At 52.2% G+C, this 57178-nt stretch carries 55 protein-coding genes and 1 riboswitch (1 of these 56 cut by a window edge); of the genes, 26 read left to right on the top strand and 29 right to left on the bottom strand.

What is annotated here, in order from left to right; all coding sequences use genetic code 11:
- On the bottom strand, positions 1–588 hold the 5' end (the start) of the coding sequence (clpA, locus tag OGV69_RS01720; RefSeq protein WP_069323478.1) for an ATP-dependent Clp protease ATP-binding subunit ClpA. 1689 nt of this gene lie to the left of the window's left edge; only the first 588 of its 2277 coding nucleotides appear in the window; the start codon lies at positions 586–588; the stop codon falls past the left edge of the window.
- 30 nt (positions 589–618) lie between these two features.
- A complete protein-coding gene (clpS, locus tag OGV69_RS01715) occupies positions 619–939 on the bottom strand; it encodes an ATP-dependent Clp protease adapter ClpS (protein ID WP_006683877.1) in 321 nt (106 codons plus the stop codon).
- A 323-nt stretch (positions 940–1262) separates the two neighbouring features.
- Between clpS and cspD the strand changes: the two genes are divergently transcribed.
- On the top strand, positions 1263–1487 hold the full coding sequence (cspD, locus tag OGV69_RS01710; protein WP_003036813.1) for a cold shock-like protein CspD: 225 nt from the start codon (positions 1263–1265) through the stop codon (positions 1485–1487).
- Between the two features lie 74 nt (positions 1488–1561).
- Here the strand turns inward: cspD and macB are convergent, their stop codons facing one another.
- Together macB and macA are read right to left on the bottom strand one after the other, a co-directional pair.
- Entirely contained in the window at positions 1562–3508 is a 1947-nt protein-coding gene (gene macB / locus OGV69_RS01705; protein ID WP_069323477.1) for a macrolide ABC transporter ATP-binding protein/permease MacB, read from the bottom strand.
- Positions 3505–4620 (bottom strand): macrolide transporter subunit MacA, encoded by a 1116-nt coding sequence (gene macA / locus OGV69_RS01700; RefSeq protein WP_286469023.1) that lies wholly within the window; start codon positions 4618–4620, stop codon positions 3505–3507. Before macA ends, macB begins: the two co-directional genes overlap by 4 nt.
- 160 nt (positions 4621–4780) lie before the next feature.
- On the opposite strand from macA, the gene OGV69_RS01695 reads away from it, so the two are divergent.
- Positions 4781–5728 (top strand): VirK/YbjX family protein, encoded by a 948-nt coding sequence (locus OGV69_RS01695; RefSeq protein ID WP_069323476.1) that lies wholly within the window; start codon positions 4781–4783, stop codon positions 5726–5728.
- On the opposite strand, the gene OGV69_RS01690 is transcribed toward OGV69_RS01695, so the two are convergent.
- Positions 5725–7383, bottom strand: a complete 1659-nt coding sequence (locus OGV69_RS01690; protein ID WP_038641848.1) for an ATP-dependent endonuclease — start codon at positions 7381–7383, stop codon at positions 5725–5727. The two genes, OGV69_RS01695 and OGV69_RS01690, sit on opposite strands and share 4 nt — an antisense overlap.
- A gap of 371 nt (positions 7384–7754) precedes the next feature.
- Here OGV69_RS01690 and aqpZ point away from each other — a divergent pair, with 371 nt between their 5' ends.
- The 4 genes from aqpZ to hcr all read left to right on the top strand — a co-directional run bounded on the left by aqpZ (position 7755) and on the right by hcr (position 12279).
- The gene (gene aqpZ, locus OGV69_RS01685) at positions 7755–8450 is read left to right on the top strand and encodes an aquaporin Z (protein WP_038641851.1); all 696 of its coding nucleotides are present in this window, start codon (positions 7755–7757) and stop codon (positions 8448–8450) included.
- A 142-nt stretch (positions 8451–8592) separates the two neighbouring features.
- A complete protein-coding gene (locus tag OGV69_RS01680) occupies positions 8593–9492 on the top strand; it encodes a LysO family transporter (protein WP_038641854.1) in 900 nt (299 codons plus the stop codon).
- 155 nt (positions 9493–9647) lie between these two features.
- Complete coding sequence (hcp, locus tag OGV69_RS01675) at positions 9648–11300, top strand: hydroxylamine reductase (protein ID WP_227409063.1); 1653 nt, start codon at positions 9648–9650, stop codon at positions 11298–11300.
- 10 nt (positions 11301–11310) lie between these two features.
- Complete coding sequence (gene hcr / locus OGV69_RS01670) at positions 11311–12279, top strand: NADH oxidoreductase (protein WP_069323474.1); 969 nt, start codon at positions 11311–11313, stop codon at positions 12277–12279.
- 67 nt (positions 12280–12346) lie between these two features.
- Here the strand turns inward: hcr and OGV69_RS01665 are convergent, their stop codons facing one another.
- Positions 12347–12781 (bottom strand): DoxX family protein, encoded by a 435-nt coding sequence (locus tag OGV69_RS01665; RefSeq protein WP_069323473.1) that lies wholly within the window; start codon positions 12779–12781, stop codon positions 12347–12349.
- A gap of 153 nt (positions 12782–12934) precedes the next feature.
- On the opposite strand from OGV69_RS01665, the gene poxB reads away from it, so the two are divergent.
- The 4 genes from poxB to OGV69_RS01645 all read left to right on the top strand — a co-directional run bounded on the left by poxB (position 12935) and on the right by OGV69_RS01645 (position 18243).
- Positions 12935–14653, top strand: coding sequence for a ubiquinone-dependent pyruvate dehydrogenase (gene poxB / locus OGV69_RS01660; RefSeq protein ID WP_042307401.1), 1719 nt, complete (start codon positions 12935–12937; stop codon positions 14651–14653).
- A gap of 36 nt (positions 14654–14689) precedes the next feature.
- Positions 14690–15691 carry a low-specificity L-threonine aldolase gene (gene ltaE, locus OGV69_RS01655; protein ID WP_069323472.1) on the top strand — a complete coding sequence of 334 codons (1002 nt, stop codon included), beginning with the start codon at positions 14690–14692 and terminating at the stop codon, positions 15689–15691.
- Between the two features lie 10 nt (positions 15692–15701).
- Positions 15702–17132, top strand: a complete 1431-nt coding sequence (locus OGV69_RS01650; RefSeq protein WP_069323471.1) for an SDR family oxidoreductase — start codon at positions 15702–15704, stop codon at positions 17130–17132.
- Between the two features lie 97 nt (positions 17133–17229).
- On the top strand, positions 17230–18243 hold the full coding sequence (locus OGV69_RS01645; RefSeq protein ID WP_038641874.1) for a 3-beta-hydroxysteroid dehydrogenase: 1014 nt from the start codon (positions 17230–17232) through the stop codon (positions 18241–18243).
- On the opposite strand, the gene OGV69_RS01640 is transcribed toward OGV69_RS01645, so the two are convergent.
- On the bottom strand, positions 18240–19070 hold the full coding sequence (locus tag OGV69_RS01640; protein WP_038641877.1) for an N-acetylmuramoyl-L-alanine amidase: 831 nt from the start codon (positions 19068–19070) through the stop codon (positions 18240–18242). The two genes, OGV69_RS01645 and OGV69_RS01640, sit on opposite strands and share 4 nt — an antisense overlap.
- Positions 19067–19390, bottom strand: a complete 324-nt coding sequence (locus tag OGV69_RS01635) for a heavy metal-binding domain-containing protein (RefSeq protein WP_001160725.1) — start codon at positions 19388–19390, stop codon at positions 19067–19069. Before OGV69_RS01635 ends, OGV69_RS01640 begins: the two co-directional genes overlap by 4 nt.
- A gap of 126 nt (positions 19391–19516) precedes the next feature.
- Between OGV69_RS01635 and OGV69_RS01630 the strand changes: the two genes are divergently transcribed.
- From OGV69_RS01630 to yegS, 7 genes are all read left to right on the top strand, one after another.
- Positions 19517–20032, top strand: a complete 516-nt coding sequence (locus OGV69_RS01630; RefSeq protein WP_038641886.1) for a lipoprotein — start codon at positions 19517–19519, stop codon at positions 20030–20032.
- A gap of 353 nt (positions 20033–20385) precedes the next feature.
- Positions 20386–21114 (top strand): arginine ABC transporter ATP-binding protein ArtP, encoded by a 729-nt coding sequence (gene artP, locus OGV69_RS01625; protein ID WP_003027295.1) that lies wholly within the window; start codon positions 20386–20388, stop codon positions 21112–21114.
- 16 nt (positions 21115–21130) lie between these two features.
- Positions 21131–21862 carry an arginine ABC transporter substrate-binding protein ArtI gene (gene artI / locus OGV69_RS01620; protein ID WP_038641889.1) on the top strand — a complete coding sequence of 244 codons (732 nt, stop codon included), beginning with the start codon at positions 21131–21133 and terminating at the stop codon, positions 21860–21862.
- A 6-nt stretch (positions 21863–21868) separates the two neighbouring features.
- The gene (gene artQ / locus OGV69_RS01615) at positions 21869–22585 is read left to right on the top strand and encodes an arginine ABC transporter permease ArtQ (protein ID WP_038641891.1); all 717 of its coding nucleotides are present in this window, start codon (positions 21869–21871) and stop codon (positions 22583–22585) included.
- Positions 22585–23253, top strand: a complete 669-nt coding sequence (gene artM / locus OGV69_RS01610) for an arginine ABC transporter permease ArtM (protein ID WP_003844364.1) — start codon at positions 22585–22587, stop codon at positions 23251–23253. Before artQ ends, artM begins: the two co-directional genes overlap by 1 nt.
- A gap of 178 nt (positions 23254–23431) precedes the next feature.
- Positions 23432–24163, top strand: coding sequence for an arginine ABC transporter substrate-binding protein ArtJ (artJ, locus tag OGV69_RS01605; RefSeq protein ID WP_069323469.1), 732 nt, complete (start codon positions 23432–23434; stop codon positions 24161–24163).
- A 130-nt stretch (positions 24164–24293) separates the two neighbouring features.
- On the top strand, positions 24294–25193 hold the full coding sequence (yegS, locus tag OGV69_RS01600) for a lipid kinase YegS (RefSeq protein ID WP_069323468.1): 900 nt from the start codon (positions 24294–24296) through the stop codon (positions 25191–25193).
- A gap of 21 nt (positions 25194–25214) precedes the next feature.
- Here yegS and fbaB read toward each other — a convergent pair whose 3' ends face one another.
- Positions 25215–26267 carry a class I fructose-bisphosphate aldolase gene (gene fbaB, locus OGV69_RS01595; RefSeq protein ID WP_038641899.1) on the bottom strand — a complete coding sequence of 351 codons (1053 nt, stop codon included), beginning with the start codon at positions 26265–26267 and terminating at the stop codon, positions 25215–25217.
- Positions 26268–26519: 252 nt separating this feature from the next.
- On the opposite strand from fbaB, the gene OGV69_RS01590 reads away from it, so the two are divergent.
- Genes OGV69_RS01590 through OGV69_RS01580 form a run of 3 tightly spaced genes read left to right on the top strand, consistent with a single transcriptional unit; the run spans position 26520 to position 29763 of the window.
- Entirely contained in the window at positions 26520–27797 is a 1278-nt protein-coding gene (locus tag OGV69_RS01590; protein ID WP_038641902.1) for a nucleoside permease, read from the top strand.
- Entirely contained in the window at positions 27794–28798 is a 1005-nt protein-coding gene (locus tag OGV69_RS01585) for an ADP-ribosylglycohydrolase family protein (protein ID WP_069323467.1), read from the top strand. Before OGV69_RS01590 ends, OGV69_RS01585 begins: the two co-directional genes overlap by 4 nt.
- Positions 28795–29763 (top strand): PfkB family carbohydrate kinase, encoded by a 969-nt coding sequence (locus OGV69_RS01580; protein ID WP_069323466.1) that lies wholly within the window; start codon positions 28795–28797, stop codon positions 29761–29763. Before OGV69_RS01585 ends, OGV69_RS01580 begins: the two co-directional genes overlap by 4 nt.
- Here OGV69_RS01580 and OGV69_RS01575 read toward each other — a convergent pair.
- From OGV69_RS01575 to thiM, 3 genes are read right to left on the bottom strand one after another with little or no spacing between them, the layout of a single operon-like run.
- A complete protein-coding gene (locus OGV69_RS01575) occupies positions 29737–30483 on the bottom strand; it encodes a GntR family transcriptional regulator (protein WP_069323465.1) in 747 nt (248 codons plus the stop codon). The two genes, OGV69_RS01580 and OGV69_RS01575, sit on opposite strands and share 27 nt — an antisense overlap.
- 42 nt (positions 30484–30525) lie before the next feature.
- Positions 30526–31326, bottom strand: coding sequence for a bifunctional hydroxymethylpyrimidine kinase/phosphomethylpyrimidine kinase (gene thiD / locus OGV69_RS01570; RefSeq protein WP_069323464.1), 801 nt, complete (start codon positions 31324–31326; stop codon positions 30526–30528).
- Complete coding sequence (gene thiM / locus OGV69_RS01565; RefSeq protein WP_038641915.1) at positions 31323–32111, bottom strand: hydroxyethylthiazole kinase; 789 nt, start codon at positions 32109–32111, stop codon at positions 31323–31325. The genes thiD and thiM overlap by 4 nt, the downstream gene beginning before the upstream one ends.
- A gap of 31 nt (positions 32112–32142) precedes the next feature.
- A riboswitch (TPP riboswitch) is annotated at positions 32143–32239 on the bottom strand.
- Positions 32240–32479: 240 nt separating this feature from the next.
- Here thiM and OGV69_RS01560 point away from each other — a divergent pair.
- Positions 32480–32806: an RcnB family protein gene (locus OGV69_RS01560; protein ID WP_032940076.1), complete on the top strand. Its 327-nt coding sequence runs from the start codon at positions 32480–32482 to the stop codon at positions 32804–32806.
- Positions 32807–32857: 51 nt separating this feature from the next.
- Here the strand turns inward: OGV69_RS01560 and OGV69_RS01555 are convergent, their stop codons facing one another.
- The 6 genes from OGV69_RS01555 to apbC form a co-directional block, all read right to left on the bottom strand.
- Positions 32858–33904, bottom strand: coding sequence for a hypothetical protein (locus OGV69_RS01555; RefSeq protein ID WP_069323463.1), 1047 nt, complete (start codon positions 33902–33904; stop codon positions 32858–32860).
- Between the two features lie 9 nt (positions 33905–33913).
- On the bottom strand, positions 33914–36394 hold the full coding sequence (locus tag OGV69_RS01550) for a fimbrial biogenesis outer membrane usher protein (RefSeq protein WP_069323462.1): 2481 nt from the start codon (positions 36392–36394) through the stop codon (positions 33914–33916).
- Positions 36395–36406: 12 nt separating this feature from the next.
- Positions 36407–37090 carry a fimbria/pilus periplasmic chaperone gene (locus OGV69_RS01545; protein ID WP_069323461.1) on the bottom strand — a complete coding sequence of 228 codons (684 nt, stop codon included), beginning with the start codon at positions 37088–37090 and terminating at the stop codon, positions 36407–36409.
- A gap of 45 nt (positions 37091–37135) precedes the next feature.
- Positions 37136–37705 carry a fimbrial protein gene (locus OGV69_RS01540; protein ID WP_161959064.1) on the bottom strand — a complete coding sequence of 190 codons (570 nt, stop codon included), beginning with the start codon at positions 37703–37705 and terminating at the stop codon, positions 37136–37138.
- 277 nt (positions 37706–37982) lie between these two features.
- A complete protein-coding gene (locus OGV69_RS01535; protein WP_069323460.1) occupies positions 37983–38264 on the bottom strand; it encodes a DUF2574 family protein in 282 nt (93 codons plus the stop codon).
- A gap of 265 nt (positions 38265–38529) precedes the next feature.
- The gene (gene apbC, locus OGV69_RS01530; protein WP_038641931.1) at positions 38530–39639 is read right to left on the bottom strand and encodes an iron-sulfur cluster carrier protein ApbC; all 1110 of its coding nucleotides are present in this window, start codon (positions 39637–39639) and stop codon (positions 38530–38532) included.
- A gap of 164 nt (positions 39640–39803) precedes the next feature.
- Between apbC and metG the strand changes: the two genes are divergently transcribed.
- On the top strand, positions 39804–41837 hold the full coding sequence (gene metG, locus OGV69_RS01525) for a methionine--tRNA ligase (RefSeq protein WP_038641933.1): 2034 nt from the start codon (positions 39804–39806) through the stop codon (positions 41835–41837).
- A gap of 206 nt (positions 41838–42043) precedes the next feature.
- Positions 42044–42502 carry a YehR family lipoprotein gene (locus OGV69_RS01520; RefSeq protein WP_069323459.1) on the top strand — a complete coding sequence of 153 codons (459 nt, stop codon included), beginning with the start codon at positions 42044–42046 and terminating at the stop codon, positions 42500–42502.
- Between the two features lie 44 nt (positions 42503–42546).
- Here the strand turns inward: OGV69_RS01520 and OGV69_RS01515 are convergent, their stop codons facing one another.
- From OGV69_RS01515 to OGV69_RS01505, 3 genes are read right to left on the bottom strand one after another with little or no spacing between them, the layout of a single operon-like run.
- Positions 42547–43017 (bottom strand): YehS family protein, encoded by a 471-nt coding sequence (locus OGV69_RS01515; RefSeq protein WP_069323639.1) that lies wholly within the window; start codon positions 43015–43017, stop codon positions 42547–42549.
- Positions 43018–43063: 46 nt separating this feature from the next.
- Positions 43064–43783, bottom strand: a complete 720-nt coding sequence (gene btsR, locus OGV69_RS01510) for a two-component system response regulator BtsR (protein ID WP_038641937.1) — start codon at positions 43781–43783, stop codon at positions 43064–43066.
- Positions 43780–45465 (bottom strand): sensor histidine kinase, encoded by a 1686-nt coding sequence (locus OGV69_RS01505; protein ID WP_038641939.1) that lies wholly within the window; start codon positions 45463–45465, stop codon positions 43780–43782. The genes btsR and OGV69_RS01505 overlap by 4 nt, the downstream gene beginning before the upstream one ends.
- Positions 45466–45690: 225 nt before the next feature.
- Here OGV69_RS01505 and mlrA point away from each other — a divergent pair, with 225 nt between their 5' ends.
- Both mlrA and OGV69_RS01495 read left to right on the top strand, forming a co-directional pair.
- Entirely contained in the window at positions 45691–46422 is a 732-nt protein-coding gene (gene mlrA / locus OGV69_RS01500; RefSeq protein WP_038641940.1) for an HTH-type transcriptional regulator MlrA, read from the top strand.
- Between the two features lie 51 nt (positions 46423–46473).
- Positions 46474–46581, top strand: coding sequence for a protein YohO (locus OGV69_RS01495; protein WP_003027354.1), 108 nt, complete (start codon positions 46474–46476; stop codon positions 46579–46581).
- On the opposite strand, the gene OGV69_RS01490 is transcribed toward OGV69_RS01495, so the two are convergent.
- The 5 genes from OGV69_RS01490 to bglX all read right to left on the bottom strand — a co-directional run bounded on the left by OGV69_RS01490 (position 46562) and on the right by bglX (position 52837).
- The gene (locus OGV69_RS01490) at positions 46562–47293 is read right to left on the bottom strand and encodes an ABC transporter permease (protein WP_038641942.1); all 732 of its coding nucleotides are present in this window, start codon (positions 47291–47293) and stop codon (positions 46562–46564) included. The two genes, OGV69_RS01495 and OGV69_RS01490, sit on opposite strands and share 20 nt — an antisense overlap.
- Positions 47277–48224: an ABC transporter ATP-binding protein gene (locus OGV69_RS01485; protein WP_038641944.1), complete on the bottom strand. Its 948-nt coding sequence runs from the start codon at positions 48222–48224 to the stop codon at positions 47277–47279. The genes OGV69_RS01490 and OGV69_RS01485 overlap by 17 nt, the downstream gene beginning before the upstream one ends.
- On the bottom strand, positions 48217–49383 hold the full coding sequence (locus OGV69_RS01480; RefSeq protein ID WP_069323458.1) for an ABC transporter permease: 1167 nt from the start codon (positions 49381–49383) through the stop codon (positions 48217–48219). Before OGV69_RS01480 ends, OGV69_RS01485 begins: the two co-directional genes overlap by 8 nt.
- Before the next feature lie 15 nt (positions 49384–49398).
- Positions 49399–50316, bottom strand: coding sequence for a glycine betaine ABC transporter substrate-binding protein OsmF (gene osmF, locus OGV69_RS01475; RefSeq protein WP_069323457.1), 918 nt, complete (start codon positions 50314–50316; stop codon positions 49399–49401).
- Positions 50317–50539: 223 nt separating this feature from the next.
- Positions 50540–52837: a beta-glucosidase BglX gene (gene bglX, locus OGV69_RS01470; RefSeq protein WP_074458485.1), complete on the bottom strand. Its 2298-nt coding sequence runs from the start codon at positions 52835–52837 to the stop codon at positions 50540–50542.
- Between the two features lie 232 nt (positions 52838–53069).
- Between bglX and dld the strand changes: the two genes are divergently transcribed.
- Entirely contained in the window at positions 53070–54779 is a 1710-nt protein-coding gene (gene dld / locus OGV69_RS01465) for a D-lactate dehydrogenase (protein ID WP_038641949.1), read from the top strand.
- Between the two features lie 64 nt (positions 54780–54843).
- Here dld and pbpG read toward each other — a convergent pair whose 3' ends face one another.
- The 3 genes from pbpG to OGV69_RS01450 all read right to left on the bottom strand — a co-directional run.
- Entirely contained in the window at positions 54844–55791 is a 948-nt protein-coding gene (gene pbpG, locus OGV69_RS01460) for a D-alanyl-D-alanine endopeptidase (protein WP_069323456.1), read from the bottom strand.
- A gap of 181 nt (positions 55792–55972) precedes the next feature.
- Entirely contained in the window at positions 55973–56560 is a 588-nt protein-coding gene (locus OGV69_RS01455; RefSeq protein WP_038641953.1) for a Yip1 family protein, read from the bottom strand.
- A 246-nt stretch (positions 56561–56806) separates the two neighbouring features.
- On the bottom strand, positions 56807–57178 hold a 372-nt coding region (locus OGV69_RS01450), incomplete at its 5' end, for a hypothetical protein (RefSeq protein WP_227409686.1).

The following is a 57178-nucleotide window of genomic DNA, read 5'->3' as shown; positions in this document are numbered from 1 at the left end:
CTCCAGCTCTTTTTCCCGGCCAATGAGCGGATCAATTCCACCCACACGGGCAAGCTGGTTAAGGTTAGTCGTGAAGTTCTCCATACGGTCCTCCCCGCCAGCTTGCTCTTCGTTATTTGGCTGATTCCCGGAGTCAGAAGACTGACTTGGTTCGTCTTTGCGCGTGCCATGAGAAATAAAATTCACCACGTCCAGGCGACTCACTTCATGCTTACGCAGCAGATAGGCCGCCTGAGATTCCTGCTCGCTAAAAATGGCTACCAGCACATTTGCGCCGGTAACTTCATTGCGCCCGGAGGACTGAACATGAAAGACCGCACGTTGCAGTACACGCTGAAAACTCAACGTTGGCTGCGTGTCGCGCTCTTCTTCACTGGCAGGCAATACGGGTGTGGTTTGTTCAATGAAGGCTTCGAGTTCCTGACGGAGCGCCACCAGATCCACAGAACACGCTTCCAGCGCTTCGCGGGCCGATGGGTTACTGAGCAACGCCAGTAACAAGTGCTCGACGGTCATAAACTCATGTCGGTGCTCGCGCGCTCTGGCGAAAGCCATGTTTAAACTGAGTTCCAGTTCTTGATTGAGCATAGGCACCTCCCCCAATATTTATGCCTGCATTCAGGCTTTTTCCAGCGTACACAGCAACGGATGCTCGTTCTCCCTTGCATATTTGTTCACCATCGCGACTTTGGTTTCAGCCACTTCGGCAGTGAATACGCCGCAGATAGCTTTACCTTGATAGTGAACTGCAAGCATCAGTTGCGTTGCACGTTCTACATCATAAGAAAAGAATTTTTGTAACACGTCAATAACAAACTCCATCGGAGTGTAATCATCATTGATTAATATCACTTTATACATAGATGGCGGTTTTAGCGCGTCGCGCAATTTGTCTTCCGCCAGCAGATCGAAATCCAGCCAGTCGTTCGTCTTACTCATTGTCAGTCGTCATCTTCAGTTACGGTTTCCGGCAGAAAATGTTGCCGCTGACAAGCAGCCTATGCACACAATCAATCTACCTCAAGTATTAGATAACTATCATCTATTAGTGCCATCCGCGACATCTGTCACAGAACCGACAATAGCGTTAACTGCTTCAAATTTTGATGCATTTTTACCCTATTCCATCCGTCTGACGCTTGACGCCCCGCCTGATTTCTCTAAATTGTAGTTTCGAGAGTTGGCGAGGTTTTGAACAGCCCCCACTCCGCAACCGGTTCATTCCATCTTACTTATATAAGATCTACGAAGGATGTCGAAGTATGGAAACGGGTACTGTTAAGTGGTTCAACAACGCCAAAGGGTTTGGTTTCATCTGCCCCGAAGGCGGCGGCGAAGACATTTTCGCCCATTACTCCACCATTCAGATGGATGGTTACAGAACGCTAAAAGCCGGACAGTCTGTCCAGTTTGATGTCCACCAGGGGCCAAAAGGCAATCATGCCAGTGTCATCGTGCCTGTCATTGAAGCAGAAGCCGTCGCTTAACCCTTCTGTTTCATTGTGTACATCCCGCAGTCAAAATGCCAGCCCTTGCGGCTGGCATTTTTATCTCTGTAACATTATTCCCGCGCTAACGCATCTACCGGATCAAGCCGCGCCGCATTACGCGCCGGTAACCAGCCAAACAAAATTCCGGTAGCGGTTGAGCACAGGAATGCCGTGAGCAGCGCAACGGGTGAGAAGCCAATTTCCCAGCCGGGCAGGAATAACTGTAGCGTAAAGGCGATCAGCATCGACAACGTGATGCCCAACGCGCCGCCAACCAGACATACCAGCACCGCTTCAATGAGGAACTGTTGCAGCACATCACTGGCGCGCGCGCCAACCGCCATACGAATGCCAATCTCGCGCGTTCGTTCGGTTACCGAAACCAGCATAATATTCATCACGCCGATTCCACCTACCACCAGCGAAATGACCGCCACCAGCGTCAGGAAGAGTTGTAATGTACGTGTGGTCTTTTCGGCGGTTTTCAAGACGCCGTCCATATTCCAGGTAAAGAAATCTTTCTTCCCATGGCGTAACGACAACAGACGGGTAAGTTGCTGCTCAGCCTGAGCGCTATCAAAACCGTCCTTCACTCGCACGGTGATTGAGTTCAGCCACGATTGCCCCATAATTCGCCCGGACATGGTGCTGTAAGGCAGCCAGACCCGCAGGATCTTACTACTGCCGAACATCGACTGTTTCTCCTCTGCAACACCAATCACCGTAGCAGGCATATTTCCCACCAAAATGACCTCGCCCACCACCTTCGCTTTGTTGGGGAACAACTGACGTCGGGTATTACTGTCAAGCACCACCACCTGCGCCCGGCCAGCCAGTTGCTCAGCGTTAAAGGTGGTGCCTTCGCTAAACGTCATACCATAGACGTTGAAATAGTCGCCGCTAACGCCGTTCGCACTGGCTGCCACGTCAATATTACCGTAGCGTAACCGCAGGTTCTTCGACACCGCAGGCGTCACCGAACTTACCCAGGGCTGTTTCTGCAGCGCGGTTAAATCGTCATATTTCAGCGCCTGTTGATACTGCGGATCGTCATCGCCGAAATCTTTGCCGGGATAGATATCAATGGTATTGGTACCGATAGCGCGAATGTCTGCCAGCACCAGCTGTTTTGCCGCATCCCCCACCACCACAATTGAAACCACCGAAGCAATACCGATGATAATCCCCAGCATGGTCAGCAGCGTACGCATCTTATTCGCAGCCATTGCCAGCCAGGCCATGGTGAGCGCTTCGCGAAAACCGCTGATAAACTGACTCCAGCCGGATACTGTTTTCACTGTCGACCCGGAGATTTCGCGTCCGCCAGAAGATTTGTGCGGCGGCGGATTGCGTACAATCTCTCCGTCGCGAATTTCAATGACGCGCTCGGCCTGCGCGGCGACCTGGCTGTCGTGCGTAACGATAATCACCGTATGGCCGCGATCGCGAAGTTGATGCAAAATCGCCATCACCTCTTCGCCAGAATGGCTATCCAACGCGCCGGTGGGTTCGTCGGCAAGAATAACCTGCCCACCGTTCATCAACGCACGCGCAATACTGACCCGCTGCTGCTGACCACCGGAAAGCTGCGAAGGCTGATAGTCAACCCTGTCGCCCAGCCCCAGCCGCTGGAGTAATTCCTGCGCACGAGCCAGACGTTGCTTACGTTCAGTCCCGGCATAGACCGCAGGCACCTCAACGTTTTGCGCGGCGCTCAAATGCGACAACAAATGATAACGCTGGAAGATAAAACCGAAATGCTCGCGTCGAAGCTGCGCTAACGCATCGCTATCGAGAGTGGAGACATCGCGCCCGGCCACCCGATACGTGCCGCTGGTAGGTTTATCAAGACAGCCGAGAATGTTCATCAGCGTTGATTTACCCGAACCAGACGCGCCGACAATCGCCACCATTTCACCGGCCTGAATGCTCAAGGAAACGTCCTTTAACACCTCGACCTGCCCTTCGCCTGACGGGTAACTACGGCGGATATTGCTCAGCTCAAGCAATGCCGTCATTTCGCCGCTCCAGGATTGCCCTCGCCGGTAATGACTTCATCTCCCTCTTCCAGCCCCTTCACAATCTCCACATCAGTGTCATTGCGCGCGCCGATCACCACCTCACGCTCGCGGGTTTCGCCGTTACGCAGCAGTCTGACGTTATAGCGATTATTGCCAATAGGATCGCCCAGCGCCGACAGCGGGATGGTCAGGACATTTTTGACATCCGTGAGCTGAATATGGACCTGTGCGGTCATATCCAGACGCAGGATCCCTTTCGGGTTAGGCACTTCAAAGCGGGCATAGTAGAAAATCGCATCATTCACTTTTTCCGGCGTCGGCAGGACATCTTTCAGCGTACCTTCGTAGCGCGTCTGCGGATCGCCCAGGACGGTGAACCAGGCTTTTTGTCCGGGATGCAGGTGAATAACATCCGCCTCGGAAACCTGCGCTTTCACCAGCATCGTACTCATGTCTGCTAGCGTCAGAATGTTAGGCGCCTGCTGGGCGGCAATAACGGTTTGTCCTTGCAGGGTGGTTATTTGCGTAACCTCGCCCGCCATCGGCGCCACAATGCGGGTGTAATCAAGGTTGGTCTTTGCTGTATCAAGAGAGGCTTGATTACGTTTAATCTGTGCATCAATGGTGCCGATTTGCGCCTGTTTGACCGCCATCTCGGTAGCCGCGGTATCGAGATCCTGTTGTGAAACCGCCTGGGTTTTCGCCAACTGTTGCTGACGGGAAAGCGTCACCCGCGCCAGCTTCCACTCGGCTTCAGCCTGTAAACGCTGGGCGCGTAATTCCATCAGCGTCGCTTCAACCTCTTTGATCTGGTTTTGCGCCTGTTCAGGATCGATAACGCCAAGCAGTTGATCTTTTTTTACTTTATCGCCAATCGCGACTGACAGCGTTTTTAACTGCCCACTGACCTGCGCCCCGACGTCAACTTTACGCAGCGCATCCAGTTTCCCGGTTGCCAGTACGCTTTGCTGGAGATCGCTTGGACGAACAATTAACGTTTGATACTGAGGTAAAGGCGCATTAAGCGTTCGCCATAGTGCAATTATCGCCACAATAAGGATGATGGCGAAGATAAAATAGCGTTTTTTGATTTTTCCCTTGAGCTTCATAAATGTCCCAATTTCCCCCAATACGTCCATCAGAGTGGAGTGTTAAACGTCAACGTTAAATAAATAGCCGTTGAAAAGCGCAAGAATAACAGAGTTATTGATGAATGGTTAAGATCCGCTGTGCTGAAATTAATGCCAGGGTATCAATCGGATTTATATTATGAGTCAACTAACTGAAAGCGCTTTTCTTTCCAGCAAACCCATCACCAGCCTGGGACTTTTTTACAGCCTGAGCCGCGGGGAATTACGGCCTGCACAGTGTTGGGATAAACGGAGCTTTCGGCGTAAGTTTATCTGGCGTTCATTGCTGATACCTCGCCTTACCCAGGAATGGATGACTGAACTGGCGCAGTGGCCGGAGCTTGAAGACCTGCTCGCCCGTCAACCCCGACTGCCCGTTCGTCTGCATCGTCCTTACCTTGCCGCCAACTTCGATCCCAGAATGCGATTAGATGCGGTGCGTTTTCATTATCATGTTATCCGCCATGCATTTTTACCTGGTGAATTTAACGCTTTATTAAGTCATGACGGCTTACAGTTGGCGCAAATTGCAGGTAAAGATAACGAGATATTTACCGTGACCATGATGATGTTTCCGGTACTGGATAAAGAGGGTGAAAGTACCATTCTGGTACGAAATGGCGATGGTGACGAGCTGACTAAAATGACATTTACGTTCTGCGAATATAATGGGAAAAGTACATTATTTATCGGCGGCATGCAGGGCAATTCACAACTTCCGCACGAAGCAACACAAAAAGCGACCAAATCCTGCCACGGAATATTCCCCAAACGCCTTGTTATGGAAGCCATTTGTCGTTTAGCGGAACAATTGAATATCGAAAAGGTAATGGCTGTCAGTAACGAGCAGCATATCTTTCGCAGTCCGCGTTATAACGATAAAAACAAAGTGATTCTTTCCGACTACAACGCATTTTGGGCGTCGCTTGGCGGCAAGTGCGACAGCCGCGGGTACTATCATATTCCGCGTGCGCTGGCACGAAAAAGCGAAGCGGAGATTGCCAGTAAAAAACGCGCAGAATACCGCCGTCGCTATCAGCTACTGGACAGCATCCACGCGCAGCTGTCGTCGATGTTTCGCCACTAATCCGCTCTGCCGCGTGCCAGCCACAGCACGCGGGAAAACATTTTCCGCAACAAAGTGGGAACGGCGTCTACACCACGCCGCCCTGCTTCCATCGCCACCTCGATCGCCAGATCCGGTTTTGACGAACGATGAATCGCCTTGGAGATAATTTTGCGCATATTCATTGGCACGTTTTCCGGGATCTGCGCGACGCGATGAAAGACATCGGCGAACCCCTGACGATACATAAAGTGTTCCATATCCAGCGCGGGGAGCATGGTTAAATGATCGCGCTCCTCCTCTCTGTCGTTATTCAATAAACCGCGCACCGTGGCGGCATACTTTTTCCCCGCTTCATCGCCATCGACCAGCACGTGCCATTCAATTCCCATCCGGCGGGCAAACTTAACCAGTGGTTTAAGGCCTGACTGAGCAAATTCGATGACTTTAATGCCTTCCGCATCAAAGTGGTGTCCGCACTGGCGGGCCAGCTCGTTAATGACCCAGGTTTCCGTTTCACCTTCCACCAGCAGCCAGCAACGGGCAAACAGTGAAGATGCGCGATTGAAACGAATATGGAAAGCAATACGCCGACCGTCCTCCGCGCTGATCCCACCCGGCCCCAGTCGCCAGGCGGCGACGCGGGATGACTCACGCACCAGACGGACAACATGTTCCACCGGCGTAAGAGACAGCAACTCACCGGAGTTGGTGGTCGCCACCCGCTGGAGAGGAAGTAGATTCAGCAAGTGCCAGGCAACCGACAACATGATGGGATGTAAACGCGTTTCCGGGTCTTCTATCAGCAATAAAGGCCGGGCATCTTTATCCAGCCTTAACGTGCCTTTGGCCTGCAACAGCGTCGAGAACAGTCCCAACAGGATAACCCGATGCGTTCGTCCGCCAGGTTTATCAATCATGCGGTTAATGATATCCAGATAGCGCCAGCTACGTTGCTCGTTATTGGAGCGGCGGCGCATCAGGCGATAGCGGGACTGACCAGAACCCTGCTCAGAAAAATAGTGCTCTAATAGCTGCACCATAGCCGACAGCCCCTGACGAATCTGCCCATCGGTCAGGTTTTGTGGTCGGGTAGCCAGTTCACGCGCCAGAAAATCCAGCTGGCGAGCGGTCACTTCAACATCCGCCGAATCCGGCACCGTACCGTTACGAATGCGCCGCATAAAACGCGCGTCGCGCAGACGCAACACAGGCATCAGACGCACGAGATGCCGCGCCAGATCGTTAATGTCGTCGAGATTGAGCGGATGGCCATCACTATCAAGAAAACTACGTAGCGTCAGGACGGTCCCATCATCCGCGCACTCGCCCTCCAGACGATAGAATATACGGTGATAGCTATCGTGGCACGGCGTCCAGCAGGCTTCCAGAGGCCGGTAGCGACGAACCCGATGACGACCCGGCTGAGATTCACGAAAGGTCAGGATAATGTGCAAATGATGTTCCCGGCCCTGTATATCCCCCGGCGGGAACCAAAAATCATCGCGGTCAAAGTGGTACAAATCAGATTCCGGCGACAGCAGCAAGGTTAAGGCATCCAGCAGACTGGACTTACCCCACGCGTTCTCCCCAATCAGCACGTTACTCTGCTCAAGCATCAACGACAGGCGGTTAATACCACGAAATCCAACAATCTCAACGCGTTCGAGAATCATATAGCCTCCGGAAATGCTAACTTTTTCCTTCAAGTTATCAGGAGTATAACGTTAACCGTGCGCTCAGGGCACCCGATATCATCAGGAGGTTAATCGCAGAAATCAAAAAAATTAAGAATATTCTTCTTATGTTTTCCTGTGATTATAATTTCTGAGCTCAATCATCATTTTTAGCTAATTGAACTATGCTTCATTCATCCAATATTCAAAAAGGAATCACGACATATTGCCTTAAATCAAATTTTTTCATCAATTTAACTGGCGAAGGGATGATGTTTTTTTCTAAAATACCCGCTCTTTCATCATCGTCCCTTTAAGCGATGAATTACCGGGCAAGGAATACGAACCCGGAACTTTTAATTGAGGTGGTTATGTTCAGGAAATTAGCAGCCGAATTCTTCGGTACGTTTTGGCTCGTCTTTGGTGGGTGCGGTAGCGCAGTACTGGCCGCAGCATTCCCGGAATTGGGAATTGGATTCACCGGTGTCGCATTGGCATTTGGTCTGACCGTATTAACTATGGCCTTTGCCGTGGGCCATATTTCAGGTGGACATTTTAACCCGGCAGTCACCTTCGGTTTATGGGCTGGCGGTCGCTTCCCGGCGAAAGACGTTATTGGATATGTTATTGCGCAGGTTGTGGGCGGTATTGTTGCAGCTGCGGCTCTGTATCTAATTGCCAGCGGTAAAGCAGGTTTTGATGCAACCGCCAGCGGTTTTGCTTCGAACGGCTTTGGTGATCATTCACCTGGCGGTTATTCCATGCTTTCTGCTGTTGTAATTGAAATTATTCTGACCGCTGGTTTCTTATTAGTGATCCACGGCGCGACCGACAAACATGCTCCGGCAGGTTTTGCCCCTATTGCAATCGGTCTGGCGTTAACACTGATCCACTTGATCAGCATTCCAGTCACTAATACCTCCGTAAACCCGGCACGTAGTACCGCAGTTGCCATTTTCCAGGGCGGCTGGGCATTGCAACAATTGTGGTTCTTCTGGGTCATGCCAATTATCGGTGGGGTTCTCGGTGGTCTTATTTACCGCACTCTGCTGGAAAAACGCGATTAATCGATAACAAAAAGGCCTGGCGAAAGTCAGGCCTTTTTTTCCTCGCTATATTTCCTTTTATTTGCAACTTTACTCCCCTCTTTGCATTGAGTAGTGTGTGCTTGCGCATTTCGTCTTACATCTCAGCAAGGATCGGGTTTTCATGTTTTCAGGGCTGTTAATCATTCTGGTTCCCCTTATTGTGGGCTACCTTATTCCACTTCGGCACATGGGCGCACTAAAACTCATCAATCGCCTGTTGAGCTGGATCGTCTACCTTATTCTCTTTTTTATGGGCATCAGCCTGGCGTTTCTGGATAATCTCGCCAGCAACCTGTTAGCCATACTTCATTATTCTGCTGTCAGCGTGACGGTTATTTTGCTGTGTAATATCGCCGCGCTGTTCTGGCTGGAGCGTTCACTGCCCTGGCGGCATAATCATCAGCAAGAGAAACTACCGTCGCGGATCGCGATGGCGTTTGAGTCGCTCCAGCTTTGCGGGGTTGTCGTGGTGGGCTTCCTGCTGGGTCTCACCGGTCTTTCCTTTTTGCAGCACGCCACCGAAGCCAGCGAATATACGTTAATCTTTTTACTGTTCCTGGTGGGGATTCAGCTTCGCAACAGCGGCATGACCCTCAAGCAAATCGTGCTGAATCGCCGGGGCATGATTGTTGCCGTCGTCGTCGTCGCCAGTTCGATGCTGGCGGGGGTTATCAATGCGTTTATCCTCGGCCTGCCGGTCAAAACCGCGATGGCGATGGCGTCAGGTTTTGGTTGGTATTCGCTGTCCGGTATTCTGTTAACCGAATCGTTCGGGCCGGTGATTGGCAGTGCCGCCTTCTTTAATGACCTGGCGCGAGAACTGATTGCCATTATGTTGATTCCCGGCATGGTGGGCCGCAGTCGCTCTACCGCGTTGGGGCTATGCGGGGCCACATCGATGGATTTCACCCTGCCGGTTTTACAACGCAGCGGTGGACTGGAAATGGTTCCGGCAGCCATCGTGCACGGTTTTATCCTGAGTCTGTTAGTCCCTCTGTTAATGGCGTTTTTCTCCGCCTGACCCTCAAACAAATACCTCTCTGGCGGTAGTCGGCTACCGCCAAAATTGCGCTAAATCAATCTCCTTGCAAGTTGTAGCAGAAATCCCTTTTATCCCTGCGCGCACAGGCATAACCTTAAACATGTATATTAAATATAACTTTAAAAGGTGTGACCATGTTTTGTGTGCAATGTGAACAAACCATCCGTACTCCGGCAGGGAACGGCTGCTCTTACGTGCAGGGTATGTGCGGTAAAACGGCTGAAACCTCCGATTTGCAGGATCTGCTGATTGCTTCCCTACAAGGTCTGTCTGCATGGGCTGTTAAAGCGCGTGAATACGGCATCATCGACCATGACGTTGATAACTTCGCACCGCGCGCGTTCTTCTCCACGCTGACCAACGTTAACTTCGACTCCCCGCGTATTGTTGGCTATGCCCGTGAAGCGATTGCCATGCGCGACGCGCTGAAAGCGCAATGTCTGAACATCGATGCGAACGCAGCGGTCGACAACCCGATGGCCGACCTGCAACTGGTCAGCGACGATCTGGGCGACCTGCAACGTCAGGCGGCTGAATTTACCCCGAACAAAGACAAAGCGGCCATCGGCGAGAACATTCTCGGCCTGCGCCTGCTGTGCCTGTACGGTCTGAAAGGTGCCGCGGCCTATATGGAACACGCGCACGTTCTCGGCCAGTACGACAACGACATCTACGCCCAGTACCACAAAATTATGGCGTGGCTGGGGACCTGGCCTGCCGATATGAACGCTCTGCTGGAGTGTTCTATGGAAATCGGCCAGATGAACTTCAAAGTGATGAGCATCCTGGACGCCGGTGAAACCACTAAATACGGTCACCCGACGCCGACCCAGGTCAATGTTAAAGCAACCGTTGGTAAATGCATCCTGATCTCCGGTCACGACCTGAAAGATCTTTACAACCTGCTGGAGCAGACCGAAGGTACCGGCGTTAACGTCTATACCCACGGCGAAATGCTGCCGGCACACGGCTACCCGGAACTGCGCAAGTTCAAACATCTGATTGGTAACTATGGCAGCGGCTGGCAGAACCAGCAGGTTGAGTTCGCTCGCTTCCCAGGCCCAATCGTGATGACCTCTAACTGCATCATCGACCCAACCGTAGGCGCCTACGACGACCGTATCTGGACCCGTAGTATCGTCGGCTGGCCGGGTGTGAGCCATCTCGAAGGCGACAACTTCGGTCCGGTCATCGCTCAGGCACAACAGATGGCTGGCTTCCCGTACAGCGAAATCCCGCACCTGATCACCGTAGGTTTCGGTCGTCAGACGCTGCTGGGCGCTGCGGATACGCTGATCGACCTGGTCAGCCGTGAAAAACTGCGTCATATCTTCCTGGTCGGCGGCTGCGACGGTGCGCGCGGCGAACGTAACTACTTCACCGACTTCGCCACCAGCGTACCAGATGATTGCCTGATCCTGACCCTGGCGTGCGGTAAATACCGTTTCAACAAACTGGAGTTCGGCGATATCGAAGGCCTGCCGCGTCTGGTCGATGCCGGTCAGTGTAACGATGCTTACTCTGCCATCATCCTGGCGGTCACTCTGGCAGAGAAGCTGGGCTGCGGCGTCAACGACCTGCCGCTGTCTCTGGTGCTCTCCTGGTTCGAACAGAAAGCGATTGTGATTCTGCTGACCCTGCTGTCGCTGGGTGTGAAAAACATCGTCACTGGCCCAACAGCGCCTGGTTTCTTCACGCCGGATCTGCTGGCTGTGCTCAACGAGAAATTCGGCCTGCGTTCCGTGACCACCGTTGAAGAAGACATGAAGCAGTTGCTGAGCGCGTAAGGAGTAAAGAATGACAATGCCAACTCATCAGTGCCCATGGCGGATGCAGGTGCATCACATCCATCAGGAAACGCCGGATGTATGGACGATTTCGTTGCTGTGCCACGACTATTATCCGTACCGCGCCGGGCAGTATGCACTGGTCAGCGTACGTAACTCAGCCCAGACGCTGCGTGCTTACACCATTTCATCTACCCCGGGAGTAAGCGAGTACATTACGCTGACCGTTCGCCGGATTGACGATGGCGCAGGCTCACAGTGGCTGACCCGTGACGTGAAGCGCGGCGACTATATCTGGCTGTCCGATGCCATGGGTGAATTTACCTGTGAAGATAAGGCGGAAGATAAGTTCCTGATGCTGGCTGCCGGTTGCGGCGTGACGCCAATCATGTCAATGCGTCGCTGGTTGGCAAAGTACCGCCCACAGGCCGATGTGCAGGTGATCTTTAACGTTCGTTCACCGCAAGATGTTATTTTTGCCGACGAATGGCGTGACTATCCGGTGACGCTAGTCGCTGAAAACAATGCCACCCACGGTTTTGTTTCTGGCCGACTGACGACCGATCTGCTGAAAAGCGTGCCGGATCTGGTCTCTCGTACCGTGATGACCTGCGGCCCGGCGCCGTATATGGATCTGGTCGAGAAAGAAGTCAAAGCACTGGGCGTGACGCGCTTCTTTAAAGAGCAGTTCTTCACGCCAGTTGCCGAGGCCGCCACCAGCGGTCTGAAGTTCACCAAGCTGCAACCGGCGAAAGAGTTTTACGCGCCGGTGGGCAGTACGCTGCTGGACGCGCTGGAAAGCAATAAAGTGCCGGTCGTTGCCGCATGTCGTGCGGGCGTTTGCGGCTGCTGCAAAACCAAAGTGGTTGACGGTAACTACACGGTCAGCAGCACCATGACGCTGACGGATGCAGAAATAGCCGAAGGCTATGTACTGGCCTGCTCCTGTCATCCGCAGAGCGATTTAGTACTCGCTTAATCTGTAAAATACCCCTTCGTAGCTGCTCCAGGCCGGATAATGCGTTTACGCCATATCCGGCCTTTTTTTACCGCCAGGCCGAATTTCCTGCCACCGAGAAACGCCCCGCCCCTAAAAACGCGACAGCCAGCGCGCCGAGCAAGAAGTACACCAGACTCTCAATCGCCCATGCGCCGGTTTTGTCCAGTGACCAGGTTTCGCCCATCCCGACCATCAGCCACGCCACCACCATCGTAAACGCCAGCCCCAACGCCGCCGGACGGGTCAGGATCCCCAGGATAATCAGGCAAGGCGCAACGACCTCCCCCAACAGAACGCCGTAAGCAATAAAGCCCGGAAAACCTTTCGCTATCAGCATGCCGCTGATGCCATCAATACCGGAGAACAATTTATGTAAGCCATGAAACAGCATCAGTCCACCAACGGCGATGCGTAACAGAAACTTGCCAAAGTCTTCATGAGTCAGCGTTCGGTTCACTGCATTTAATAGTTTAGTAACCATTTGAATTCATTCCTTGTTTCACCATGCCAGATATCAAACTACGCGTTATCTGCTCAAAAGGTAAGCTGCCGAAAATAAGGGGGAAATGAGAAGCATAACTATCATCTTCATCTAAACTTGTAACCGGTATCACATTAAAGGAGATGGAAAACCATGAAACAAACGGTTGCCGCTTTTATTGCTAAAACCCTCGAACAAGCTGGCGTTAAACGCATTTGGGGCGTGACGGGCGACTCATTAAATGGTCTTAGTGACAGTCTTAATCGTATGGGAACGATTGACTGGATGCCGACCCGTCATGAAGAAGTTGCCGCCTTCGCCGCTGGCGCAGAGGCGCAGCTAACCGGCGAACTGGCCGTCTGTGCCGGTTCATGTGGACCAGGGAACCTGCACCTGATCAATGGGCTGTTTGATTGCCACCGCAACCATGTTCCGGTCCTGGCGATTGCCGCACATATCCCTTCCAGTGAGATCGGCAGCGGTTATTTTCAGGAGACCCACCCGCAAGAGTTGTTCCGCGAATGTAGCCACTATTGCGAGCTGGTTTCCAGCCCTGAACAGATCCCGCAGGTACTCGCCATTGCCATGCGTAAAGCCGTATTAAATCGTGGCGTCTCAGTCGTGGTATTACCCGGCGACGTCGCGCTGAAGCCCGCGCCAGAAAGCGCCAGCACGCACTGGTATCATGCGCCACTCCCGGTCGTCACCCCGGAAGAAGAAGAACTCAGAAAACTGGCGCAACTGCTGCGTTATTCCAGCAATATCGCCCTGATGTGCGGCAGCGGCTGTGCCGGTGCGCATCAAGAACTGGTTGAGTTTGCGGCAAAAATCAAAGCGCCGATTGTTCACGCCCTGCGGGGTAAAGAACACGTCGAATACGATAACCCGTATGACGTCGGTATGACCGGGCTGATTGGCTTTTCATCCGGATTCCACACCATGATGAATGCCGACACGCTGATCCTGCTCGGCACCCAGTTCCCCTATCGCCCGTTCTACCCCACCGACGCCAAAATTATTCAGATTGATATCAATCCGGCGAGCATCGGCGCGCACAGTAAAGTTGATATGGCACTGGTGGGCGATATTAAATCCACTCTCCGCGCCCTGCTGCCGCTGGTGGAGGAAAAAACCGAGCGGAAGTTTTTGGACAAAGCGCTGGAGCACTATCGTGAGGCGCGCAAGGGTCTGGATGATCTAGCCAAACCGAGCGATAAAGCCATTCATCCGCAGTATCTGGCGCAGCAGATCAGCCATTTTGCCGCTGACGACGCGATCTTTACCTGCGATGTTGGTACCCCGACGGTTTGGGCTGCACGCTATCTGAAAATGAACGGCAAACGCCGCCTGCTGGGGTCGTTTAACCACGGGTCGATGGCGAACGCTATGCCACAGGCGCTCGGCGCCCAAGCGACCGAACCGGGACGCCAGGTCATTGCCATGTGCGGTGACGGCGGTTTTAGCATGCTGATGGGCGATTTTCTGTCGGTTGTCCAGATGAAGCTGCCGGTGAAGATTATCGTCTTCAACAACAGCGTGCTGGGATTTGTGGCGATGGAGATGAAGGCTGGCGGTTATCTGACCGACGGCACGGAGCTGCACGACACCAACTTCGCGCGGATTGCCGAAGCCTGCGGCATTACGGGCATTCGTGTGGAGAAATCCTCAGAGGTCGATGAAGCGCTGCAAAGGGCGATGTCGATTGACGGTCCGGTGCTGGTCGACGTGGTGGTGGCGAAAGAAGAGTTAGCCATCCCGCCGCAGATCAAACTCGAACAAGCAAAAGGTTTTAGCCTGTATATGTTGCGCGCAATCATCAGTGGACGCGGTGATGAAGTGATGGAACTGGCGAAAACGAACTGGCTCAGGTAAAACAGAGGGCATTACCTCACTAAAAAAGGAATGCCCGTGATTGACTTACGCAGTGATACCGTAACCCGGCCGAGTCGCGCCATGCTGGAAGAGATGATGGCCGCCCCGGTCGGGGACGACGTATACGGAGATGACCCTACCGTTAACGCTCTCCAGCAATACGCTGCAGAGCTTTCCGGCAAAGAAGCCGCTATTTTCTTACCTACCGGCACTCAGGCGAACCTGGTTGCACTGCTCAGCCACTGCCAGCGTGGTGAAGAGTATATTGCAGGCCAGGGCGCACATAACTATCTCTACGAAGCGGGAGGCGCAGCGGTGCTCGGCAGCATTCAACCGCAGCCTATCGACGCCGCGCCGGATGGCACCTTACCGCTGGACAAAGTGGCGGCAAAAATCAAAGCGGACGATATCCATTTTGCCCGCACACGCCTGCTTAGTCTGGAAAACACCCACAACGGCAAAGTGCTGCCACGCGAGTATCTGAAAGATGCCTGGGAATTCACTCGTGAGCGCAATCTGGCCCTGCACGTTGATGGCGCGCGTATTTTTAACGCCGTCGTCGCTTACGGCTGTGAGCTGAAAGAGATCACACAATACTGCGACTCGTTCACCATTTGTCTCTCTAAAGGTCTGGGAACGCCGGTAGGCTCACTGCTGGTCGGTAGTCACGACTACATTAAACGCGCCATCCGCTGGCGTAAAATGACCGGAGGCGGAATGCGTCAGGCCGGGATTCTGGCGGCGGCCGGACTGTATGCGTTGAAAAATAACGTGGCGCGTTTACAGGAAGACCATGACAATGCGGCCTGGATGGCGGAACAACTGCGCGAAGCAGGCGCAGACGTCATGCGTCACGATACCAACATGCTGTTTGTCCGCGTTGGCGAAGAACACGCTGCTGCGCTGGGCGAGTACATGAAGGCGCAAGGGGTACTGATTAACGCCTCCCCGATTGCACGCCTGGTGATGCATCTGGACGTATCGCGTGAACAACTTGCTGAAGTCGCCGCCCACTGGCGCGCTTTTTTAACTCGCTAAGGAGATAGGCGTGCCGCAACGGATTTTGGTTCTTGGCGCCAGTGGCTACATTGGTCAGCATCTGGTACAGGCGCTCAGTCAGCAAGGGCACCAGGTGCTGGCTGCGGCACGCCGGATTGAACGGCTGGAAAAACTGCAACTGGCCAACGTCAGTTGCCACAAAGTCGACTTAACCTGGCCTGATAACCTGACGCCGCTGCTGACGGATGTTGATACGGTTTATTACCTGGTCCATGGCATGGGTGAAGGCGGTGATTTTATCGCTCATGAGCGCCAGGTCGCGATGAACGTGCGTGATGCGCTACGTAGCATCCCCGTCAAACAGCTTATTTTCCTGAGCTCATTACAGGCTCCGCGACATGAACAATCCGATCATCTGCGTGCGCGGCAGATAACCGCAGACATCCTGCGCGAAGCAGGCGTGCCGATGACCGAATTACGGGCAGGCATTATCGTCGGGGCGGGGTCCGCCGCTTTTGAAGTGATGCGCGATATGGTCTACAACCTGCCGGTACTTACGCCTCCGCGCTGGGTACGTTCGCGTACCACGCCCATCGCGCTGGAAAATTTGATGTACTATCTGGTGGCGCTGTTGGACCATCCCACAAGCCATCACCGCATACTCGAAGCCGCAGGGCCGCAGATATTAAGCTATCAGGAACAGTTCGAGCATTTCATGGCCGTCAGCGGCAAACACCGCTTGTTGATCCCTATCCCGTTTCCGACCAGTTGGATTTCGGTGTGGTTTTTGAATGTTATTACGTCGGTACCGCCCACTACGGCAAAGGCGCTGATACAAGGCTTAAAGCATGACCTGCTGGCCGACGACGCTGAGCTACGCGCGCTGATCCCGCAAAAGCTGATCGCCTTTGATGACGCAGTGCGCAGCACGCTGAAAGAAGAAGAGAAGCTGGTTAACTCCAGCGACTGGGGGTATGACGCTCAGGCATTCGCCCGCTGGCGTCCCGAATATGGCTATTTTGCCAAACAGGCTGGCTTTAGCGTCGACACTTCCGCCAGCCTGAAAGCGCTGTGGCAGGTGGTGAACCGACTCGGCGGGAAAGAAGGCTATTTCTTTGGCAATTTTTTGTGGAAGACGCGCGCCGCGCTGGATCTGCTGGTCGGCCATAAGCTGGCAAAAGGCCGCCCGGAAAACCCGTTGTTGCAGGTTGGCGATGCCGTGGATAGCTGGAAAGTGATCATCGTTGAGCCAGAAAAACAGCTCACACTGCTGTTTGGCATGAAAGCGCCGGGATTAGGCCGTTTAAGCTTTACACTGGAAGATAAAGGCGATCATCGGCGCATTGATGTACGCGCCTGGTGGCATCCGCACGGCATGCCTGGTCTCTTCTACTGGTTGTTGATGATCCCGGCTCATCTGTTCATTTTCAGAGGGATGGCAAAGCGTATCGCCAAACTTGCAGAACAAATCACAGACTAATGACAAAAAGAGACTGTGTTCTTTCACGTTTCCCATTGCATACAGGCGTATTTCACGGAAGAATGCGCACGACGTTTTTTAAACACAGTGGATTGATATGAAGGTACTGGTTACCGGAGCCACCAGCGGCTTGGGCCGAAATGCGGTTGAGTTTCTATGCAGCAAAGGCGTCAGCGTCAGAGCCACCGGTCGCAACGAAGCGATGGGCAAGCTGCTGGAGAAAATGGGCGCAGAATTTGTGCATGCGGATTTGACCGAACTGGTCTCTTCGCAGGCAAAGGTCATGCTCGCAGGTATCGACACGCTGTGGCACTGCTCCAGTTTTACCTCGCCGTGGGGAACGCAGGAAGCCTTCGATCTGGCCAACGTTCGTGCTACCCGCCGTCTGGGCGAATGGGCCGTTGCCTGGGGCGTACGTAACTTTATCCATATCTCCTCTCCGTCACTCTATTTTGACTATCACCATCATCGGGATATCAAAGAGGACTTCCGACCACATCGCTTCGCCAATGAATTCGCCCGCAGTAAAGCGGCTGGTGAAGATGTGATTGCGCTGCTCGCGCAGGCTAACCCGCAGACCCGCTTCACGGTATTGCGTCCACAAAGTCTGTTCGGACCTCACGATAAAGTTTTTATCCCCCGTCTGGCCCACATGATGTACCACTACGGCAGCATCCTGTTGCCGCACGGTGGAAGTGCGTTGGTGGATATGACCTATTATGAGAACGCGGTACACGCAATGTGGCTGGTAAGCCAGGAAGCTTGCGATAACCTGCCGTCAGGCCGCGCATACAACATTACTAACGGCGAGCATCGAACGCTGCGCAGTATCGTGCAGAAGCTGATCGACGAGTTGAATATTGATTGCCGAATCCGCTCGGTGCCCTACCCGATGCTGGACATGATTGCTCGCAGCATGGAGCGTCTGGGCAATAAATCGGCGAAAGAGCCAAAGCTTACGCACTACGGCGTCTCGAAGCTGAATTTTGACTTTACGCTGGATACCACCCGCGCTCAGGAAGAGTTAGGTTACCAGCCCATCGTCACGCTGGATGAAGGGATTGAGCGTACCGCGGCCTGGCTGCGCGACCACGGTAAGCTGCCGCGTTAACCCTGCCCGTATTTCTCCAGCAAGGCCTCCGCTATCGCCTGCGTTTCTGCATCCGCCACGCCGTTCCACAACGTCGGGCGGAAGTGCATCTGGAATGCCATAATCACTCGCTGCTGTTCACGCGGCGTCATTTCGGGTTTCACCTCATAACCATAGCGCGACAGCAGATCGAGTAACGATGCAGTGTCTACCGGTGTAGACGGCGCTCTCCCGTTGAGATAAAACGCCACGCGCTGAGCATCAGGCCATGCGCCGATTCCCTGTGCAGCCAGCTGTTTCCATGGAAACAATGGGCCAGGATCGTCCTTACGCTGCGGTGCGACGTCCGCATGAGCCACCACGTTTTGCGGCTTGATGTCGTAGCGAGCAATAATGTCCTTCGCCAGTGGGATCAACGCCTGAATCTGCGCTGGCTCAAACGGGGCAAAATATTTCGTTCCCGCCGATTTTTGCCAGCCGCGGTTTTCCAGCTCAATGCCAATCGAGGTATCGTTAATCCGCGTCGCGCCGCGCCAGAAGCTAATCCCGGCATGCCAGGCCAGATCGTTTTCCGGCACCAGTTGCCAGATACGCGGCTTGCCGTGATAAAGCGGCGGCACAGCCGGGATCAGATAGTGCGAACTGACGTTTTTATCGGTCAGCGTAGCCAGAGAAGCGTCAAAATCATCAGCCGTGTAATGGATAACCAGCACTTTGATGCGCGGATAAGCGGCCTGCGCCTGACGGCGGGTATCTAACTGATATCCGTCTTTATCGACAATCCCTTTTTGGCCAGCGCAGCCCGCCAGCAGCAGCGTCAATGCCAGCAGCCACAACAGACGCTTCATCGGCGAGTTTTCACCGCAGTACCGCTGACGCTCACCATCAACATGCTGCCATCTTTACCCACGGTTTCGTAATCAATGTCGATACCGACGACCGCATCAGCACCCAGCGCTTTCGCCTGTTCACCCAGCTCCTGAAAAGCAATTTCGCGCGCTTTACGCAACTCTTTTTCATACGCGCCGGAGCGGCCGCCGACAATATCGCGAATGCCGGCGAAGAAATCGCGGAAGATATTCGCGCCTAAAATCGCTTCGCCAGTCACCACACCGCAGTATTCCACGATGCTCTGCCCTTCAAGCGTTGGGGTAGTTGAAAACTGCATGATTAATCTCCTTTTTGCGCTAAGAGCACGATCTCAAAAGCATTATCGAACCGATCCACTATCATTGAAAGGATATATTCTATCAACGTAGAACACTAATAGTAGAAAGCTAATAAGGAAATCATTATGCGCTACTCGAAACTCTCTCTGCTGGTTCCATGTGCACTACTTCTCAGCGCCTGTACTACCGTGACTCCGGCCTATAAAGATAACGGCACGCGGAGCGGTGCATGCGTAGAAGGCGGGCCAGACAGCGTGGCTCAACAATTCTATGATTACCGTATTCAGCATCGAAACAATGACATTACCCCCCTTCGCCCGTACCTCAGCGACAATCTGGCTAAACTGCTGACCGATGCCAGCCGCGATAACGCGCATCGCGATCTGTTTAACAGCGATCCGTTCTCCAGCCGCTCTACGTTACCGGATAGCGCCAGCGTCGCCAGCGCATCGACTATTCCGAATAGTGATGCACGCAACATTCCGCTGCGCGTAGAGCTGAAACAGGGTGACCAAAGCTGGCGTGACGAAGTGCTGATGATCCGCGAAGGCCAGTGCTGGGTAGTGGACGACGTCCGCTATCTGGGCGGCAGCGTACACGCGCCAGCCGGGACGCTGCGCCAGTCTGTGGAAAACCGTTAGTCGCCCCCATTCACCCGCCCGCATCATAACCCCCATAAATTGTCCGGCATTCTGCATAGAATGCCGACAATTATTCTTGCCCGCTGGTGGCCCCGCTATTTTGTGCTATGTTTAGATAAGAATGCGGTTTGCATTTAACTTTTAACGCATAAATATTGCATAACTATTCTGTCAAAGGTAGTATCTGCGGCTTCAATATACACAAAATCATTCATGATGCGTCGAGGCGGCAAGTGAATGAATCTCCAGGAGCGTACGAATAGTACGTGACTGGAGTGAATGAATGCAGCCAACAAAGAGGCAGCTTGAAGGATGAAGTGTATAGCTATCAGACTGCCAGCATACGAGAATCAATGAGTATTCAATTAAACGGCATTAACTGCTTCTACGGCGCACATCAGGCGCTGTTCGATATCACGCTGGATTGCCCTCAGGGTGAAACACTGGTGTTACTTGGCCCTAGTGGAGCCGGGAAAAGCTCGCTACTGCGTGTACTCAACCTGCTTGAGATGCCGCGCTCGGGCACGCTCTCTATTGCGGGTAACCGTTTCGACTTCACGAAAACACCGTCAGATAAAGCTATTCGCGATCTGCGCCAGAACGTGGGTATGGTTTTTCAGCAATATAATCTTTGGCCGCACCTCACGGTTGTGCAGAATCTGATTGAAGCGCCCTGCCGTGTGCTCGGTCTGACAAAAGAGCAAGCAATGGCGCGCGCCGAGAAACTGCTCGAACGTCTGCGTCTGAAGCCCTACAGCGATCGTTATCCGTTGCATCTCTCCGGCGGCCAGCAGCAGCGTGTAGCCATTGCCCGCGCGTTGATGATGGAACCGCAGGTGCTGCTGTTTGATGAACCGACCGCCGCGCTTGATCCGGAAATTACCGCGCAAATCGTCAGCATCATTCGTGAGCTGGCGGAAACCAACATTACTCAGGTGATCGTCACCCACGAAGTGGAAGTTGCTCGTAAAACGGCCAGTCGTGTGGTGTATATGGAAAACGGTCATATCGTCGAGTTTGGGGATGCGAGCTGCTTTGCCAACCCGCAAACCGAAGCATTTAAAAACTATCTTTCTCACTAAGATTCGGGACAATACAATGAAAAAAGTTCTGATTGCCGCGCTAATCGCAGGTTTTAGCCTTTCCGCTACCGCAGCCCAAACCATTCGTTTCGCCACCGAAGCGTCTTATCCTCCATTTGAATCTATCGATGCGAATAACAAGATCGTCGGTTTTGACGTTGATCTGGCGAACGCGCTGTGTAAAGAGATTGACGCCACCTGTACCTTCACCAATCAGGCCTTCGACAGCCTGATCCCGAGCCTGAAATTCCGTCGTTTTGACGCGGTGATGGCCGGTATGGACATCACGCCTGAGCGTGAAAAACAGGTCCTGTTTACCACCCCTTACTACGACAACTCTGCGCTGTTTGTTGGCCAGCAGGGTAAATACACCAGCATTGATCAGCTGAAAGGCAAAAAAGTTGGCGTACAAAACGGGACGACGCACCAGAAATTCATCATGGATAAGCATCCGGAAGTGACCACCGTACCGTATGACAGCTACCAGAATGCCAAGCTCGATCTGCAAAACGGTCGCATTGACGGCGTCTTCGGTGATACCGCAGTGGTAACCGAATGGCTGAAAGACAATCCAAAACTGGCCGCTGTTGGCGACAAAGTGACGGATAAAGATTACTTCGGTACAGGTCTGGGCATCGCGGTGCGTCAGGGCAACACTGAGCTGCAGCAGAAATTTAACACTGCGCTGGAAAAAGTGAAGAAAGATGGGACTTACGAGACCATCTACAACAAATGGTTCCAGAAGTAATATTTGATGAATGAATTTTTTCCGTTAGCAAGCGCCGCCGGGATGACCGTCGGCCTTGCGGTTTGTGCGCTGATCATCGGCCTTGCGCTCGCCATGTTTTTTGCCGTCTGGGAGTCCGTAAAATGGCGTCCAGTGGCGTGGGCAGGTTCTGCGCTGGTCACCATTCTGCGCGGGTTACCAGAAATTCTGGTGGTTCTGTTTATCTATTTCGGCTCCTCGCAACTGCTGCTGACGCTGGCCGATGGTTTTACGATTAATCTCGGGTTTGTAGAAATCCCGGTACAGATGCAGATCGAAAACTTCGACGTCAGTCCGTTCCTGTGCGGTGTGATTGCGCTGTCTTTGCTGTACGCAGCCTATGCGTCGCAAACGCTGCGTGGCGCGCTGAAGGCCGTGCCGCTCGGACAATGGGAATCCGGTCAGGCGTTGGGTTTGTCTAAAGCCGCGATCTTCTTTCGTCTGGTGATGCCGCAGATGTGGCGTCACGCTCTGCCGGGGCTGGGTAACCAGTGGCTGGTATTGCTGAAAGATACCGCGCTGGTCAGCCTGATCAGCGTGAACGATCTGATGCTGCAAACCAAAAGCATTGCCACGCGTACCCAGGAGCCATTTACCTGGTACATAGTGGCGGCGGCTATTTACCTGGTGATTACGCTGGTGAGTCAGTACATTCTCAAACGCATTGACCTGCGCGCGACACGTTTTGAGCGGAGACCAGGCTGATGCTTGAGTATTTACCTGAATTGTTGAAAGGGCTGCATACCAGCCTGACGCTGACGGTCGCCTCCATCGTGGTTGCTCTGGTGCTGGCGCTGATTTTTACCGTCATCCTGACGCTAAAAACGCCGGTACTGGTCTGGTTGGTCCGCGCCTATATCACGCTGTTTACCGGTACGCCGTTGCTGGTGCAAATCTTCCTGATCTACTACGGGCCAGGACAGTTCCCGACGCTGCAGGAATATCCGGTACTGTGGCATCTGCTCTCCGAACCGTGGCTGTGCGCGTTAATTGCGCTGTCGTTAAACAGTGCGGCTTACACCACGCAGCTGTTCTACGGCGCTATCCGCGCCATCCCGGAAGGTCAGTGGCAGTCATGCGGTGCATTAGGGATGAGCAAAAAGGATACGCTGGCGATTCTGTTGCCATACGCCTTTAAACGCGCCCTCTCCTCGTATTCCAACGAAGTGGTGCTGGTGTTTAAAAGTACCTCACTGGCTTACACCATCACGCTGATGGAAGTCATGGGTTATAGCCAACTGCTGTATGGTCGCACTTATGACGTCATGGTCTTCGGCGCGGCGGGCGTGATTTACCTGATCGTCAACGGTTTGCTGACGCTGATGATGCGCTTAATCGAACGTAAAGCGCTGGCGTTTGAACACCGGAATTAAGCCGATAACTGCATAAAGCAAAAAATAAAAGACGGGCAAGTCTAACAACCGCCCGTCTTTTTTTATATCGATAAAATATTTAATCATTTTTATTGCATATAAATTCATTAAATGGCATTGTTAATTCACGCCGCAGACACGGTAAATCATCATAAGATTGACAGACGGGAGTTCCACCATGAAAAAGTTAGTACTGGCCGCATTACTGGCTACTTTCGCCGCTGGCACCTCAGCCGCTGATAAAATTAGCTTTGGTGTATCAGCGACTTATCCGCCATTTGAATCGCTGGACGCGAGCAACAAAATTGTCGGTTTTGACATTGACCTGGCAACGGCGCTGTGTAAACAAATGCAGGCGGAATGTACTTTTACCAATCATGCTTTCGACAGCCTGATCCCCGCGCTGAAATTCAAAAAATATGATGCAGTGATTTCCGGAATGGATATCACGCCTGAGCGTAGCAAACAGGTTGCGTTCACTCAGCCTTACTATGCTAACTCCGCGCTGGTTATTGCCAAGAAAGACGCCTATAAAACCTTTGCCGATCTGAAAGGAAAACGCATCGGTATGGAAAACGGCACCACGCACCAGAAATACCTGCAGGACAAACATCCTGAAGTGAAAACCGTGGCCTATGACAGCTATCAGAATGCGATTATCGACCTGAAAAATGGCCGTATTGATGGCGTATTTGGCGATACCGCCGTCGTTAACGAGTGGCTGAAAACTAACCCGCAGTTAGGCGTGGCTACCGACAAAGTGACCGACCCACAATACTTCGGTACCGGTCTTGGCATTGCGGTTCGCCCGGATAACAAAGCCCTGCTGGAAAAACTGAATAACGCACTGGCCGCCATCAAAGCGGACGGCACCTACCAAAAAATCAGCGATCAGTGGTTCCCGCAGTAATTTCCGCTCAATCTGAAAAGCCGCAACCGCGGCTTTTTTTATCTCTTCGCCTGCGCTTTCAGTCAGTTCTTACGCCAGAAATGCATTCATGGCATACACTAATTAAAACGATAAAGAATGAGGCATAAGGATGATAGCGTTTCCTGCCAGCTTGCTGATCCTCAATGGAAAAAGTGCTGATAATCTCCCTCTGCGTGAAACTATTGCGCAACTTCGCGATGAGGGCGTGGAAATTCATGTACGCGTCACCTGGGAAAAAGGCGACGCTCAACGTTACGTGGATGAAGCGCGTCGATTAGGCGTTGCAACAGTGATTGCCGGCGGCGGCGATGGCACGATCAACGAAGTCTCGACAGCGCTAATCCAGTCGCAGGACGGCAATGTTCCCGCCCTGGGTATTTTACCGTTGGGAACGGCGAATGACTTTGCCACCAGCGTGGGTATTCCTGAAGCATTGGATAAAGCGTTAAAACTGGCTATCGCCGGAAATGCGACAGAGATCGATATGGTGCAGGTCAATGATAAAACCTGTTTTATCAACATGGCGACCGGCGGCTTCGGCACTCGTATCACCACCGAAACGCCAGAAAAACTCAAAGCCGCGCTGGGCGGCGTATCGTATTTTATTCACGGTTTAATGCGCATGGATACGCTCAAGCCCGACGTCTGCGACATCCGTGGAGAAGATTTTCACTGGCAGGGCAAAGCGCTGGTGATTGGGATTGGTAATGGCCGCCAGGCCGGTGGTGGACAACAGCTTTGCCCGACGGCGCTGATTAACGACGGATTGCTGCAACTGCGCATTTTTACCGGCGAGGAGTTGCTGCCCGGGCTGCTTTCAGCGTTAACGCAATCTGAAGAAAACCCTAATATCATTGATGGCGCTTCATCGTGGTTTGACATCCGCGCCCCACACGAAATTACCTTTAATCTTGATGGCGAACCGCTCAGCGGACAGGAGTTTCATATTGAAATCCTGCCCGCTGCGCTACGTTGCAGATTGCCGCCGGGTTGCCCGTTGTTGCGCTAACAAAACGGCCCCCCGCCGCAATCAGGCAATGGTGACTTTGCTGTCCAGATAAACATCCTGCACGGCGTTAATCAGCTTAACGCCGTCGGCCATGGTTTTCTTGAATGCTTTGCGTCCAAGAATCAGCCCCATACCGCCAGCGCGCTTATTAATGACCGCCGTACGTACCGCATCGCTCAGATCGGTTTCTCCACCGGCAGCGCCGCCAGAGTTAATTAATCCGGCGCGCCCCATATAGCAGTTCGCCAACTGATAACGTACCAGGTCAATCGGGTTGTCGCTGGTCAGCTTGTTGTAGACGCGATCGTCGGTGTAGCCAAAGTTAACGGCTTTGTATCCGCCGTTATTTTCCGCCATTTTCTGCTTCACGATATCCGCCCCAATGGTGGCGGCCAGATGGTTAGCCTGACCGGTGAGATCGGCGGAGACATGATAATCCACCCCGTCTTTCTTAAACGCGGAGTTACGCAGATAAGCCCACAGTACGGTGACCATACCCAGCTCATGGGCACGCTCAAACGCGGCGGAAATCTCCTCAATCTGACGTCGAGACTCCTCAGAACCGAAATAGATAGTCGCCCCGACCGCCACCGCGCCCATATTGAACGCCTGCTCGACGCTGGCATATAACGTCTGGTCAAACGTATTGGGATAACTGAGCGTTTCGTTGTGGTTAATCTTCACAAGGAACGGAATACGGTGCGCGTAACGGCGGGAAACAGAAGCCAGCACGCCATAGGTCGATGCCACGCAGTTACACCCTGCTTCGATTGCCAGTTCCACGATATTCTTTGGATCAAAGTACAACGGGTTAGCCGCAAACGATGCCCCAGCGGAGTGCTCCACGCCCTGGTCCACCGGAAGAATCGACAGGTACCCTGTTCCAGCCAGGCGCCCCGTGTTATACAGCGTCTGCATATTACGCAGTACGGCTGGGGGACGGTTGTTATCAACCATTACGCGATCAACGTAATCATGTCCTGGCAGGTAAAGTTGGTCAGAAGGAATGGTCATACAACGATGCTGTAAAAGGCTGTCGGCATCTTTGCCAAGCAACTGCGCAATATCAGTCATAGCTATGCTCCCGTAAGTTCCGATTAATAATCGGAATGTGAATTATCCTGACCCGCTTTTTTGCGGGCAGCAATAAGCCTGGTACCGACTGCGCTTTTTTTCCATCTTTAGCGCACTTTTCAGCGATTTCCGCTGGAACGATTCAGGAAGAAATAATGTTAAGGCGGTCAAATTTAGACCGCAAAGGTATTTTAAAGGTATTATCAGGTGGTACTATCAACGCGTACCTTACCTGTCATGAAGGATTTAAAGATGAAAACTACAGTTAAGCTGTCGTTCATGATGTTTGTTGAGTGGTTTATCTGGGGCGCCTGGTTTGTCCCGCTTTGGCTGTGGCTCAGCAAAAGTGGCTTTACCGCGGGTGAAATTGGTTGGTCGTACGCCTGTACCGCCATTGCTGCGATCCTGTCGCCGATACTGGTCGGCTCCATCACTGACCGTTTCTTCTCAGCGCAAAAAGTCCTCGCCGTATTGATGTTTGTCGGCGCTATCCTGATGTACTTCGCCGCGCAGCAAACCACCTTTAGCGGATTCTTCCCGCTGTTACTGGCCTATTCACTGACCTATATGCCGACAATTGCGTTAACCAACAGTATCGCTTTTGCCAACGTACCGGACGTGGAACGTGATTTCCCACGCATTCGCGTGATGGGCACCATTGGCTGGATTGCGTCTGGTTTAGCCTGCGGCTTCTTGCCGCAAATGCTCGGCTATAGCGATATTTCCCCCACCAATATCCCCCTGCTTGTTACGGCCGGAAGTTCCGCGCTGTTAGGCGTTTTTGCGTTCTTTTTACCGGATACGCCGCCGAAAAGTACCGGCAAGATGGATTTCAAAGTCATGCTGGGGCTGGATGCGCTGATCCTTCTGCGGGATAAGAACTTCCTCGTCTTTTTCTGTTGCTCATTCCTGTTTGCCATGCCGCTGGCATTTTATTACATCTTCGCCAACGGTTATCTGACAGAAGTGGGGATGAAAAATGCGACCGGTTGGATGACGCTGGGCCAGTTCTCTGAAATCTTCTTTATGCTGGCGCTGCCGTTCTTCACCAAACGCTTTGGCATTAAAAAGGTATTACTGCTTGGTCTTATTACTGCGGCTATCCGCTACGGATTCTTCGTTTACGGCGGTGCGGAAGAATATTTCACTTATGCTCTGCTGTTTCTCGGCATTCTGCTACACGGCGTCAGTTACGACTTCTACTACGTTACGGCTTATATCTATGTCGATAAAAAAGCGCCGGTACACATGCGCACCGCAGCGCAAGGGCTTATCACGCTCTGCTGTCAGGGATTCGGCAGCCTGCTGGGTTATCGCCTGGGCGGCGTAATGATGGAAAAAATGTTTGCCTATAAGGAACCGATTAATGGTCTCACCTTCAACTGGGCGGGCATGTGGGGATTTGGCGCGATCATGATCGCCGTCATTGCCGTGCTGTTTATGATTTTCTTTCGCGAATCAGATAAAGAAATTACCGCCATTCAGGTGGACGATCGCGATGTAGCGTTGAAACAAGGGGAAGTGAAATGAAAGCAGAACGTATTCTCGGTGCTCTTTATGGGCAGGCGTTAGGGGATGCGATGGGCATGCCGTCTGAACTGTGGCCAAGAACCCGGGTTAAAGCACACTTCGGTTGGATCGACCGTTTTTTGCCTGGACCTGCGGAGAATAATGCCGCCTGTTATTTTAACCAGGCGGAGTTTACCGATGACACATCCATGGCCCTGTGTCTGGCTGATGCCTTGCTTGAATGTGATGGAAAGATAGTTCCAGACGTTATTGGCCGCAATATTCTGGCCTGGGCCGAGCGTTTCGATGCCTTTAATAAAAACGTGCTTGGTCCAACGTCAAAAATTGCGCTAAATGCCATTCGCAACGGCAAACCTGTTGCCGAACTGGAAAATAATGGCGTCACTAACGGAGCGGCAATGCGCGTTTCGCCGCTGGGATGTCTGCTGCCCGCGCGCGATCTCGATACCTTTATTGATGACGTCGCACTGGCCTCCAGCCCGACACATAAATCGGATCTGGCTATCGCCGGCGCTGTCGTCATCGCGTGGGCGGTGTCGCGTGCTATCGACGGAGGAAAATGGTCGGAGATCGTCGACGCGCTGCCTGCCATTGCCCGACATGCGCAGCAAAAACGGATCACCACCTTTAGCGCCTCGCTCTCTGCCCGTCTTGAACTGGCGCTGAAAATCGTTCGTCATGCCGATGGTATAGAGTCCGCCAGCGAGCAGTTATACCAGGTCGTTGGGGCCGGAACCAGCACCATTGAGTCCGTGCCCTGCGCCATCGCGATGGTCGAACTGGCGCAGACCGATCCTAACCGCTGCGCCATTCTGTGCGCGAATCTTGGGGGCGATACCGACACCATCGGGGCAATGGCGACCGCTATTTGCGGTGCGTTACATGGCGTAAGCGCGATTGACCCGGCATTGAAACAGGAACTGGATGCGGTAAATCAGCTGGACTTTAACCGCTACGCCAATGGATTACTGCGACTGCGCGGACAACGGGAGGCGCTATGAACAGCACCACGCGTCTGCAACAACTTCTCCCGCAGTTAGGTTCACACAGGCCGGTTACGGTGGTGGGGGCAGCGGTCATTGATGTTATTGCCGATGCGTATGCCCTCCCCTGGCGCGGGTGTGATATCGAGCTTAAGCAGCAAGGCGTTAACATTGGCGGCTGCGCGCTCAATATTGCCGTTGCGCTCAGGCGTTTAGGTATCAGCGCCAGCAATGCGCTACCGCTGGGTCAGGGGGTATGGGCCGATATTATCCGCAACCGGATGGCAAAAGAGGGATTGCATAGCCTGATCGACAACGCAGAAGGCGATAACGGTTGGTGTCTGGCGCTGGTGGAACCGGATGGCGAACGAACCTTTATGTCTTTTAGCGGCGTCGAAAACCAGTGGAACACCGACTGGTTGGCGCATCTGAACATCCCGCGTAACAGCCTGGTCTATCTGTCAGGCTATCAGTTAGCCTCTCCATGTGGCGAGCTGTTGGTACAGTGGCTGGAAGGTCTGGAAGACGTGACGCCGTTTATCGATTTTGGTCCGCGAATCGGCGATATTTCAGTCGCCTTAATGGCGCGAATCATGGCCTGCCGCCCACTGGTATCACTCAATCGACAGGAGGCCGAAATTGCCGCCGAGCGGTTTGCATTAAGCCAGGATGTACAGGCTTTTGGCGCAGAGTGGGTGCACCGTTTCGCCGCGCCGGTAGTGATACGCCACGATAAAGACGGCGCGTGGTATTTCAGCGCGCAAACATCCGGTTGCGTACCAGCATTTAAGACGACCGTCGTGGATACCATTGGCGCGGGCGACAGCCACGCCGGCGGCATGCTGGCCGGACTGGCGTCAGGCTGGCCGCTGGCTGATGCGGTACTGCTGGGCAATGCGGTGGCTTCCTGGGTAGTCGGGCATCGCGGCGGCGATTGCGCCCCCTCGCGAGAGGCGTTACTCCTCGCACACAAAGACGTATAGATCGCTTCGGCAATAGCTGATGCTGTATTCAATGGGCCGTTGCTGCTGGTCAAGCGCTACCTGCTTGATCACCAGCACCGGCACTTTGCTGTCCATTTGAATGTGTGCCTGGAACTCTGCGTCAGGCATCCGGGCGCTGACGCGTGAGCGCGTGCGCTGCGGGAAGATATGCTGGCTGCGAAAATAGTCGTACAGCGAAACGCCGATGGCATCCACATCATGGATTAGTTGGACCGGCACCCATGACTCTTCAATAGAAACGGCGTCTTCATCGACATAGCGAATACGTTTGATCAGGAAAACGTCACTCCCGGCGGCAACAGCCAACTGCTGCGCTACCTCTTCCGGACAAGGCACAATGCGCTTATTGACCCACAGCGTATCTGGTTTTTTACCGCGTAAAACGACCTGCTGCGAAAAACCCCGCGCTTCTTTAAGCGAATACTCGAAGATGTTGTTGATCTGCGTCCCGTAACCGCGGGCGCGTGTCACCACACCTTCTTCCTCCAGGGCCTGCATTGCCTTGCGTACCGTAATTCGCGACACGCCGGTCAACTGACTGAGATCGCGCTCGCCGGGCAGGATATTGCCATGCTCGAGGATCCCGCAGCGTACAGCGTTCTTCACCGTTTGCGCAAATTTCATATACAGCGGCGTGTTATCTGCCGCTGCAATGCGTTCATTCAGTTGCGCGATAAGCTGGGTATGCGCTTGTTCCATTTATCTTTTTCCAGGCAGACGTTTCTGCTGCCAGTATACTCATTACCACCACGCGTGGAAATGATGTACCGGACCTATTCCCTGCCCGACTTCAAGGGTGTCGGCTTGTGCCAGCGCAGCTGAAAGCCACAGCTTGGCTTCCTGTACCGTATCAGCCCAGTTGTTATGCCGTGGACGCAGCGCCGCCAGCGCTGCGGACAGCGTACAACCGGTACCGTGGGTATTTTTAGTGATAACACGGGGCGCAGTAAAACGCTGCTCGCCGTCACGGGTAAACAGCCAGTCCGGGCTTTGCGCATCCTCCAGATGACCGCCTTTCATCAGCACCGCCTCACAGCCCAGCGCTCGCAGCGCCCTTCCCTGTTCTAACATCTCCGGTTCCGTTTGCGCATGCGATGTGCCGAGCAATGCCGCGGCCTCCGGCAAATTTGGGGTGATAATTGAAACCTGCGGCAGCAAACGGGTACGCAACGTTTCTACCGCCGCGGGCGATAGTAACGGATCGCCGCTTTTCGCCAGCATTACCGTATCCAGCACCACATTTTGCACCCGATGGCGGTGCAAACGTTCGGCGACCGCTTCAACAATATCCGCTTCCGCCAGCATGCCGATTTTGGTGGTGTCGATACGTACATCGCTGAACACCGAGTCCAGTTGCGCAGCGACAAAGTCAGGTTCAATGCGATACACCGACTGCACCCCACGCGTATTTTGCGCCACCAACGCCGTGATCACCGAACAGCCGTAAGCGCCAAGCGCGGAGAACGTTTTTAAATCTGCCTGAATACCCGCGCCACCACTGGGATCGGTTCCGGCAATCGTTAATGCGTTAATCCGTTTCATGCTTGCTCCTGCGCGTTCAGGTTATAGAGGGCGTCGAGAAATGCCGGGACAAAACTGCCCGGCCCGGTCGATTGTTGCGTGGCGATTTGTCCGGCCTGTTTCATCCAGCTACAGGCGGAGGCGACGTTATCAAGCCGGTCACCGGGCAGCGCGCAACTGGCCGCAACGACCGCAGATAGCGCACATCCGGTGCCGACCACGCGCGTCATCAACGGATCGCCGCCATTCACGCAGACAGTGCGCAGACCATCGGTAACATAGTCCACTTCGCCAGTCACCACGACGATGGTCTCTACCTGACGAGCCAGCGCCCGGGCCGCGCCAAGCGCAGCGGCTGGCGTATCGGTCGTGTCCACGCCACGCCCCCCGCCGTTCATTCCTGCCAGCGCCAGTATTTCCGAGGCATTACCGCGAATTACGGCTGGCTGTAGCGACAGTAAATCCAGACAGAAGCGGCGGCGAAACTCAAGAGCGCCCACGGCAACGGGATCGAGCGTCCAGGGGGTTTTAGCAAGAAGCGCCTGCTCAACGGCGACGCGCATCGCCGTGGCCCGCTCCAGGGTAAGCGTGCCGACGTTAACCAGCAATGCGCTGGCAATAGCCGCAAACTGGCTGGCTTCTTCAGGTTCAACCACCATCGCAGGTGATGCGCCTAACGCCAGCAGCGTATTGGCGGTAAAGTTTTGCACGACCTCATTGGTCATACAGTGCGTGAGGGGGGAAAGCGTTCTAAAGTGGTGTAAGGCATGGGCCGCGAGCGCGCGGCTGTGCAGGTCAGGCTGCATGGTTCAGCTCCTGCCCGCGCGAAGAAGGGACACGAGCAGTGTCAGACTTCCCTACGCTGGCATTATCCAGATCAGGTGGTACGGGTATTTCTCAGCCTTCACAAAGAAGGGCACCCCGAGTCGTTGAAACACAATCGTAATATGCTGGTTTCGGCAACAGGATACTGCCTGCGCTTAACGATGTAAATTGGCGCGGAGCAGGCTTTGGCAATGCAACCGCTGGTTACGGTTGCCGGATTTCTGTACTTTCATTTACACTTTTTACGAAATTACTGGAGTGATAACAAAAAAGTCCTTGTCAGATGCCCTGTAAGCCAGGAATGATACATGACTGATTTTGATGACCCGAAGAGGTAGAGAGGATGGGTATGAAGAAGAAAATGTTGCTGGGCGCGCTGTTGCTCGTAACCAGCACCGTCTGGGCCGCGCCTACAGCTACTGCTGCCGCAAAGGGTATTGATCAATATGAGCTAAAAAGTTTTATTGCTGACTTCACCCATTTCAAACCCGGTGACAAAGTTCCACCACTGTATCTCACCAGCGAATACACCATTAAGCAGTGGAATCTGCGCAACCTGCCCGCACCGACAGCTGGCACCCACTGGACCTACATGGGCGGCGCGTATGTGCTGGTCAATGATGCCGATGCTAAGATCATTAAAGCCTACGACGGCGAGATTTTTTATCATCGGTGAAAAAACACGCACTCGCTCTGATGAAGGAGTGCGTAAAATACCATAGCGTGATCAATCATAATCGATAACAATTTTTACACGGCTTAGTACCTGCCCGGCTTTAAATATCTTATCTCCATAAGGAGTGTATTTATATTTCAGCGGTATAATCGTATTTCTGGCCACGTTTTCTTTTAAATCTCCCCATTCTATCAGATCATAATGATTATTGCTTAAATTCACTACAGAACCATCTTTTATTAATTCAAAGCCAATATTTCCGGCGCTATCACTATTCGTATATTCATTAGGTAAAACATTACCGACAGCATTATCAGAAACGAATCTGTAATGAACTGATCTTGTGGCATAGGCCACAATTTGGTCACAATCAATTTTCACTTCGGCATCAGCATCATGCGCAAGCCCTTTACTTACATCTCCGTAATTTATGTTGCTAACTTTAACGGTAGTATCATTGAAAGAACATGTAGTTGGAGTGTAATTAAACTTAACTCTTATATATTGTTTTAAATTATAAGAATCCGAACCGGAACTTTCATTAAAACGCACATGATCTTTAAGAGTCACAGTTTCCCCTATTTTTTTTATTTCAGATGAAACAGATTTATTTTTCGTTAATCTGTATTTAATTGCATAGGTTACCTTAGAATTAAGATCATCTCTCGGAAAATTAAAATAATAACGAGCAATACCCAAAAAACTATTTACAACGCTATAAGGCCCGAGTGAACCATTAACAGACAACTGAACTTCAACATATACACCTTCATTATTTCCAGTTGTTAATACCTGATAATATTCAGAGGTGCCAGATTCTTGACTTTTGGCTATTAAATAATAAGGCGAGCCTGGGTTAGACGTTCCAAAGTCACAATGATAGGTACTATTTCCTCCCGTAAAATTAAGAGGAATACCTTCTTTTGATTGAAATGAATTAAGAGAGGCATCATTCAAATCCAACTCAATCACTTCACTTTCAGCTATTGCACCAGCAGTACTTGGGTTAAAATCAAAATATTGAAATGAAACCGGAAAACAATTGCAGGATACTGAGCCTGACATCATAACCAAAATTAATCCCAGGATAAATCTCATATCTCCTCCTCACCGACAAATATAAACTTTACTTTCATCAATCGTTTTACCAAAGGAGATTGAGCATGAAAGTCCCTGTTGTTTATCCACTGCGACTTTAATTTCCGGCGGCACACTGTCGGTACGAATAAAGAGCTGGCTGCCCTGACCGACCAGGCCAATATTATTCCCTTGGTTATCTTCCACCTCATAACCAAAAGTTAACGGTGAACCATCCGGGCGCTGGGCGCGAATAAACCAGGGCTGCCGTTGGTCGGTATCGAATTTCACCAGCACCACGGCGCCGCGATAAGGCGCGGCACTGTGTCGGTTACCCAATAGCTCGGTTTTACTGTCGGTATTAGAAACGTCCAGCGTCAGGCTATTTTCCCGGTACGGGGTCAACATATCATATAACACCACACCGCTGCGGTTAGTGGTGCGGTAACGTTGCCCGTTGACGTAGGCGCCTTGCAGTCCCGGCGCCTGCATTACTGCAAAAGTATCGGAAAGGCGGTTCGCAAGATTCACCCCGCCGGACCAGGCCACTATCCCGCCCGAAATATTACCACCCGCCTGCCGGTATTTATTAGACTGGCTATAGCTACCGCTTAGTTTAGCAATCGGTGCGTTCCAGGTTAAGTTGGTGCCTGCCGTCGTTTCGCTGTCCTGGCGCTGATGGCTCAGGTTAACGCCATAGTTAAACTGGTCGCGATCGCCCATCGTCCCGGAAAGTCCGGTATTGTTTGAGGAAAACCCATCGTTATTAAAGGTCGTTGAGTTAGATAAATATATCTGGCGGCGTCTTGAGGTAATATCATCCCCCCAGTCAAACGGAACAGAAATTAAAAGGTTAAAACGCTTATCCTCGCGATGATCCTCGTCATAGGTCTGGCTGGCCGAAAAGGTATAGCTAATACGTTGCCAGTTATTGGTATAACTCAACTGATAATCCTTACTCGTGCCACTACGCTCCCAGTAATCGCGCCACAATATACTTAGTGATAAGGAACCATAGCCCGCCGGTAAAGTTTGGCTCACATTGGCGGAAAAACTGTTTTTGCGACCAAAATCATACTGGTAATAATCCGCTATGTCATAAACATCATTTTCATCACGATGATAGCTGTCTTTATTATTGGCCCAAACGTGATCGTTAAAAGTCCGATAATCCCGTGATGAGTATCGATAGGCAGCAAGGCCAAAACGCGTGGCGGTTTGTGTTAAATATTTATTATAAGCAATTTGATAGCTTTGCCCATCAAATACATCACCATTATCCTGTTTACTGTGTGAACGCGTCGCATCCACGGATATTGCGCCAATTCGGGTATTCCAGCCAGTTCCTAACGTGAACGAATTGTAGTTATCAGCGAGCATCGTACCGCCGTATAACGTTAACAGGTTACTCCACCCATATTGATAGCTCATCTGCGCAAAGTCGGTCTGATTACTTGCCCCTTCGATATGGCTACGTCCGGCGGCAAAATCATATTTTGAGACCCCAGGCTGCAACATGTTAGGTACCGCTGCATATGGCACCAGATAGGTGGTAACCGATCCATCAGCTTCTTTGATGCTAACATCAAGATCTGCACCTCCCCCTGCTAACTGCAAATCCGCGATAGAAAACGGGCCTGGCGGTACTTCTTTCTGATACACCACAAAACCGTTCTGCTCAATAGTGACCAGCGCATTGCTCTGCGCAATCCCCTGCACCACCGGGGTAAAGCTTTGTTTTGAGTTGGGTAACATTTGCATATCGCGGTATAAACGCACCCCACGAAAGCGTACCGAGTCAAAAATATCAGATGAGGTGTACATATCCCCGGCGCGTAACGTGCCGAGAATTTGTGGAATACCGTATTCCAGATAAAGGGTGTTACTTTTCCATTCCCCGCTGCTGTCATCCGTTTTGTTGTAGCTGGCATCGGAATGCAACTGCCAGCCCAGCAGGTTTAATCCACTGGTAAAGCGCGCATAGGTACTTTTGCTGTTACCAGAATTCTTATAGTCGCTATTGTACTGGCTGAGATAATAGGAGGTATAAAGGGCATTGATACCGCGATCCCAGCTTTCCGGCGGCACATAGCCATTTTCCAGCTCGTCAACGTAGGCCTGGGGTACGCTAAGATCTAACTGAAATTTTCCTATGTTCCAGCGATAACTCCCGCCCTGCACCGCTTGCTCAAGAGAAAGGCAGTTTTTGGTTTTATCAAGCTTATCGGTATTAATCCCTAAACGCGTGATGGTATCGCGAGTCAGGCAGGTTTCAGCAGCCGTATCTTTAACTGTAATCTCATATTTGCCGCGCCACTGTTTATTAACGTAGATATCCACGTCATATTGTCCAGGTAAAGGATGATTATCATCAACGCGTAAAGCAGAAACTTTTTCGCCCTTCATCCCGCCCATCATAAAGTGTGTATCAAAAGTTTCTTCTGCCGACAGGACAGAAAAAGACAACAAAGACAATAATATCGCAGAAGCAAGCGGGGTCATCCTTAACATAATCAGCTCCTGTCATCTCAGGCTGACGTTATCACTTATATAATTGCCATGATCATCAATAATAGTTAACTTATACCGACTGGCATTACTATTTTTCACCGTAAAAGATTCGCTAGATAATGGCGCAACCATCACCGAGTCATTATTTATCTTGATACTGCCAGCTTTAACTTCCGTGACCGTTATCCAGTTAGCGCTGCTATTTTTTATAGAAAAATTTCTTCCACTATGGTTTAACGATAATTTTTTAAAAATTTCTTTATTAACTGGCGCAACACCTGCAGGACGATAAAAGAGCTTAATCCGGTTCTGCATAGCAAATTTAAGTACATTTTTACCATCATATGCCGGATTATTGGGTGGGATATCCAACACATTGAGATAAAACAGACTCTCTTTATTATTTGGTAGCATATTAGGCATTTTCTTAATTTTAAGCTGCTGCCCTGAATTTCCCGCTACTTTAGCGACTGGAGGCGTCAGCAAAAAAGGTACCTGAATCTTCTCGGGTGGCAGCGTTGTATTACCATCATCAATCCAGGCCTGTATCAAAGAAGCGCTTTTTTCCTGGTTCATCAACTGTATAACTATTTCATTTTTTTCTGCAGGGTAAATTACTCTTGTGCCATAAATCACTATCCCTGCCTGAGCCGGTGTCATAAGTGATAATGTAATTACCGCGCCTAATATTTTCATTTTAATTCCCTTTTTATACCGGCAACCCAGGTTGCCGGTATAACACTAATCCTGAACAACAATCAGTTTTATATTTGCTTTTACTTCACCTGTACCAACGGGAGCACCCGCAGCACCTATAGCCTTTGCATAACGAGCCGAAAGTCGAAGCCCGTATTGAGTATTACCCTCAGTTGATAAACCCAACCGTTCAAGATCTGAAAGCTTAAATTCATCCTGACCATCTTTTGTAATTAAAACATTCTTGTGAAATAATTTAAAACCGACCTCCGCAGGACCTGTGCCTTTATTTTCAATAACACTATTATAATCAAAAGCACTACCATCAACTTTTATTTTGACATTATCGCTACTATTACACTCAAGAATTAAATTCTTATCTGCTTCATTTTCACCATACCCCGTATCCTGACCCGCGGCCAGTGGAGTAAGTATTGTAGCGGGAATATCGTCTAATTTAATAGTAGCGGTATTTGCTGTATCAAGGAACTTACAAGCGGTACCTGACACCATACCGGTAATAGTTAACGTACCTTCTTCAACCCCAGCAGCAAACGCCCCGCCACTCATAAATAATCCTGTTACCACTGCCGCAGCAATAATTGAACGTTTCATAGTATCTTCCTTAATCAACATATTTAGATTTGTTACGTGGTGTTATTCCTGTAATTAGAATCTACACACTTAAATCGTTACCGCAATGTAAACGGAATGTTTTTTTGATTTAAGACAAGTTACTCAATGCAATATAATTACAACAAATAGTCAGGAACCAATCTTATTTACACAATTAATAAGTTAACGTAATTTACCATTCATATTTATTTTTAAGATAAATAAAAAAGCCCACATCATTCATGAGAGTGATGTGGGCTATATGAAAGAGAGTATCCTAGTCGTAGCGGTTGAGGATAATTTGACGATTATCACTGCCTGGAACAGCGACCAGTTCCGTTGTTACTCCCCTCACCACCGATGAAACAGTTTGTTCGGTACTCGAAACGTGGGGGGTGTTGCCGCAGCGCTGTTGAAGCTGAGCATTTGCCACTTCGGTACTGCAGGTCGGCGCGACAACGTTGCCGCTAATAGTTAAGGTTGCGGTATCTGTTCCCAATGCGGGAAGACTTAATCCATAAGCCAGAACTATAATTCCCAGCGACAAAGTTTTTTTCATCTAAACGTCATTCCTGTATTAAGCCCGATTTAACATGCAGGGTAGTTATTTAGCGTAATAATAGGTGCGCTACCACGCGAAAACCAATTGAAATACTAAATCAATAGGATAGGCATGATCAATTTAAATGATGAATATCGGATTTAATTCAGAAAAAAACATGTTTTATTAAGACAGGGTAAACAATGCTCTATTTTTTCTTCATCTTATATATTCACCGCATCAATATATCATTGATGCGGTGAATAATTTTTAACGCCAGAAATTACACCGCGCGGAAGGCAATCTCTCCCGGAATAACTTCCCCCTGCCAGTACAGCTGCGCTGCCACGCGCCCTGCAAGGTCACGGTAAATGGCGGTAAATTCGCTGTCTGGACGGCTGATAACCGTCGGCGTACCGCGATCGAGGTCTTCACGTAGAGAAATATGCAGCGGCATTTGTCCCAGCAGTTGGGTGTGGTACTGCTCGGCCAGTTTCTGCGCGCCGCCGGTGCCAAAGATTGGCTCATGATGCCCGCAGTTGCTGCAAATATGCATACTCATATTCTCAACAATACCCAACACCGGCACTTCGACTTTTTCGAACATCACAATGCCTTTTTTCGCATCGATCAGCGCAATATCCTGCGGCGTGGTCACTACAACCGCCCCAGTTACCGGAATGTTCTGCGCCAGCGTCAGTTGGATGTCACCGGTGCCTGGCGGCATATCCAGTACCAGGTAATCAAGATCTGGCCATAAGGTTTCCTGCAGCATCTGCAATAGCGCTTTACTGGCCATCGGCCCGCGCCACACCATAGCGTTATCGTCGGTGACCAGATAGCCAATGGAGTTGGTCGCCAGACCGTGAGACATGATCGGCGCCATATGGGTGCCGTCCGGCGAAGTGGGACGCTGGTTTTCCGCGCCGAGCATCGTCGGGATGGACGGGCCATAAATATCGGCGTCCAGAATGCCCACCTTTGCCCCTTCCGCAGCCAGCGCCAGCGCCAGGTTCACCGCAGTGGAAGATTTACCCACCCCGCCTTTGCCGGAACTGACGGCAATGATGTTTTTCACACCATTAATACCCGGCTGATTTTTCACACGTTTCAGGGTGGCGATGTTATGTGACAACTTCCAGTCAATCGCTTTCGCGCCGGTAATACGCAACAGATCGGCACTGCATTGCTCTTTTAATGCTTCAAACGCGCTATGCCAGACGAAGGGCATGACCAGCTCGACGTGCAACGTGTCATCCATCCAGGCGACGTGGTGCAACGCTTTAAGCGTCGTCAGATTATGCTTCAGGGTTGAATGCTGAAAATTCGCCAGCGTCCCGGCGACCATCGCGCGCAGGGTTTCTGGTGATTTGGCCTGGGATTGTGCGTTCATCCCGACTCCTTTTTGTTGTTCTGAAAATACAATAGTCACCAGGTAGTTTACTCCAACCGCAACAATTATTCATTTACGGATAAATGCCCTTATCGCTTGGCGCAGTAATTACCATTTTGGTACTATCAAAGCCCTTTTCACTACAAAAGAAGTAATTGCCCACTATGACTCAAGTCGCGAAGAAAATTCTGGTAACGTGCGCGCTGCCGTACGCCAACGGCTCTATCCACCTCGGCCATATGCTGGAGCACATCCAGGCTGATGTCTGGGTCCGTTACCAGCGAATGCGCGGCCACCAGGTAAACTTCATCTGCGCGGACGACGCCCACGGTACGCCAATCATGCTGAAAGCACAGCAGCTTGGGATCACGCCAGAGCAGATGATCGGTGAAATGAGTCAGGAGCATCAGACTGATTTTGCGGGTTTTGACATCAGCTATGACAACTACCACTCTACGCATAGCGAAGAGAACCGCGAGCTGTCTGAGCTGATTTACACGCGCCTGAAGGAGAACGGTTTTATTAAAAACCGCACTATCTCCCAGCTTTACGATCCGGAAAAAGGCATGTTCCTGCCGGACCGTTTTGTTAAAGGCACCTGCCCGAAATGTAAGTCTGCGGATCAATACGGCGATAACTGTGAAGTCTGTGGCGCAACCTACAGCCCGACCGAACTTATCGAGCCGAAATCCGTCGTTTCCGGCGCAACGCCGGTGATGCGTGACTCAGAACACTTCTTCTTTGACCTGCCGTCATTCAGCGAAATGCTGCAGGCATGGACGCGCAGCGGCGCGTTGCAGGAGCAGGTCGCCAACAAAATGCAGGAATGGTTTGAAGCCGGCCTGCAGCAGTGGGATATTTCCCGCGACTCACCGTACTTCGGTTTTGAAATCCCGAATGCGCCTGGCAAGTACTTCTACGTCTGGCTGGATGCGCCGATTGGCTATATGGGATCGTTCAAAAACCTGTGCGATAAGCGCGGCGACACCACTAGCTTTGACGAATACTGGAAGAAAGACTCTACCGCCGAGCTATATCACTTCATCGGTAAAGATATCGTCTACTTCCACAGCCTGTTCTGGCCTGCCATGCTGGAAGGCAGCAACTTCCGTAAGCCGACCAACCTGTTCGTACACGGTTATGTGACGGTGAACGGCGCGAAGATGTCCAAATCTCGCGGCACCTTTATTAAGGCCAGCACCTGGCTGAAGCACTTTGACGCCGACAGCCTGCGCTACTACTACACCGCGAAGCTCTCTTCACGTATTGATGACATCGACCTGAACCTGGAAGACTTTGTCCAGCGCGTTAACGCCGATATCGTCAACAAGGTGGTTAACCTGGCCTCCCGTAACGCTGGTTTTATCGCCAAGCGTTTTGACGGCGTGCTGGCGGCAGAACTGGCCGATCCGGCACTGTATAAAACCTTTACCGATGCCGCTGCAGTCATTGGCGAAGCGTGGGAAAGCCGTGAATTCGGTAAAGCTATCCGTGAGATCATGGCGCTGGCCGATGTGGCAAACCGCTACGTTGACGAACAGGCCCCGTGGGTTGTGGCTAAACAGGAAGGCCGCGATGCGGACCTGCAGGCAATTTGCTCAATGGGCATCAACCTGTTCCGCGTGCTGATGACTTACCTGAAACCGGTACTGCCGACGCTGGCTGAGCGTGTTGAAGCTTTCCTGAACAGCGAACTAAGCTGGGATGCTATCGAGCAGCCGCTGCTCGGTCACAAGGTCAACACCTTTAAAGCGCTCTACAATCGCATCGACATGAAACAAGTTGAAGCGCTGGTTGAGGCGTCTAAAGAAGAGGTGAAAGCCGCAGCCGCGCCGGTTACCGGCCCGCTGGCGGACGATCCGATTCAGGAAACCATCACCTTTGACGATTTCGCCAAAGTTGACCTGCGCGTAGCGTTGATTGAAAACGCTGAGTTTGTAGACGGTTCTGACAAGCTGCTGCGTCTGACGCTGGATCTCGGTGGCGAAAAGCGTAACGTCTTCTCCGGTATTCGTTCTGCTTATCCGGATCCGCAGGTCCTGATTGGACGTCAGACCATTATGGTAGCCAACCTGGCACCGCGTAAAATGCGCTTCGGTATTTCCGAAGGTATGGTGATGGCGGCGGGTCCTGGCGGGAAAGATATCTTCCTGTTAAGTCCGGACGAAGGCGCAAAACCAGGCCAACAGGTGAAGTAAGACCTACCAAGCGCTGCAATGGCAGCGCTTTTTTTTTGCAGTAGCTATTCCCCTAATCTCAAACGCGTCACTTCACTCCATTTTCGGACTGCTCAGCTATTGCGATTAGATTTATTCTATACTGCTTTGCTATTAAGGTCGTACGGGCCCATCAAATTCATAGGCTCTATTATTTTGCATCCGATATTCATGAAATGGAGTTTTACATGACAGCGTTTCAAAAATTAGTTTCTCTTGCCGTAGCGTCGGTTGTCATTTTTTCCCTGACGGGGTGTGGTGATAAAGAAGAGACAAAAACATTTAATGCCAACCTAAACGGCTCGGATATTACCGTCTCTTACACCTATAAGGGCGATAAGGTTCTGAAACAAATCTCTGAAAGTAAAATCAGCTATGCGTCGGTCGGCGCCAGCAATAAAGAAGAAGCAGCAAAAGTATTTGACGCCTTAAGCGCTAAATATCAAAACATCCCTGGCATAGAAGAAAAGCTCACCTATTCAGACACCTATGCGCAGGAAAACGTCACTATCGATATGGAAAAAGTCGATGTAAAAGCATTGCAGGCAATTTCCGGGATGCAGCTGTCTGAGAATACCGATAAAAACATCAGCATGAAGCAAATGCAAACGGTAATGGAATCGGCGGGTTTTAAAGAAGTGAAGTAAACCGTCGGCGACCCGATTTTAATCGTGGTCGCCCGTTTTTCTCGTTATGCTTTCGCGCTATGTACGCGTGTGGTCAAACCGCGCAGGAAATAACGCAGGAACTGATCGCCGCATTCGCGATAGTTTTTATGATCCGGCGCGCGCATCATGGCGGTAATTTCCGGCATCGACACACGAAATTTCTGCTCGGTCATAATGGCCAGAATATCATCGGTTTTCAGCGAAAAGGCGATACGCAGCTTTTTCAGCACCGTATTGTTATTAACACGACGCTCAAGCGCCAGCTCCGGCGCGGATTCATCTTTCCCACGCAGATGATAAATCAGACCGTTTAAAAAACCGGAAAGAATGATATCCGGGCAACGCACAAACCCGTCTTCATCTTCTTTTGTCATCCAGGTATCAAAACCCGCGGAGGTGGATTCCATGTCAGCAAGCGCAAGAATACGCACCATGTCGTTATTGTTCGCTTTCAGGGTGTAGCGCAGGCTACGAAGAATATCGTTACTTAGCATAGAGCCTTCAACAGTCGGTGATGCAATGGCGCGCAGTGTATCAGTTTTACAGTCCAATCGCCTCTTTTAGACTTTTAAGATAACGACGACTCACCGGAACGGTCAGCCCGTTACGCAAAATCAGCTCGGCCTGGCCGTTATCTTCCAGTCGGATTTCCTGCAATTGCGCCAGGTTCACCAGATATTGCCGGTGGCAGCGCAGGAGTGGCGTACGGCTTTCCAGCGTTCTGAGCGTTAACTCTGTGAACCCCTCTTTACCATCGCTACTGGTGACATACACGCCGCTCATACGGCTGCTGATAAACGCCACATCATCCATTTGCAGCAAATAAATACGGCTATGACCGCTGCACGGAATAAACTTCAGCGGCTGCTGATGCTCGGGCAGTAGCGATACATCCTGCTTCGTGCGTTCCTGACGTAAACGGCTCAGCGTTTTTTCCAACCGCGCTTCTTCAATCGGCTTGAGCAGATAATCAAACGCGTGTTCTTCAAAGGCTTTGACCGCATACTCATCAAACGCGGTCAGGAAAACAATGTACGGACGATGTTCGGGATCAAGCATCCCGACCATTTCCAGGCCGCTGATACGCGGCATCTGAATATCGAGAAACAGGACATCCGGGTGCAGTTTATGTACCGCGCCGATGGCTTCCACCGCATTCGAACACTCCCCGATAATCTCGATGTCGCTTTGCTCCTGCAACAGGATCCGCAGATTCTCCCGCGCTAACGGTTCGTCATCGACAATCAGCACTTTGATCATGCCTGTTCCTCCAGAGGAAGTCGTAAAGTAATTCGGGTAAAGCGGTCAGGTTCACACGCTACGCTGATGCCAAAATCATCGCCAAACCGCTCGCGCAGTCGCTTATCGACCAGATTCATACCCAACCCGCTGGCCTCAGACGTTGGCTGATACAGCCCGGCATTATCTTCAATATCCAGCATCAGATACTGCCCTTCGCGACGGGCGGTAATCGACACCTCTCCGGTATCCAGTAGCTGAGAGGTACCGTGCTTAATGGCATTCTCCACGATGGGCTGCAGGGTAAAAGCCGGTAATTGCTGATGCGAAAGTTCATCAGGCACCGTTAAAGTCACCTGTAGCCGTGACTGGAATCGTGCCTTTTCAATTTGCAAATAGGCGTTCACGTGTTCAATTTCATCGGCCAGTGTGACAATCTCCGACGGGCGTTTTAAGTTTTTGCGAAAGAAGGTCGACAGGTACTGCACCAGTTGACTGGCCTGCTCGCTATCGCGGCGGATCACGGCTTTGATGGTGTTGAGCGCATTGAACAGAAAATGAGGATTCACCTGGGCATGCAGGAGTTTTATTTCCGACTGCGTAAGCATTGCTTTTTGCCGCTCGTACTGTCCGGCCAGTATTTGCGCCGAAAGTAGCTGAGCGATCCCCTCCCCCAACGTGCGGTTGATCGAGCTAAAGAGGCGGTTTTTAGCCTCATACAGTTTGATAGTCCCCATCACCCGCTGGTTTTCACCCCGCAGCGGAATCACCAGCGTCGAGCCTAATTTACATTGCGGATGCAAAGAACAACGGTAAGGGACTTCATTCCCGTCGGCATACACCACCTCTCCGGTTTCTATTGCCCGTAGAGTGTACGACGACGAAATCGGTTTACCAGGCAGGTGGTGATCGTCACCAATGCCGGTAAATGCCAGCAGTTTCTCACGATCGGTAATCGCCACCGCGCCGATATCCAGCTCTTCGTACAGCACCTGAGCCACCTTCATGCTGTTAACCTCGTTGAACCCCTGACGCAAAATACCTTCCGTAGAGGCGGCAACTTTGAGCGCAGTAGCGGAAAAAGCGGAGGTGTATTTTTCAAACATCGCCCGTTTATCGAGCAATATACGCATAAACAGGGCTGCGCCCACGGTATTGGTGACCATCATCGGGGCGGCAATATTGCTGACCAACCGAAACGCATCATCAAATGGACGAGCAATTAATAAGATAATCAGCATCTGCACCAGTTCGGCCACAAAGGTAATCGCGCCCGCCGTCAACGGGCTGAAGACTTTATCGGTACGGCCGCGACGAGTGAGCACGCTGTGCACCAGCCCGCCGAGTAAACCTTCCACAATGGTCGAAATCATGCAGCTTAGCGCCGTCATACCGCCCATTGAATAACGGTGTAAGCCACCGGTCAGACCGACTAAACCACCGACTACGGGACCGCCAAGCAGCCCGCCCATCACCGCACCGATGGCACGCGTGTTAGCAATAGAGTCATCAATGTGCAGCCCGAAATAGGTACCCAAAATGCAAAAAATGGAAAAGGTGACATAGCAAAGCAGTTTGTGCGGGAGACGGATAGTGACCTGCATCAGCGGGATAAACAAACGCGTTTTACTCATTAGCCACGCGATAACGAGAAACACGCACATCTGCTGAAGCAGCAGCAACACCAGATTAAACTCGTACATACGCGCCAACCACACATCACTTAAAAGCGCGTAACATACATGGGCTACGCGTAACTTTCTTTGAAGTGTTGCAAAAAAACAGGAATTTGTGAGAACGATCACTCGAAAGCGCGAGTAGGACGACAAACTCACCCCTTGATTGATCAAAAAACAGACAAAACTACCTGGTTCGTAAAAGAGCGTCTAAAGTAAAACTGGGACCTCGCGAGCAAGAGTGAGACGACGATGGCGCTTTACACAATCGGTGAAGTGGCTTTGCTTTGTGATATCAACCCTGTCACTTTACGCGCGTGGCAGAGGCGTTACGGATTACTCAAACCGCAGAGGACAGACGGGGGTCATCGCCTGTTTAACGACGCGGATATTGACCGGATCCGAGAGATAAAACGCTGGATAAACAACGGCGTTCAGGTCAGTAAGGTGAAAATGTTGCTCAGCAATGAGAACATTGATGTGCATAACGGCTGGCGTGAACAGCAAGAGACGCTACTAAGCTATTTGCAAAACAATAATTTGCATAGTCTGAGAATGTGGATCAAAGAGCGCGGCCAGGATTATCCCGCGCAAACGCTCAATACCCATTTGTTCACACCGTTACGCCGCCGTCTGCAGTGTCAGCAGCCGATCCTCCAGGCGTTACTCGGGATCCTCGACGGCGTCCTCATCAACTATATCGCGATTTGTCTGGCCTCAGCGCGTAAGAAACAGGGTAAAGATGCGCTGGTTGTCGGCTGGAACATTCACGATACCACCCGCTTGTGGCTGGAGGGTTGGGTTGCCAGTCAGCAGGGATGGCGCGTTGACGTTCTGGCCCACTCACTGAACCAACTACGACCGGAAATGTTCGAAGGTCGAACCTTACTTGTCTGGTGCGGCGAGAACCAGACACCCGCTCAGCAACAGCAGCTGAGTGAATGGCGCGCGTTGGGTCACGATATTTATCCACTCGGTATTTAATATTCTATTAACAACCGTGTACAATCCTTAGATTCACATAAGGAGTGCACAATGAGCGCAGCTAAAATCGGTGTAATAACCCTCTTCCTGCTGATGGCTATCGGCGGTATCGGCGGCGTCATGCTGGCAGGCTACACCTTCATTTTACGTGCCGGGTAAGGTAGCTCGCTAATCGCTCAAATCCGCGATCGACAATTACTGCCGCCAACGCGACCAGCAACGCCCCCTGAATCACATAGGCGGTATTGAATCCGCTAAGTCCGATAATTATCGGCGTGCCCAGCGTATTCGCCCCGACGGTTGAGGCTATCGTTGCGGTGCCGATATTAATGATCACCGACGTGCGGATCCCCGCCAGAATAACCGGCGCCGCCAGCGGCAACTCCACTTTACGCAGACGCTGCCAGCGACTCATCCCCATCCCGCTGGCGATATCCATCACGCTGGCAGAGATGCCTCCCAGCCCCGCCAGGGTTGCCTGTAGGATCGGTAACACGCCATACAGGATCAGCGCGATAACCGCCGGCTCAAGACCAAATCCCATCACCGGCACGGCAATCGCCAGCACCGCGACCGGGGGAAAAGTCTGCCCCACGGCGGCGATAGTTTCCACCATCGGCCTGAACTCTGCCCCCCAGGGCCGGGTTACCGCAATCCCGGCGCCGGTGCCGATAAGTACGGCGATAAGACTCGATATTCCCACCAGCGCAAAATGACTCAGCGCCAGCGCCGTAAAACTTTCCTGCTGATACACGGGACGCGGCAATTCTGGAAACAACGAACTAAACAGGGTCTGACTGTGCGGCAACCCGACCAACAGGATCAGGAACAGGACAACCAGCCACAGCAATGGATCAGTAAGACGTTTCACGGGGCGGCATCTCCGAAAGCAGATCGCGAAAGTGAAGCGTACCGCAGGACACGCCCTGCGGCGTCACAACCGGCAGTACATCGCACCCCCGCGCCACAAACATCGACAGTGCATCACGCAGCGTCATTTCAGCCACCAGCGGCTCACCGGCTGAATGTTCGCCGCGACGAATAAAATCCCCCACCGTACGCAGCGACAGTAACCGTACGCCCAGTTCGCTGCGGCCAAAGAACGTTTGTACGAAATCGTTCGCTGGCGCCGTCAGCATCGACAACGGCGTCCCTTGCTGCACGACCTTACCCGCGTCCATCAGGACCAGATGTTCCGCCAGCCTCAGCGCCTCGTCGATATCATGCGTCACCAATACAATGGTACGCCCCAGAAGACGATGAATACGGGTCATCTCCTGCTGCAGCGCACCGCGGGTGACGGGATCCAGCGCGCCAAAAGGCTCATCCATCAGTAGCACCTGCGGATCTGCCGCCAGCGCGCGTGCAACCCCGACCCGCTGCTGTTGCCCACCGGAAAGCTGATGCGGATAACGGTGACGCAAACTCGCCTCCAGCCCCAACAGCGCCATAAGTTCATCTGTGCGATCATCAATACGCGAACGCGACCACTTTTGTAATTGCGGCACGGTGGCGATGTTCTGCGCGACGGTCCAGTGCGGGAACAAACCGATAGACTGGATCGCGTACCCCATACGCCGCCTTAACTCCAGTACCGGCAGACTGCGAATCTCCTCGCCCGCAAAAAGAATCTGCCCGCTGTCATGCTCGACCAGTCGATTGATCATCTTCAGTGTGGTGGATTTCCCGGAACCCGACGTGCCAATCAGCACCGAAAAGCTCCCCTCCGCCAAATGCAGATTAAGGTCGTCGACGGCTTTTTGCTGACCGTAGGTTTTACTGACATGACTAAATTCAATCATTATTCGTTCCCTTCAGCAGCGCTAGCCCTAAATCAAACAGCGCATCAATCAACACTGCCAGCACAACTACCGGGATCACGCCCAGCAGCACTAAATCAACGGCGCTACTGAGCAATCCCTGAAAGACCAGCGCGCCAAAGCCCCCGGCACCGATCAGTGCGGCAATCACCGCCATCCCTACTGTCTGGATCATCACCACCCGCAAACTGCGCAAGAAGACAGGCAGCGCCAGCGGCAACTGCACCGAGATAAACCGTTGACGCGCGCTCATCCCCATCGCCCGGGCGCTTTCCAGTACATCCTGTGGAACCTGATTCAGTCCAGCCACCACGCCACGTACCAACGGTAAGAGCGCGTACAGTACCAACGCAATAAGCGCGGGTGTCATGCCGGTTCCCGCAACGCCGAGTGAGCTTAACCAGGGAAAATGCTTAACCAGCCCAGCGAGCGGCGCAATCAACAGGCCAAACAAGGCCACCGAGGGAATAGTCTGGATAATGTTCAGTACGGCGAAAACGGGTCCCTGACGCGAGTCAGAAAAAGAGCACCAAACGCCCAGCGGCACACCAAGGAATAGCGCGGGTATCACGGTGCCAAACAGAATAGTCAGATGCTGCGCCAGTGCGTCGTTAAAGACATCCTGGCGGTTGGCATACTCTTTCAGCAGGGAAAGATCGTTAAACGTGCCGGACAGTAATAACACTATCGGCATAACAAAAAGTTGCGCATGCAGCACCCATCGCCACAACATCTGACGGGTGATGCGCCGAATGGCGTCACTGGCAGCCAGCAGCATGAATCCGAGACCCAGCCAGAACCCGGAGCCAAGACTGGTTCTGGCCAACGTACTGCCCGTCTGCGCCAGATACGTTGCCGTTGTACCTGCGGTTACCAGCGCCGCAATCACCAACAGCTGGCTGATAACAAGCGTCAATATATTGCCGGGTTTGCCCGACACAAAGCACAGAAGAAACAGTAGCAGACAGGCCACCGCCAGTCCCCACGCCATGTCGGGCCTGATATCCCAGAGTTGACGACCTTCGCCGGAAACCAGGCGATTGGGAGCATAGCTAATGAAAGGAAGCGCAGCTGCTGCGAAGGTAAGAAGAACCAGCAGCAACAGCACCCGATTAACCGAGATATTGGACAAAACACCCACCCGCCGTAAATTCCGTTACTTAACCCATCCTTTTTGCTTCAGATAATCTGCTGCAACTTTTTTTGCATCCAGACCCTCTACGGCAATACTGGCGTTAAGCTGCTGGAGCGTTTTTTCATCCAGACTGGCAAAAACAGGCTGCAGCCATTCTTCCATTTGCGGATAGGCCTTGAGTACCGACTCACGTACCACTGGCGCAGGCGCATAAATCGGCTGAACGCCTTGCGGATCGCTTAACGTTTGCAGCCCCAGCGCGGCGACCGGACCATCGGTGCCGTAGGCCATCGCGGCATTGACGCCGGAGGTTTGCTGCGCTGCGGCTTTAATCGTCACGGCGGTATCCCCCCCGGCCAGTGATAAAAGCTGATTCTGATTCAGTTTAAAATCATAGGCTTTTTCAAACGCGGGCAGCGCGTCCGCACGTTCGATAAACTCCGCAGAGGCGGCCAGTTTGAAAGTGCCCCCCTCCTTCAGGTAGCGCCCTAAGTCTGCAAGCGAAACCAGTTTATTCTTTTCGGCGACATCCTGGCGGACCGCAATGGTCCAGGTATTGTTGGCGGGCGCAGGCGTTAGCCAGACCAGTTTATTTTTCTCTGCGTCCAGCTTTTTCACTTTGTCGAAACCAGCCTGCGCATTTTTCCACGCCGGATCATTCTCATCTTTAAAGAAGAAGGCGCCATTGCCGGTATATTCCGGGTAGATATCCAGCTCGCCGGATGTAATCGCGCCACGCACCACTGGCGTAGTCCCCAGTTGCACTTTATTGACGGTTTTCACACCATGGCTTTCGAGCACTTGCAAAATAATGTTACCGAGCAGCGCCCCTTCGGTATCAATTTTTGACCCAACCGTAACGGGCGACGCGGCCTGCAAGGGCATACTTATCGCGGCTAACAATGCCAACGACCCTACCCCAAACTTTGAGATTATCATGCTGTGCTCCTCATCCTTTTGCGGCCCTTTTCAGAGACTTGAGGAAAAAGCATAGTCGAAAAATCAGGCCTTAACCTGGCAATTGGGTAGTAACACTGAGAGTAATTAGCAGTAAGGCGATAAAAAAATCCGGCAAACCCAAAGTGAATTTGCCGGATAGCGTTATTTCATAGACCAGATAAGCATTGCGCCATCAGGCATGATGCGTGGCTTTCTTCATCAACTACAGCAGTTCAAATTCACCCTGCTTCACTCTGGCGGAATCCACGCCGATAAAGACGTTAAATTTACCCGGTTCAGCATCGTATTTCATACGCTGGTTCCAGAATTTCAGCGCTTCGATATCAATCGGGAAGCTGACAGTCTGCGTTTCACCCGGTTTAAGATTCACTTTCTCAAAGCCTTTCAGCTGTTTTACCGGACGGCTCATTGAAGCGGTCACATCCTGCAAATACATCTGAATCACCGTGGCACCTTCGCGCTTACCGGTGTTGGTCACCTGGACGCTGGCCGTCACAGTCCCGTCACGTTTCATCGTCGGTGCAGAGAGTTTCACATCCGAAACGGTAAAGGTGGTGTAGCTCAGGCCATAGCCAAAGGGATACAACGGACCGTTTGCCTCGTCAAAATAACGCGAGGTGTACTTATTCGGCTTATCGGCGTTATACGGACGACCGGTATTGAGATGGCTGTAATAGACCGGAATCTGTCCGACAGAGCGTGGGAAAGACATCGGCAGTTTGCCTGATGGGTTGTAATCGCCAAACAACACATCGGCGATGGCGTTACCGCCTTCCGTCCCTGCAAACCAGGTTTCGAGGATCGCATCAGCCTGTTGATCTTCCTTAACCAGCGCCAGCGGACGTCCGTTCATCAGCACCAGCACCAGCGGTTTGCCCGTTGCTTTCAGCGCGGCAATCAGGTCACGTTGGCTCTGCGGAATAGTAATGTCCGTACGGCTGGAGGCTTCATGCGCCATTCCCTGTGCCTCACCGACCACCGCAACCACCACATCAGACTGTTTCGCCGCGTTAACGGCTTCATCAATCATCGCCTGCGGCGAACGCGGATCAACTTTCACCGCCTCTTCATACAGGTTCAGGAAGTCGACAATGCCTTTATCGTTAGTGATATTCGCCCCTTTGGCGTATATCACTTTGCCCTGCTCGCCAACGGCATTTTTAATCCCCGTCAGCACCGTGACCGACTGATCGGCAACACCCGCTGCGGACCAACTGCCCATCACATCACGCTTGCTGTCGGCCAGTGGCCCGACAACCGCCACGGTGGCGGATTTTTTCAGCGGCAGCGTGTCGAGGCGGTTTTTCAGCAGCACCAGGCTTTCACGCGCCACTTCACGCGCTTCTTTACGGTGCAGGCGGCTTTCGGCGTTGGTATCCACCGGGTCAGACTCTTTGGCGCCCAGATGGCTGTACGGATCGTTAAACAGCCCCATATCATATTTCACGTTCAGCACGTGACGCGCAGCGTCGTCAAGCTCCGCCATCGTCACTTTGCCTGATTTAATCAGCCCCGGCAGGTATTTGCTGTAATACTCATCGCTCATACTCATGTTGATACCGGACTTGATAGCCACGCGTACCGCATCCTCAGGATCGGAGGCGGTGCCGTGCTTAATCAGTTCCTTAATCGCGCCGTGATCGGAAACGGTGATGCCTTTAAAGCCCCACTCATCGCGCAGCACATCTTTCAGCAGCCATGCATCCGACGTCGCCGGCGTACCGTTGAGTGAATTAAGTCCTACCATCACCGCGCCGCTACCGGCATCCAGCCCGGCTTTGTACGGCGGCATGTAGTCGTTAAACAGACGCTGCGGGCTCATATCGACGGTGTTGTACTCTTTCCCGCCCTCTACCGCACCATAAGCGGCGAAGTGCTTGACGCTGGTCATCACCGAATAGCGATCGGCCGGGCTTTTCCCCTGCATCGCTTCCACCATGGTTTTACCCATTGTGGCGGTCAAATACGTGTCTTCGCCAAACCCTTCCGATGCCCGGCCCCAGCGCGGATCGCGGGAGACATCAACCATCGGCGCCCAGGTCATGTTCAGGCCATCGTCAGCGGCTTCATACGCTGAAACGCGACCGACGGTTCTGACCGCATCGAGATTAAAGGAGGACGCCAGACCGAGGCTTATCGGGAACACGGTACGCTGGCCGTGTAATACGTCGTAGGCAAAAAAGAGAGGAATTTTCAGGCGGCTGAGTTCCATCACCTGATCCTGCATTTTGCGGATATCCTGGCGTGTGACGGTGTTAAAAATAGCCCCAACCTGCCCGTCTTTGATCATCTCGCGGATGGCTTCCTTCGGATTATCAGGCCCGACGCTGATTAAGCGTAATTGACCAATTTTCTCATCCACGGTCATCTGTTTGAGTAAATCGGTAACAAACGCATCCCGCGCTTCTGGCGTCAGTGGATGGTTACCAAACAGAGTGTCCGCCAGCGCGGGTTGCACTGCCAGACTCACCGCAACACCTACAGAACATAGCCATTTCATGTTGATTCTCTCTTTATTTTTTCCTGACGCATCAGCGAAAATATAACAAAAACCGCAATTTGCCGTAAGACTAAACGGGAGCGCTAAAGAAAGCTAAGGTTATTCTCCTAATTTTCAAAACCAGCGTGAATCAATGAAAGACAAGCCAGAGACAATATGAATGAGAAAGCGTATTGTCATACAAAGCGCTATGCTTGTTCCTGATATTGAGTCCCACCACAAGGAGTGGAGAATGTCTTCCATTACAACAGATAATAAAGCTTTCCTGAATGAACTGACCCGCCTGGTGGGTCATTCGCACCTGCTCACTGAACCCGCTAAAACCGCCCGCTATCGCAAGGGATTCCGCTCCGGCCAGGGCGATGCGCTCGCCGTCGTTTTTCCGGGCTCGCTTTTAGAACTGTGGCGCGTCCTGAACGCCTGTGTCGCCGCAGACAAAATCATTCTGATGCAGGCCGCCAATACCGGCCTGACCGAAGGCTCTACGCCAAGCGGCAATGATTACGACCGTGAGATTGTTATTATCAGCACCCTGCGTCTTGATAAGCTGCACGTCATCGGTAAAGGCGAACAGGTGCTGGCCTGGCCTGGAACAACACTCTATTCGCTGGAAAAAGCGCTCAAACCTTTTGGTCGTGAACCGCATTCAGTGATCGGTTCTTCCTGCATCGGCGCTTCCGTGATTGGCGGCATTTGTAACAACTCCGGCGGCTCGCTGGTGCAACGAGGCCCGGCCTACACGGAGATGTCGCTGTTTGCGCGTATTGATGAACAGGGCAAATTACAGCTGGTTAACCATCTGGGCATCGATCTTGGCCAAACCCCAGAGCAGATCCTCAGTAAACTCGATGACGAGCGTATCAAAGATGACGATGTTCGCCACGACGGACGTCATGCGCACGATCACGACTACGTGACCCGCGTCAGAGATATTGAGGCGGATACGCCCGCACGCTATAACGCCGACCCGGACCGCTTGTTTGAATCTTCCGGTTGTGCCGGAAAGCTCGCGGTTTTCGCCGTGCGTCTGGACACTTTCGAAGCCGAAAAAAATCAGCAGGTCTTTTATATCGGCACCAACCAGCCAGAGGTGCTGACGGAGATCCGCCGTCATATTCTGGCGAAGTTTGAACATCTGCCGGTTGCCGGTGAATATATGCATCGCGATATTTACGACATCGCTGAGCAGTACGGCAAAGATACGTTCCTGATGATTGACAAGCTCGGCACCGACAAAATGCCGTTTTTCTTCACCCTGAAAGGCCGCACCGATGCGATGCTGGAAAAAGTGAAATTTTTCCGTCCGCACTTCACCGACCGGGCGATGCAGAAGTTTGGCCATTTATTCCCCAGCCACTTACCGGCGCGTATGAAAAGCTGGCGCGACAAATACGAGCATCATCTGCTGTTAAAAATGGCCGGTGGCGGCGTGGCTGAAGCGCAAAACTGGCTAAATGAGTTTTTCAAAACGGCCGAGGGCGACTTCTTTGCCTGTACGCCGGAAGAAGGCAGCAAGGCATTCCTGCACCGCTTTGCGGCGGCTGGCGCAGCTATTCGTTATCAGGCCGTTCATGCGGATGAAGTGGAAGATATTCTGGCGCTGGATATCGCGCTGCGTCGTAACGACACCGAATGGTATGAACATCTGCCGCCAGAAATCGACAGCCAACTGGTGCACAAGCTCTATTACGGGCATTTTATGTGCTATGTATTCCATCAGGATTACATCGTCAAAAAAGGCGTGGATGCCCATGCGCTGAAAGAGCAGATGCTGGAGTTACTTCGCGAGCGTGGGGCACAGTATCCGGCGGAGCATAACGTCGGGCATTTGTACCAGGCGCCGGAAACATTAACCCGCTTTTACCGCGAGAATGACCCAACCAACAGTATGAACCCGGGTATTGGGAAAACGAGTAAGCAGAAGTTCTGGAAAGAATCATAGGCCCGATAAGCATAAGCGCCATCGGGCACGTTGCCGGGGGCGCTTCGCTTGCCCGGCCTACGGTTTAATCGTTCTGCGCGGTTTGCTCACCCGTAGCTGAACCTGCCGCCGCCATCTGCGCCGCTTTTTGCTTTTTGTAGCTCAGCGCCGCCGCCGGAACCGGCATCACCTTGCCGGTTTCAATCCAGGTGCGTAAACGGCTGGCATCGGCAAAGTGGGTATATTTCCCAAAAGCATCCATCACCACCAGCGCCACCGGTTTGTTATTAATCACCGTGCGCATCACCAGACAGTGGCCCGCCGCATTGGTAAACCCGGTTTTAGTTAACTGAATATTCCAGTTATCGCGATATACCAGATGGTTGGTATTACGGAACGGCAATGTATATGCCGGGTTGGCAAACGTCGCCATATCTTCACGCGTAGTACTTAGCTGACCAATCAGCGGATACTGTTTGCTGGCAATCAGTAACTTCGTTAAATCACGCGCGGTTGAGACGTTATGAATCGATAACCCGGTCGGCTCCACAAAACGGGTATGGGTCATGCCCAGCGCTTTCGCTTTCGCATTCATCGCCTTGATAAACGCGTTATAGCCGCCAGGGTAATGATGCGCCAGACTGGCTGCCGCGCGGTTTTCAGATGACATCAGCGCCAGTAACAGCATGTCTTTACGGCTGATTACACTGTTCAGCCGTACGCGAGAGTAAATTCCTTTCATCTCAGGCGTCTGACTGATATCAACTTTCAGCTTTTCATCCAGCGGCAGTCGCGCATCAAGCACCACCATCGCCGTCATTAATTTGGTAATCGACGCAATCGGACGCACCAGATCCGGGTGGTTCGAATAGATAACCTTGTTGGTATTCAGATCAACAATCATCGCGCTACCGGACGCTATCTCAGGTTGAGAAGTCGCTACGGTAGGTGCCGTTTTCGCCACGGCTTGGGGTGCAAAAGGAACGGCCAGCACCAGGGCAAGGCTTAATAATGAAACTCGGAATTTCAGCATGATGAGATTTCTGATAAGGGTTCACGCACGTCACAACGCACACCGCCCGAGATTAAGTATTTTCTCAGGCTAGCTCAGGCATCATAGCGATCCGGCAGGTTTGCCGCTACAGGATAATCGTCTCGAAATGCTGCGTTGCTGACTTTTACGTCAACAACGCAGCGCAGAGGCGTTTTACAGGTCAGAATAAGCGATAGCCGTAACCCCACAGGATTACCGTAATCGCCAGCAGAACCTCCAGTACCAGCACACCAATAGCCAGCGTGGAACTGGAAAAACTTAACCCTTCCTCACGAGTGATATTCAGGAACGTTGGAATACCGAGATAGAGTAAATAACCGGTGTAAAACAGCGCGATAGTTCCCACCAACGCACACAGCCAGACCAGCGGATAAAGTGCGACCAGACCGCTTAAAAACAGCGGAGTCGCGACATATCCGGCAAAGACCATACAGTGCGCCAGCGATGGGCGCTGCGGGTAATTACGCGCCATCCACCAGATAACCCGGCCCATGACAGCCACGCCCGCCAGCATCACGCCGTAAAACAGAATGGCCAGCGCCAGTCCGGTCAACAGGGATAACTGCAGTATGTTGCCGTCACCAAAATTCCAGCCGATTTGTGTGGTACCGATAAACGCGCAAACAACCGGGATTGCCGCCATCAGCAGTACATGATGGGTATAGTGATGCGAAACGCTTTCGTTTTCGCTGTTGATCACGTGCATTTCACGATCGGGATGGGAAAACAGCCCCCAGACATGGTTCATACCGCCCCCTTCTTGTCAGCTCCGGACCTCAACACTTCAAGTATAATTCAGCTTTTGATTATTTTATGTACACAGAGAAAATACCGGATCGCTACGGCGTATTGTTACGTTCACCCAATGTTTATCACTTCTCTGAAACGATACTGCCTGTGAACGTGTTAAGGGTACTATCGCCGTACCCTTAACAATCCCGGCTCCCGGCAGGAAAATTGCCACTTCGTGGTTCCCTCCGCTTATTCCTCCAGGCTACCGGGCCGGGCGCGAGGTAGCGTCCTTGCAAAGCGCGCCCTGAGCCAGCATCCATGCTGGCTCTCCCAGCCTTACGGAAACACGTCGGCAATTTTCAGCCGGACCTGCCCACACCTGACCTCCTGCACTTTTATTTGAACAGCGAAACAGATTTAACTGGAAATCAGAGAGTTGAAGCGATGACCCCGGTCCGGCTGAAAATCGATGAGGCGTTGACGGCTGACCGGGTCTGCCCGCAGGGATGCGGGCAGAGGGGACGGCCTGCATGGATGCAGGCTCGGCCCCGACCCGACAGGCAGACGGAATAAGACGAATAACTCGCGCAGCGACGATTTTCCCGCCGGGAGCCTGGGTTGCAAGGGAGGCGGC

Source organism: Citrobacter sp. Cc139, from assembly GCF_030334645.1.
Taxonomy (GTDB): Bacteria; Pseudomonadota; Gammaproteobacteria; order Enterobacterales; family Enterobacteriaceae; genus Citrobacter; species Citrobacter werkmanii.
The sequence above is the reverse complement of the archived record's forward strand: the minus strand, read 5'-3'. Positions and strand labels throughout refer to the sequence as shown.

What these genes read in the sequence shown, in the direction of transcription:
- clpS (WP_006683877.1), bottom strand. Translation starts at nt 939, where the DNA reads ATGAGTAAGACGAACGACTGGCTGGATTTCGATCTGCTGGCGGAAGAC.
- cspD (WP_003036813.1), top strand. Translation starts at nt 1,263, where the DNA reads ATGGAAACGGGTACTGTTAAGTGGTTCAACAACGCCAAAGGGTTTGGT.
- macB (WP_069323477.1), bottom strand. Translation starts at nt 3,508, where the DNA reads ATGACGGCATTGCTTGAGCTGAGCAATATCCGCCGTAGTTACCCGTCA.
- macA (WP_286469023.1), bottom strand. Translation starts at nt 4,620, where the DNA reads ATGAAGCTCAAGGGAAAAATCAAAAAACGCTATTTTATCTTCGCCATC.
- OGV69_RS01695 (WP_069323476.1), top strand. Translation starts at nt 4,781, where the DNA reads ATGAGTCAACTAACTGAAAGCGCTTTTCTTTCCAGCAAACCCATCACC.
- OGV69_RS01690 (WP_038641848.1), bottom strand. Translation starts at nt 7,383, where the DNA reads ATGATTCTCGAACGCGTTGAGATTGTTGGATTTCGTGGTATTAACCGC.
- aqpZ (WP_038641851.1), top strand. Translation starts at nt 7,755, where the DNA reads ATGTTCAGGAAATTAGCAGCCGAATTCTTCGGTACGTTTTGGCTCGTC.
- OGV69_RS01680 (WP_038641854.1), top strand. Translation starts at nt 8,593, where the DNA reads ATGTTTTCAGGGCTGTTAATCATTCTGGTTCCCCTTATTGTGGGCTAC.
- hcp (WP_227409063.1), top strand. Translation starts at nt 9,648, where the DNA reads ATGTTTTGTGTGCAATGTGAACAAACCATCCGTACTCCGGCAGGGAAC.
- hcr (WP_069323474.1), top strand. Translation starts at nt 11,311, where the DNA reads ATGACAATGCCAACTCATCAGTGCCCATGGCGGATGCAGGTGCATCAC.
- OGV69_RS01665 (WP_069323473.1), bottom strand. Translation starts at nt 12,781, where the DNA reads ATGGTTACTAAACTATTAAATGCAGTGAACCGAACGCTGACTCATGAA.
- poxB (WP_042307401.1), top strand. Translation starts at nt 12,935, where the DNA reads ATGAAACAAACGGTTGCCGCTTTTATTGCTAAAACCCTCGAACAAGCT.
- OGV69_RS01645 (WP_038641874.1), top strand. Translation starts at nt 17,230, where the DNA reads ATGAAGGTACTGGTTACCGGAGCCACCAGCGGCTTGGGCCGAAATGCG.
- OGV69_RS01640 (WP_038641877.1), bottom strand. Translation starts at nt 19,070, where the DNA reads ATGAAGCGTCTGTTGTGGCTGCTGGCATTGACGCTGCTGCTGGCGGGC.
- OGV69_RS01635 (WP_001160725.1), bottom strand. Translation starts at nt 19,390, where the DNA reads ATGCAGTTTTCAACTACCCCAACGCTTGAAGGGCAGAGCATCGTGGAA.
- OGV69_RS01630 (WP_038641886.1), top strand. Translation starts at nt 19,517, where the DNA reads ATGCGCTACTCGAAACTCTCTCTGCTGGTTCCATGTGCACTACTTCTC.
- artP (WP_003027295.1), top strand. Translation starts at nt 20,386, where the DNA reads ATGAGTATTCAATTAAACGGCATTAACTGCTTCTACGGCGCACATCAG.
- artI (WP_038641889.1), top strand. Translation starts at nt 21,131, where the DNA reads ATGAAAAAAGTTCTGATTGCCGCGCTAATCGCAGGTTTTAGCCTTTCC.
- artQ (WP_038641891.1), top strand. Translation starts at nt 21,869, where the DNA reads ATGAATGAATTTTTTCCGTTAGCAAGCGCCGCCGGGATGACCGTCGGC.
- artM (WP_003844364.1), top strand. Translation starts at nt 22,585, where the DNA reads ATGCTTGAGTATTTACCTGAATTGTTGAAAGGGCTGCATACCAGCCTG.
- artJ (WP_069323469.1), top strand. Translation starts at nt 23,432, where the DNA reads ATGAAAAAGTTAGTACTGGCCGCATTACTGGCTACTTTCGCCGCTGGC.
- yegS (WP_069323468.1), top strand. Translation starts at nt 24,294, where the DNA reads ATGATAGCGTTTCCTGCCAGCTTGCTGATCCTCAATGGAAAAAGTGCT.
- fbaB (WP_038641899.1), bottom strand. Translation starts at nt 26,267, where the DNA reads ATGACTGATATTGCGCAGTTGCTTGGCAAAGATGCCGACAGCCTTTTA.
- OGV69_RS01590 (WP_038641902.1), top strand. Translation starts at nt 26,520, where the DNA reads ATGAAAACTACAGTTAAGCTGTCGTTCATGATGTTTGTTGAGTGGTTT.
- OGV69_RS01585 (WP_069323467.1), top strand. Translation starts at nt 27,794, where the DNA reads ATGAAAGCAGAACGTATTCTCGGTGCTCTTTATGGGCAGGCGTTAGGG.
- OGV69_RS01580 (WP_069323466.1), top strand. Translation starts at nt 28,795, where the DNA reads ATGAACAGCACCACGCGTCTGCAACAACTTCTCCCGCAGTTAGGTTCA.
- OGV69_RS01575 (WP_069323465.1), bottom strand. Translation starts at nt 30,483, where the DNA reads ATGGAACAAGCGCATACCCAGCTTATCGCGCAACTGAATGAACGCATT.
- thiD (WP_069323464.1), bottom strand. Translation starts at nt 31,326, where the DNA reads ATGAAACGGATTAACGCATTAACGATTGCCGGAACCGATCCCAGTGGT.
- thiM (WP_038641915.1), bottom strand. Translation starts at nt 32,111, where the DNA reads ATGCAGCCTGACCTGCACAGCCGCGCGCTCGCGGCCCATGCCTTACAC.
- OGV69_RS01560 (WP_032940076.1), top strand. Translation starts at nt 32,480, where the DNA reads ATGAAGAAGAAAATGTTGCTGGGCGCGCTGTTGCTCGTAACCAGCACC.
- OGV69_RS01555 (WP_069323463.1), bottom strand. Translation starts at nt 33,904, where the DNA reads ATGAGATTTATCCTGGGATTAATTTTGGTTATGATGTCAGGCTCAGTA.
- OGV69_RS01550 (WP_069323462.1), bottom strand. Translation starts at nt 36,394, where the DNA reads ATGTTAAGGATGACCCCGCTTGCTTCTGCGATATTATTGTCTTTGTTG.
- OGV69_RS01545 (WP_069323461.1), bottom strand. Translation starts at nt 37,090, where the DNA reads ATGAAAATATTAGGCGCGGTAATTACATTATCACTTATGACACCGGCT.
- OGV69_RS01540 (WP_161959064.1), bottom strand. Translation starts at nt 37,705, where the DNA reads ATGAAACGTTCAATTATTGCTGCGGCAGTGGTAACAGGATTATTTATG.
- OGV69_RS01535 (WP_069323460.1), bottom strand. Translation starts at nt 38,264, where the DNA reads ATGAAAAAAACTTTGTCGCTGGGAATTATAGTTCTGGCTTATGGATTA.
- apbC (WP_038641931.1), bottom strand. Translation starts at nt 39,639, where the DNA reads ATGAACGCACAATCCCAGGCCAAATCACCAGAAACCCTGCGCGCGATG.
- metG (WP_038641933.1), top strand. Translation starts at nt 39,804, where the DNA reads ATGACTCAAGTCGCGAAGAAAATTCTGGTAACGTGCGCGCTGCCGTAC.
- OGV69_RS01520 (WP_069323459.1), top strand. Translation starts at nt 42,044, where the DNA reads ATGACAGCGTTTCAAAAATTAGTTTCTCTTGCCGTAGCGTCGGTTGTC.
- OGV69_RS01515 (WP_069323639.1), bottom strand. Translation starts at nt 43,017, where the DNA reads ATGCTAAGTAACGATATTCTTCGTAGCCTGCGCTACACCCTGAAAGCG.
- btsR (WP_038641937.1), bottom strand. Translation starts at nt 43,783, where the DNA reads ATGATCAAAGTGCTGATTGTCGATGACGAACCGTTAGCGCGGGAGAAT.
- OGV69_RS01505 (WP_038641939.1), bottom strand. Translation starts at nt 45,465, where the DNA reads ATGTACGAGTTTAATCTGGTGTTGCTGCTGCTTCAGCAGATGTGCGTG.
- mlrA (WP_038641940.1), top strand. Translation starts at nt 45,691, where the DNA reads ATGGCGCTTTACACAATCGGTGAAGTGGCTTTGCTTTGTGATATCAAC.
- OGV69_RS01495 (WP_003027354.1), top strand. Translation starts at nt 46,474, where the DNA reads ATGAGCGCAGCTAAAATCGGTGTAATAACCCTCTTCCTGCTGATGGCT.
- OGV69_RS01485 (WP_038641944.1), bottom strand. Translation starts at nt 48,224, where the DNA reads ATGATTGAATTTAGTCATGTCAGTAAAACCTACGGTCAGCAAAAAGCC.
- osmF (WP_069323457.1), bottom strand. Translation starts at nt 50,316, where the DNA reads ATGATAATCTCAAAGTTTGGGGTAGGGTCGTTGGCATTGTTAGCCGCG.
- bglX (WP_074458485.1), bottom strand. Translation starts at nt 52,837, where the DNA reads ATGAAATGGCTATGTTCTGTAGGTGTTGCGGTGAGTCTGGCAGTGCAA.
- dld (WP_038641949.1), top strand. Translation starts at nt 53,070, where the DNA reads ATGTCTTCCATTACAACAGATAATAAAGCTTTCCTGAATGAACTGACC.
- pbpG (WP_069323456.1), bottom strand. Translation starts at nt 55,791, where the DNA reads ATGCTGAAATTCCGAGTTTCATTATTAAGCCTTGCCCTGGTGCTGGCC.
- OGV69_RS01455 (WP_038641953.1), bottom strand. Translation starts at nt 56,560, where the DNA reads ATGAACCATGTCTGGGGGCTGTTTTCCCATCCCGATCGTGAAATGCAC.